The 57,671-nt window shown below is 72.6% G+C and carries 46 protein-coding genes and 2 pseudogenes (2 of these 48 only partly in view); 17 read left to right on the forward strand and 31 right to left on the reverse strand.

What is annotated here, in order from left to right:
* The 3 genes in view from ACZ49B_RS08355 to ACZ49B_RS08365 are tightly spaced (each overlapping or abutting the next) and all read right to left on the reverse strand, a layout consistent with a single transcriptional unit that may run on beyond the window.
* Positions 1-419, reverse strand: the 5' portion of a protein-coding gene (locus ACZ49B_RS08355; protein ID WP_468301915.1) for a LutC/YkgG family protein. 220 nt of this gene lie to the left of the window's left edge; only the first 419 of its 639 coding nucleotides appear in the window; the start codon lies at positions 417-419; the stop codon falls past the left edge of the window.
* Positions 416-1,927 (reverse strand): lactate utilization protein B, encoded by a 1,512-nt coding sequence (locus ACZ49B_RS08360; RefSeq protein ID WP_468301918.1) that lies wholly within the window; start codon positions 1,925-1,927, stop codon positions 416-418. Before ACZ49B_RS08360 ends, ACZ49B_RS08355 begins: the two co-directional genes overlap by 4 nt.
* Positions 1,924-2,679: a (Fe-S)-binding protein gene (locus ACZ49B_RS08365; RefSeq protein ID WP_468301921.1), complete on the reverse strand. Its 756-nt coding sequence runs from the start codon at positions 2,677-2,679 to the stop codon at positions 1,924-1,926. Before ACZ49B_RS08365 ends, ACZ49B_RS08360 begins: the two co-directional genes overlap by 4 nt.
* Before the next feature lie 18 nt (positions 2,680-2,697).
* Here ACZ49B_RS08365 and cobF point away from each other — a divergent pair, with 18 nt between their 5' ends.
* Positions 2,698-3,450 (forward strand): precorrin-6A synthase (deacetylating), encoded by a 753-nt coding sequence (gene cobF, locus ACZ49B_RS08370; protein WP_389592587.1) that lies wholly within the window; start codon positions 2,698-2,700, stop codon positions 3,448-3,450.
* Between the two features lie 6 nt (positions 3,451-3,456).
* Here cobF and ACZ49B_RS08375 read toward each other — a convergent pair whose 3' ends face one another.
* From ACZ49B_RS08375 to ACZ49B_RS08395, 5 genes are all read right to left on the reverse strand, one after another.
* Positions 3,457-4,626, reverse strand: a complete 1,170-nt coding sequence (locus ACZ49B_RS08375) for an aminotransferase class V-fold PLP-dependent enzyme (RefSeq protein WP_468301925.1) — start codon at positions 4,624-4,626, stop codon at positions 3,457-3,459.
* A gap of 281 nt (positions 4,627-4,907) precedes the next feature.
* Complete coding sequence (locus tag ACZ49B_RS08380) at positions 4,908-6,584, reverse strand: glycoside hydrolase family 71 protein (protein WP_468301927.1); 1,677 nt, start codon at positions 6,582-6,584, stop codon at positions 4,908-4,910.
* 124 nt (positions 6,585-6,708) lie between these two features.
* Positions 6,709-8,127 (reverse strand): family 2B encapsulin nanocompartment shell protein, encoded by a 1,419-nt coding sequence (locus ACZ49B_RS08385; protein ID WP_468301930.1) that lies wholly within the window; start codon positions 8,125-8,127, stop codon positions 6,709-6,711.
* Entirely contained in the window at positions 8,124-9,431 is a 1,308-nt protein-coding gene (locus ACZ49B_RS08390; RefSeq protein ID WP_468301933.1) for a family 2 encapsulin nanocompartment cargo protein terpene cyclase, read from the reverse strand. The genes ACZ49B_RS08385 and ACZ49B_RS08390 overlap by 4 nt, the downstream gene beginning before the upstream one ends.
* A 120-nt stretch (positions 9,432-9,551) precedes the next feature.
* A complete protein-coding gene (locus tag ACZ49B_RS08395; protein ID WP_468301935.1) occupies positions 9,552-10,934 on the reverse strand; it encodes a hypothetical protein in 1,383 nt (460 codons plus the stop codon).
* Positions 10,935-11,232: 298 nt separating this feature from the next.
* Between ACZ49B_RS08395 and ACZ49B_RS08400 the strand changes: the two genes are divergently transcribed.
* The 4 genes from ACZ49B_RS08400 to ACZ49B_RS08415 all read left to right on the forward strand — a co-directional run bounded on the left by ACZ49B_RS08400 (position 11,233) and on the right by ACZ49B_RS08415 (position 17,655).
* On the forward strand, positions 11,233-12,645 hold the full coding sequence (locus ACZ49B_RS08400) for a family 2B encapsulin nanocompartment shell protein (protein WP_468301938.1): 1,413 nt from the start codon (positions 11,233-11,235) through the stop codon (positions 12,643-12,645).
* Positions 12,646-12,658: 13 nt separating this feature from the next.
* The gene (locus ACZ49B_RS08405; RefSeq protein WP_468301941.1) at positions 12,659-14,926 is read left to right on the forward strand and encodes a terpene synthase family protein; all 2,268 of its coding nucleotides are present in this window, start codon (positions 12,659-12,661) and stop codon (positions 14,924-14,926) included.
* A gap of 117 nt (positions 14,927-15,043) precedes the next feature.
* The gene (locus ACZ49B_RS08410; RefSeq protein WP_468301944.1) at positions 15,044-15,532 is read left to right on the forward strand and encodes a hypothetical protein; all 489 of its coding nucleotides are present in this window, start codon (positions 15,044-15,046) and stop codon (positions 15,530-15,532) included.
* Between the two features lie 122 nt (positions 15,533-15,654).
* Entirely contained in the window at positions 15,655-17,655 is a 2,001-nt protein-coding gene (locus ACZ49B_RS08415; RefSeq protein WP_468301947.1) for a flavin monoamine oxidase family protein, read from the forward strand.
* A gap of 26 nt (positions 17,656-17,681) precedes the next feature.
* Here ACZ49B_RS08415 and ACZ49B_RS08420 read toward each other — a convergent pair whose 3' ends face one another.
* The 8 genes from ACZ49B_RS08420 to ACZ49B_RS08455 all read right to left on the reverse strand — a co-directional run bounded on the left by ACZ49B_RS08420 (position 17,682) and on the right by ACZ49B_RS08455 (position 25,540).
* On the reverse strand, positions 17,682-17,804 hold the full coding sequence (locus ACZ49B_RS08420) for a hypothetical protein (protein WP_468301950.1): 123 nt from the start codon (positions 17,802-17,804) through the stop codon (positions 17,682-17,684).
* Between the two features lie 153 nt (positions 17,805-17,957).
* Positions 17,958-18,494, reverse strand: a complete 537-nt coding sequence (locus ACZ49B_RS08425; protein WP_468301953.1) for a GNAT family N-acetyltransferase — start codon at positions 18,492-18,494, stop codon at positions 17,958-17,960.
* A 162-nt stretch (positions 18,495-18,656) separates the two neighbouring features.
* Positions 18,657-20,882 (reverse strand): NADP-dependent isocitrate dehydrogenase, encoded by a 2,226-nt coding sequence (locus tag ACZ49B_RS08430; RefSeq protein WP_468301956.1) that lies wholly within the window; start codon positions 20,880-20,882, stop codon positions 18,657-18,659.
* Positions 20,883-21,106: 224 nt separating this feature from the next.
* The gene (locus ACZ49B_RS08435; protein WP_468301959.1) at positions 21,107-21,460 is read right to left on the reverse strand and encodes a DUF805 domain-containing protein; all 354 of its coding nucleotides are present in this window, start codon (positions 21,458-21,460) and stop codon (positions 21,107-21,109) included.
* 407 nt (positions 21,461-21,867) lie between these two features.
* Entirely contained in the window at positions 21,868-22,695 is an 828-nt protein-coding gene (locus ACZ49B_RS08440) for a chitosanase (protein ID WP_468302460.1), read from the reverse strand.
* Positions 22,696-22,843: 148 nt separating this feature from the next.
* Complete coding sequence (gene corA, locus ACZ49B_RS08445) at positions 22,844-23,926, reverse strand: magnesium/cobalt transporter CorA (protein WP_468301962.1); 1,083 nt, start codon at positions 23,924-23,926, stop codon at positions 22,844-22,846.
* Between the two features lie 65 nt (positions 23,927-23,991).
* Positions 23,992-24,384 (reverse strand): TOBE domain-containing protein, encoded by a 393-nt coding sequence (locus tag ACZ49B_RS08450; RefSeq protein WP_030297598.1) that lies wholly within the window; start codon positions 24,382-24,384, stop codon positions 23,992-23,994.
* Positions 24,385-24,622: 238 nt separating this feature from the next.
* On the reverse strand, positions 24,623-25,540 hold the full coding sequence (locus ACZ49B_RS08455) for a LysR family transcriptional regulator ArgP (RefSeq protein ID WP_468301966.1): 918 nt from the start codon (positions 25,538-25,540) through the stop codon (positions 24,623-24,625).
* A gap of 69 nt (positions 25,541-25,609) precedes the next feature.
* On the opposite strand from ACZ49B_RS08455, the gene ACZ49B_RS08460 reads away from it, so the two are divergent.
* The 3 genes from ACZ49B_RS08460 to ACZ49B_RS08470 all read left to right on the forward strand — a co-directional run bounded on the left by ACZ49B_RS08460 (position 25,610) and on the right by ACZ49B_RS08470 (position 29,100).
* Positions 25,610-26,233 carry a LysE/ArgO family amino acid transporter gene (locus tag ACZ49B_RS08460; protein ID WP_468301969.1) on the forward strand — a complete coding sequence of 208 codons (624 nt, stop codon included), beginning with the start codon at positions 25,610-25,612 and terminating at the stop codon, positions 26,231-26,233.
* 73 nt (positions 26,234-26,306) lie between these two features.
* Positions 26,307-27,413, forward strand: a complete 1,107-nt coding sequence (locus ACZ49B_RS08465; protein WP_468301972.1) for an NUDIX domain-containing protein — start codon at positions 26,307-26,309, stop codon at positions 27,411-27,413.
* A gap of 169 nt (positions 27,414-27,582) precedes the next feature.
* A complete protein-coding gene (locus ACZ49B_RS08470; protein ID WP_468301975.1) occupies positions 27,583-29,100 on the forward strand; it encodes a DHA2 family efflux MFS transporter permease subunit in 1,518 nt (505 codons plus the stop codon).
* Here ACZ49B_RS08470 and ACZ49B_RS08475 read toward each other — a convergent pair.
* From ACZ49B_RS08475 to ACZ49B_RS08490, 4 genes are read right to left on the reverse strand one after another with little or no spacing between them, the layout of a single operon-like run.
* Positions 29,089-30,051: a hypothetical protein gene (locus tag ACZ49B_RS08475; RefSeq protein WP_468301978.1), complete on the reverse strand. Its 963-nt coding sequence runs from the start codon at positions 30,049-30,051 to the stop codon at positions 29,089-29,091. The genes ACZ49B_RS08470 and ACZ49B_RS08475 overlap by 12 nt on opposite strands.
* Before the next feature lie 57 nt (positions 30,052-30,108).
* Positions 30,109-30,645, reverse strand: coding sequence for a cupin domain-containing protein (locus ACZ49B_RS08480; protein ID WP_266661786.1), 537 nt, complete (start codon positions 30,643-30,645; stop codon positions 30,109-30,111).
* Positions 30,642-31,859, reverse strand: coding sequence for a cytochrome P450 (locus ACZ49B_RS08485; RefSeq protein ID WP_468301982.1), 1,218 nt, complete (start codon positions 31,857-31,859; stop codon positions 30,642-30,644). Before ACZ49B_RS08485 ends, ACZ49B_RS08480 begins: the two co-directional genes overlap by 4 nt.
* A 16-nt stretch (positions 31,860-31,875) precedes the next feature.
* Positions 31,876-32,937 (reverse strand): type III polyketide synthase, encoded by a 1,062-nt coding sequence (locus ACZ49B_RS08490; RefSeq protein WP_468301985.1) that lies wholly within the window; start codon positions 32,935-32,937, stop codon positions 31,876-31,878.
* A gap of 204 nt (positions 32,938-33,141) precedes the next feature.
* Here ACZ49B_RS08490 and ACZ49B_RS08495 point away from each other — a divergent pair, with 204 nt between their 5' ends.
* Both ACZ49B_RS08495 and ACZ49B_RS08500 read left to right on the forward strand, forming a co-directional pair.
* Entirely contained in the window at positions 33,142-34,386 is a 1,245-nt protein-coding gene (locus ACZ49B_RS08495; RefSeq protein WP_468301988.1) for a cytochrome P450, read from the forward strand.
* A gap of 20 nt (positions 34,387-34,406) precedes the next feature.
* Positions 34,407-34,598 (forward strand): acyl-CoA carboxylase epsilon subunit, encoded by a 192-nt coding sequence (locus ACZ49B_RS08500; protein WP_468301991.1) that lies wholly within the window; start codon positions 34,407-34,409, stop codon positions 34,596-34,598.
* A gap of 57 nt (positions 34,599-34,655) precedes the next feature.
* On the opposite strand, the gene ACZ49B_RS08505 is transcribed toward ACZ49B_RS08500, so the two are convergent.
* Positions 34,656-36,476 (reverse strand): VanW family protein, encoded by a 1,821-nt coding sequence (locus ACZ49B_RS08505; RefSeq protein WP_468301994.1) that lies wholly within the window; start codon positions 36,474-36,476, stop codon positions 34,656-34,658.
* Positions 36,477-36,720: 244 nt separating this feature from the next.
* On the opposite strand from ACZ49B_RS08505, the gene yczE reads away from it, so the two are divergent.
* Positions 36,721-37,500 carry a membrane protein YczE gene (yczE, locus tag ACZ49B_RS08510; RefSeq protein ID WP_468301997.1) on the forward strand — a complete coding sequence of 260 codons (780 nt, stop codon included), beginning with the start codon at positions 36,721-36,723 and terminating at the stop codon, positions 37,498-37,500.
* Between the two features lie 3 nt (positions 37,501-37,503).
* Here the strand turns inward: yczE and ACZ49B_RS08515 are convergent, their stop codons facing one another.
* On the reverse strand, positions 37,504-38,292 hold the full coding sequence (locus ACZ49B_RS08515) for a hypothetical protein (RefSeq protein WP_468302000.1): 789 nt from the start codon (positions 38,290-38,292) through the stop codon (positions 37,504-37,506).
* Positions 38,293-38,312: 20 nt separating this feature from the next.
* Positions 38,313-38,777 carry a hypothetical protein gene (locus tag ACZ49B_RS08520; protein WP_468302002.1) on the reverse strand — a complete coding sequence of 155 codons (465 nt, stop codon included), beginning with the start codon at positions 38,775-38,777 and terminating at the stop codon, positions 38,313-38,315.
* 116 nt (positions 38,778-38,893) lie between these two features.
* Here ACZ49B_RS08520 and ACZ49B_RS08525 point away from each other — a divergent pair, with 116 nt between their 5' ends.
* Positions 38,894-43,555, forward strand: a complete 4,662-nt coding sequence (locus ACZ49B_RS08525; protein WP_468302004.1) for a CHAT domain-containing protein — start codon at positions 38,894-38,896, stop codon at positions 43,553-43,555.
* Positions 43,556-43,593: 38 nt separating this feature from the next.
* On the opposite strand, the gene ACZ49B_RS08530 is transcribed toward ACZ49B_RS08525, so the two are convergent.
* From ACZ49B_RS08530 to ACZ49B_RS08545, 4 genes are all read right to left on the reverse strand, one after another.
* Positions 43,594-46,482, reverse strand: coding sequence for an NHLP bacteriocin export ABC transporter permease/ATPase subunit (locus tag ACZ49B_RS08530; protein WP_468302463.1), 2,889 nt, complete (start codon positions 46,480-46,482; stop codon positions 43,594-43,596).
* Positions 46,483-46,543: 61 nt separating this feature from the next.
* The gene (locus ACZ49B_RS08535; protein ID WP_468302007.1) at positions 46,544-48,817 is read right to left on the reverse strand and encodes an NHLP family bacteriocin export ABC transporter peptidase/permease/ATPase subunit; all 2,274 of its coding nucleotides are present in this window, start codon (positions 48,815-48,817) and stop codon (positions 46,544-46,546) included.
* Positions 48,814-49,620 carry a hypothetical protein gene (locus ACZ49B_RS08540; RefSeq protein ID WP_468302010.1) on the reverse strand — a complete coding sequence of 269 codons (807 nt, stop codon included), beginning with the start codon at positions 49,618-49,620 and terminating at the stop codon, positions 48,814-48,816. The genes ACZ49B_RS08535 and ACZ49B_RS08540 overlap by 4 nt, the downstream gene beginning before the upstream one ends.
* 122 nt (positions 49,621-49,742) lie before the next feature.
* Positions 49,743-49,961 (reverse strand): hypothetical protein, encoded by a 219-nt coding sequence (locus ACZ49B_RS08545; protein WP_468302012.1) that lies wholly within the window; start codon positions 49,959-49,961, stop codon positions 49,743-49,745.
* Between the two features lie 431 nt (positions 49,962-50,392).
* On the opposite strand from ACZ49B_RS08545, the gene ACZ49B_RS08550 reads away from it, so the two are divergent.
* Entirely contained in the window at positions 50,393-50,668 is a 276-nt protein-coding gene (locus ACZ49B_RS08550) for an acylphosphatase (protein ID WP_468302015.1), read from the forward strand.
* Positions 50,669-50,835: 167 nt separating this feature from the next.
* Here the strand turns inward: ACZ49B_RS08550 and ACZ49B_RS08555 are convergent, their stop codons facing one another.
* Positions 50,836-51,576: a GNAT family N-acetyltransferase gene (locus ACZ49B_RS08555; RefSeq protein ID WP_468302018.1), complete on the reverse strand. Its 741-nt coding sequence runs from the start codon at positions 51,574-51,576 to the stop codon at positions 50,836-50,838.
* A gap of 433 nt (positions 51,577-52,009) precedes the next feature.
* Between ACZ49B_RS08555 and ACZ49B_RS08560 the strand changes: the two genes are divergently transcribed.
* Entirely contained in the window at positions 52,010-53,257 is a 1,248-nt protein-coding gene (locus tag ACZ49B_RS08560) for a globin domain-containing protein (RefSeq protein ID WP_468302021.1), read from the forward strand.
* 38 nt (positions 53,258-53,295) lie between these two features.
* Entirely contained in the window at positions 53,296-53,919 is a 624-nt protein-coding gene (locus ACZ49B_RS08565; protein ID WP_468302023.1) for a pyridoxamine 5'-phosphate oxidase family protein, read from the forward strand.
* 88 nt (positions 53,920-54,007) lie between these two features.
* On the opposite strand, the pseudogene ACZ49B_RS08570 reads toward ACZ49B_RS08565, so the two are convergent.
* Together ACZ49B_RS08570 and ACZ49B_RS08575 are read right to left on the reverse strand one after the other, a co-directional pair.
* Positions 54,008-54,223 (reverse strand): annotated as a pseudogene (locus ACZ49B_RS08570) (arsenate reductase/protein-tyrosine-phosphatase family protein); the annotation flags it as partial.
* A 42-nt stretch (positions 54,224-54,265) separates the two neighbouring features.
* Positions 54,266-54,465, reverse strand: a pseudogene (locus tag ACZ49B_RS08575) (hypothetical protein); the annotation flags it as partial.
* A gap of 232 nt (positions 54,466-54,697) precedes the next feature.
* Here ACZ49B_RS08575 and ACZ49B_RS08580 point away from each other — a divergent pair.
* The gene (locus ACZ49B_RS08580) at positions 54,698-54,883 is read left to right on the forward strand and encodes a hypothetical protein (protein WP_468302026.1); all 186 of its coding nucleotides are present in this window, start codon (positions 54,698-54,700) and stop codon (positions 54,881-54,883) included.
* Positions 54,884-54,890: 7 nt separating this feature from the next.
* On the opposite strand, the gene ACZ49B_RS08585 is transcribed toward ACZ49B_RS08580, so the two are convergent.
* Positions 54,891-57,407, reverse strand: coding sequence for an ATP-dependent Clp protease ATP-binding subunit (locus ACZ49B_RS08585; RefSeq protein WP_468302029.1), 2,517 nt, complete (start codon positions 57,405-57,407; stop codon positions 54,891-54,893).
* Between the two features lie 180 nt (positions 57,408-57,587).
* Here ACZ49B_RS08585 and ACZ49B_RS08590 point away from each other — a divergent pair, with 180 nt between their 5' ends.
* A protein-coding gene (locus ACZ49B_RS08590) for a phosphate-starvation-inducible PsiE family protein (RefSeq protein ID WP_468302032.1) crosses the window boundary here: on the forward strand, positions 57,588-57,671 show its start. The gene runs 369 nt beyond the window's last position; 84 of the gene's 453 nt are visible here — the first part of the coding sequence; the start codon lies at positions 57,588-57,590; its stop codon lies beyond the right edge, outside the window.

Genomic DNA, 57,671 nt, shown 5'->3' on the forward strand with positions numbered 1-57,671 from the left:
CGCCGGCCCTGCCCGGGACCGCCGTCGAGGACGATCGTGCCGGTCTCGGCGATCGCCAGGGCGCAGCCGGTCACCACGCTGTCCACCTCGTCCAGTTCGTACGGGGTGGAGGCGGCGCGGTCCTGCACCGTCATCGCTTCCGCCGCCTCGAGCCAGTACGGGGGCAGACCGGGCGGGACGAGGACCGTTCGCGCTCCGCGCTCGGCCAGCAGTCGCGCGAGGAGGGGCGCGAGCCCGTCCTCGTCCGTGCGGTGCACCTTGGCGCGGTACTCGGCGAGGTTCGCGGCGAGCAGGTCGGCCGTTTCGGCCGGGGTGCGGGTGCCGTGGACCTGGAGGTAGTCCCGGGGGACGGCGGGGTCGGGGGCGCCGTCCGCCACCGCCCGGCGGATCCGGCCCAGGATGCGGTCCCTGCTGCTCATGCCCGCCCTCCCCGCTCCCGCGCCCACCAGTCGCGGAACGGCTCCGGCGGGGGCTCCGGCAGGTCTCGGGTGTCCGTCCATGCGCGGCCGGGGCCCGGCAGGCGGCGCGGCCGGAGCCTGCGGGCCCGGGCCAGGAGGCGCTCCCCCGTGCGCAGCGCGCCCGGGCGGTCCAGGAACAGGCGGGCGGCCCGCATCGCGGCCCGTTCGGCGGTGTGGCCGTGCGCGGGGCGGATCCGGACGCGGATGCCCCCGCGGGTCACCGGACCGCCCTGGGCCACCCGTTCGCGCAGGTGGACCAGGACCTCCGGGATGTCGATGGCGACCGGGCAGACCTCGTAGCAGGCCCCGCACAGCGTGGACGCGTACGGCAGCGACGCGTCGATCCCGCTGCCCGTACCCCGCAGTTGGGGACTGAGAATGGCGCCGATCGGCCCGGGGTAGACCGAGCCGTACGCGTGGCCGCCGGCGCGCTCGTACACCGGGCAGACGTTCAGGCAGGCGGAGCAGCGGATGCAGCGCAGCGCCTGGCGGCCCACCTCGTCGGCGAGGGTGTCGGTGCGGCCGTTGTCGAGGAGGACGAGGTGGAAGGCGGAGGGGCCGTCGCCGTCCGCCCCCCTCGAAGGGCCCAGCCCGGTCCACATCGTCGTGTACGGGTTCATCCGCTCGGCCGTGGACGAGCGCGGCAGCGTCTGGAGGAAGATCTCCAGGTCCCGGAAGGTCGGCACGACCTTCTCGATGCCGACGACCGAGATCAGGGTCTCGGGCAGCGTCAGGCACATCCGGCCGTTGCCCTCGGACTCGAAGACGACCATCGTGCCCGTCTCGGCGACCATGAAGTTGGCGCCGGAGACCCCGACCTTCGCCCGCAGGAACTTCTCGCGCAGGTGCAGGCGCGCCGCCTCGGCGAGCTCGCGCGGGTCGTCGCCGAGCCCGGCCGGTGCCGGAAGGCCCCAACGACCCATCTCCGCCTCGAAGATGTCCCGGATCTCGGCCCGGTTGCGGTGGATGGCCGGGACCAGGATGTGCGAGGGGCGGTCGTGGCCGAGCTGGACGATGAGCTCGGCCAGGTCCGTCTCGTACGCGGCGATCCCGGCCGCCTCGAGGGCTTCGTTGAGGCCGATCTCCTGGGTGGCCATGGACTTGACCTTGACCACCTCCCGGTGGCCCGTGGCCAGCACGAGCCCGGTCACGATCCGGTTGGCCTCGTCCGCGTCGGCGGCCCAGTGGACGGTGCCGCCGGCGGCCGTCACGGACTCCTCCAGCCGGAGCAGGTGGCGGTCGAGGTGGCGCAGGGTGTGGTCCTTGACGGCCTTGCCCGCCGCGCGCAGCCGGTCCCAGTCGGCCAGCTCGGCGACCGCCCGGGCCCGTTTGTCGCGGATGGTGTGGGTGGCGTGCCGGAGGTTGGTGCGCAGCACCCGGTCCCCGACGGCCTCCCGCGCCGCATCCGGGAAGGCGGGGAAGGTGGGGGAGGCCGGGAAGGCCGGCATTCCCATGAACGTGCCCGTCATCGCAGCGGTTCCTCCTCCGTCGAGGCCAGGATCTCGGCGAGGTGCAGGGCCCGCATCGCGTCCCCCCTGCGGTGCAGGATCCCGCCGAGGTGGGCCAGGCAGGAGTTGTCGGCCCCGCACAGCACGTCCGCGCCCGTCCCCACCGCACTGTCGATCTTGTCGGTGCCCATCGCCGCGGACACGTCCGGGTTCTTCACGGCGAAGGTGCCGCCGAAGCCGCAGCACTCCTCGGCGCCGGGCAGCTCGACCAGGTCCAGGCCCTTCACGGCGGCGAGCAGCCGCCGCGGGCGGTCCCCCAGCCCGAGCCCCCGCAAGCCGTGGCAAGAGGGGTGATAGGTGACCGTGTGCGGGAAGTACGCGCCCACATCCGTCACTCCGAGGACGTCGACCAGGAACTCGGTCAGCTCGTAGACGCGCGGTACGAGGTCCTCGGCCGGCGCCACCAGCCCGGAGCCACGCCCCTCCTGCTCGGCCAGGCGGGCGATGCGCGGGTAGTGGGCGCGGACCATCGCGGCGCAGGAACCCGAGGGGGTGACCACGTACGGGTACCCCGCGAAGGCCTCGGCGGTGCGCCGCAGCAGGGGTTCGCTCTCGCGCCGGTAGCCGGTGTTGTACTGCGGCTGGCCGCAGCAGGTCTGGGCCGCCGGGAAGTCCACGCCGACGCCGAGCCGCTCCAGCAGGCGTACGACGGCGATACCGGTCCGGGGGTACAGCGCGTCGTTGACGCAGGTGACGAACAGGGCGGCACGCATGACGGGCAGAATAGCGGCGTGAAGAAGTTCTCAGTGATCGGCATAGGCGCGGGCGACCCGGACCACCTGACCCTCCAGGCGGTCAAGGCGATCGGCGCGGCGGACGCATTCCTCATCCTGGAGAAGGGCGAGGAGAAGGCGGATCTGACCGGGCTGCGGCGCGCGATGCTCGACGAGCACGCCCGCCCCGGCCACCGGCTCGTGGAGGGCCGCGACCCGGACCGGGACCGGACCCCGGACCAGTACGCACCCACGGTGGACGGCTGGCGCAGCGCGCGGGCCGAGATCTTCGAGCGGTTCATCGCCGAGGACCTGGCGGACGGCGAGACCGGGGCGTTCCTGGTCTGGGGCGACCCCTCGCTGTACGACTCCACGCTCGCCATCCTGGACGAGGTGCTGGAGCGGGGCCGGGTGGCGTTCGAGCACGAGGTCGTGCCCGGCATCAGCAGCATCTCCTCGCTGCTGGCCCGCCACCGGACCAACCTGAACCGGGTCGGCCGGCCGGTCCAGATCACCACCGGCCGGCGGCTGGCCGAGGGCTGGCCGCAGGACGTGGACGACGTGGTGGTGATGCTGGACGCGCGGCACGCCTTCACGGCCCACCTCGACCAGGACCTCTTCATCTACTGGGGCGCCTACGTCGGCACCCCGGACGAGATCCTGGTCTCGGGCAAGCTGGCGGAGGTCGCCGGCCGGATCGAGGAGCTCCGGACCGAGGCCCGCGCCCGCAAGGGATGGATCATGGACACGTACCTGCTCCGGCGCGGCTGAAGCCCGTCATCCCACGTAGCCGGGGAGCACGGCGGCCAGGCGTTCGTACTCCTCGGGCCGGTTGTAGACCTGCCCGCAGACGCGGATGCCGCCGCCGCCCGGCCACGGCCAGACCAGCACCCGGATGCCCTGCTCCGCCGCGATCCGCTCGCGCAGCGCGCGGGCGGCCTCCGGGGTCTCGGCGGTGCCCGGCGGCAGCCGCAGGGAGCGCATCGCGAGGCCCTCGGTGTACGGGAGCGGGGTGAGCCCGGGGATCTCGGCCAGCAGGGCCGCGCCGTGGGCGGCCAGCGCGCTGTTGTGGGCCCGCACCTTGGCGGCGTCGAGCCGGTCGAGGAGGTCCAGGCCCTCGGGGGCGGCGAGCCAGCCCGTGTAGTCGGCGGTGGCGCGGTTCTCTACGGAGCGGGGGAACCCGTCCCCGTCCTCCCAGGAGGGCACCAGCGCCCGGACCCGGCTCCGGTGTCCGGGGGCGACGGCGAGGACGGCGCTGCCGGAGGGCGCGTACCCCCATTTGTGCAGGTTGCCGAACCAGAAGTCGGCGCCCCCGGCGAGCGGGTCCGCGATCATGCCGGGGACGTGCGCCCCGTCGACGACGGTGGTGACCCCGCGGGCGGCCAGGTCGGCGAGCAGCCGGGGCGAGGCGATGAGCCGGGCGGTGGGCGAGCTGATGTGGTCGAGCAGCGCCACCTTGGTACGGGGCGTCAGCCCGGCCAGCACGCTCTCGCGTACGGCGTCCTCGTCGGGAAGGTTCGGGTCCAGGGCGACGGTGGTGACCCGCGCGCGGCGGGCGGCGGCCGCGACGACGGTGCCGTAGCCGTGGTCGGTGACCAGGATCTCGTCGCCGTCGGCGAACGGGACGGCGTCGAGGGCGAGGTTGGCGCCCTCGGTGGCGTTGGCGATGAGGGCGATGCCGTCGGGGTCTGCGCCGAGGTGCCGGGCGATACGGGCGCGGGCCCCGGCGATCCGGTCCGCGGCGCCGATGAAGAAGGCGTCGGGATCGGCGTGCGCCTCCTCGCGCAGGGCGGCCTGGGCCTCCTGCACGGGGATCGGCACCGCGCCGAACGACCCGTGGTTCAGGTGGGCGATCTCCGGATCCAGCCGGAACAGCCCCGCTCCGCCGGGGAACTCGGCGGGGCCGGCGGGGCTCGACGGCGCGGCGGGGGTGGTCGGGTCGGTCACTGGTCCTCCGAGGGGTGGTGTGCGCTTGCCCGGATGATGCGGGGCCGCCGGGACGGCCCGGAAGGGCCAATGCCGCCAAGGTGGCCGGTGGACGCCCAGGCCACCCCCTAGGGGGTGTCGTCAAAGTCCCGTCTGGCCGGCGGGGCCCGGCACGCGCGCTCGCCGCGTTGTCGTCGGTCGACGACGCGAGCGTCGCCTCCCTCCTCCGCCTTGCGATCACACGCACCAGACCCCACCGGCCCCGCCCTCACGGGCGGACGACGCTACTTTGACGACACCCCCTAGTCCCGCCCGCTCGTGACGGCGTAATACTGCAGGTCCTGGACCTTCACCGTACGGTCCGCCGCATAGGGCAGTTTCACCTCCGTGCCGCGCTTGCCGTCGCGGACCACCACCGCCGAGCTGGTGCCCGGGCGCAGCGGGAGCAGTGCGGAGTGGATGCCGGCCGGGGCCTCGTGTTCGTCCTGGGCCGTGCCCACCGCCGTACGGACGGTCGCCGGGGCGGTCAGGAAGCTGAGCACCTCCACCGTGTCGCGAGGTGCGGCGCTGCCCTTGCGCAGGGACATCACCAGCGACTGGCTGCCGGTGGGGTCGGCCGCGGCGAACTGGGTGCGGGCGGAGACGTACAGCGTGTCGCGGACGATCTTCGGCCAGCTGCCCGTCTTGAACTTGGTCAGGTAGTACGAGGAAAGGTCCAGGTAGGCGTACCCGTTGTGCAGCGAGGGCGCGAACTGGCTGCCTTCCGAGTAGTCGTTCCAGGTGGTGAGCTGCACCCAGTCGGCGCCGTCGTCGATGGCGTGCGTCCAGGTGGAGCGCAGGGTGGCGGTGTTGCCGGCCTCGTCGTAGATGCCCTGGTTGGGGCGGGCGTCCTGGACCGACACGGGCTGCATCCAGATCTTGCCCATGCCGTGGGCCCGCTGTACGTCGCGGGTGGCGGAGTCCTGGCCGACGTAGCTGCGGCTGCCCCACTCGGAGAACCCGTGGCTGATCGGCGCGAACCGTGCGCTGTTGGCGCCGAAGTCGAGGAACGTCGGGACGAAGGCGGTGCGGATGCCGTGCCGGTTCTCGAGGAGGTCGAGCACCTGCGTCCACCAGGCGACGTCCTTCGCCTCCGCCTTGAAGGGGGAGACGACGAGCCGGCCGTCGCCGAGGCGGTGCGCGGCGGGGGCCTTGCCGAGGGCCGCGACGGCGTCGGCGAGCACGCCGGGGTCGCCGGTGGTCAGCGAGGTCATGTCCGGCATCAGCATGATCTTGAACGCGGGGTCGACGGCATGGGCGGCCTCCATCAGGAGGTGGGCGCGGTCCCGGTTCGGCCCGGACAGGGAGAGCATGTCGAGCGTGAACCCGTCGAGGCCGGCCGCGCGGGCGGTGCGCACCTCCTGCTCGAGGTTGGCACGCTCCCAGTTGCCGTCCTTGGGCCGGACGGGCAGCGGCCGGTCGCGCAGCAGGCCGCCGTACCGCTCGTGCTTGCCGTTCTCCCCGCCCGGGTTCAGGTAGTTGCGGGTGTAGTAGTCGGCGTCGGCGCTCGCGTTGTCCAGCGAGAGCGGGTACGGGGTGAAGTAGTGCGCGAAGACCAGCTTCCTGCCGGCGCCGCCGGTGCGCAGGGCGGCCGGCGCGGGCAGGTCGAAGGGCAGGGCCCCGGCGGGCCGTTGACCTTCGGCGCCCCCCGCGTCGCCGGCGCTGCCCGGCCCCTGGCCCTCGCCGCCCGGGCTCCCGCCGGGGGCGGGCGGCGCCTGACCGGTGGCGCCCGGCGCGGGGCTCCCGGAGCTGGTGTCGGGACCGGTGGGCCAGGGCGTGCCGACCGCGGAGGCGGCGGCGCCGTCCTGGCCGGAGGCGCGGGCGAACGGGTCCCAGGCGATGCCGGTGGCGGCGCAGACGCCGACGAGTAGGAACGCGGCGGCCAGCAGGGTCAGCAGCGGCCGGCCCCGGAACCCCCGGCGGCGGCGGTGCGAACTCATCGTGGATGCCCTCCCCTGCGGTGTGTCCCGGATGCGGGACTTGCACAGCAGTAGAGCCGATCCACGGCTTCCGGACAACCGTTCGCAGGAGCACGGGCGGCAACCGGGGCCGGGCCGAACGTAGTCAGGAGCGGGCGGCGGCGACGTTCACGTTCTCCAGGATCCCGAGGGCGTCGGGGACGAGGACGGCCGCCGAGTAGTAGGCGCTGACCAGGTAGGACATGATCGAGCGCTGGTCGATGCCCATGTAGCGGACGTTCAGGCCGGGTTCGTACTCCTCGGGGATCACGGTCGGGCGCAGGCCGATGACGCCCTCCTGCTCCTCGCCGGTCCGCAGCGCGAGGATCGAGCTGGTGTGGCCGCCGACGATCGGGATCTTGCCGCAGGGCAGCAGCGGGATCCCGCGCCAGGCGGGCACCGACTTGCCCTGCACCTCGGCGGAGTCGGGGACGAGCCCGCGCTTGTTGCACTCGCGGAAGAAGGCGGCGATGGCCTTGGGGTGGGCCAGCAGCACCTTGGTCCCGCGGCGCATGGTGACCAGCTCGTCGAGGTCGTCGGGGGTGGGCGGCCCGGACCAGGTGTTGATGCGCTGCTCGTACGCGGCGTTGTGCAGCAGCCCGAACTCCCGGTTGTTGACGAGCTCCCACTCCTGGCGCTCGCGCAACGCCTCGACGGTCAGGCGTAGTTGCTGCTCGAACTGGTCCATCGGGTCGTTGTAGAGGTCGGCGACGCGGGTGTGGATCTGCAGGACGGTCTGGGCGAGGGAGAGTTCGTACTCGCGGGGGCTGAGGTCGTAGTCGACGAAGGTTCCGGGCAGGAGGGCCTCGCCCGCGTGGCCGGAGGCGAGCTCGATGTCGGCCTCGCCGCGCCGGTTGACCGGGCGGCGGCCGTTCTCCACGTACTGTTCGAGGTGGGCGCGCAGGGCGGCGGAGCGCTCCAGGACCTCCTGGAAGGCGCGCCAGCGCAGCACCATCACGGTGCCGGCCGTGGCGGCCCGTACGGAGTAGTCCCAGCGCGGTTCGGGCCGGCCGAGGGCGTCGTCGCCCAGCTGGTCGCCGTCGGCGACGACGCCGAGGACGTCCGGCGCCCCGTACTTGCCCTGGGCGCGCTTCTCGAGGCGGCCGTGGGCGATGACGAACACCTCCTCCACGGGCGCTCCCTCCTCGACCAGGGTGTCGCCGGCGCGCAGGTCCCGTTTGACGAAGCGGACGGCGAGGTCTTCGAGGACCTCCTGGTCCTGGAAGCCCTTGAGGGTGGGGAGTTCACCCAGGGTGGGGGCGAGGATCCGCACGTCGTCGGCGCCGGTCTGTACGAAGGAGACCCGGCCGCGGCCCACGGCGTGGCTCAGGCGCCGGTTGACGCGGTAGGTGCCCGCGGTGACGTTCACCCAGGGCAGTACGCGCAGCAGCCAGCGGGAGCTGATGCCCTGCATCTGGGGGACGGACTTGGTGGTCGTCGCGAGGTTGCGGGCGGCCGCGGTGCTGAGGGCGGCCTGCCGGGCCGCCGCTTCGGCCTCGGGGGTGGGGGCTTCGGGGGTGGTCATGCCGGGGTCCCTCCGTGCGTCGGGCCGGGTGTCGGGCCTTGCCCCGGGCCTTGCTCCGGGCCGTGCGTCGGGTTGTCGTCCCGGGCCGGGTCCCGGCCCGCGGGGTCGTACCGGGCGGTGGTGCGGTGCCATTCCAGGTTTCCGCCGAGCCAGGCCCATACGTCGGCCAGGAAGCGGATCAGCGGCGGGAACCCGGCCGCGGCAAGGAGGGCCGACTCCTCCTCGAAGGCGCGTACGAGCTCGTCGTGGAGGTCGGCGGAGCGGCGGACCGCCTCGGCCCGCGAGCATCCCTCCTCGGCCTCGATCAGCGCGGGCAGGTTGTAGTTGACGGCCGCGCTCGCGTCCTCGCGGTGCATCGAGTAGAGGTCGTTGACGATGACGCTGGCCGAGGCGGCTTTGAGGACGGCGCCCCGCACGCGGGGGTCGGCGTAGGCCTCGACGGGGAGCTCGTAGCCGCCCGCCGGGTCGAGCATCACCATGGTGGGGATGAAGCTGTTGTCCTGGCGGACGGCGAGGAACTCCCAGACGGGCGGGGTGCGCCCGGAGACCCGCCAGCCGGCCTCGGCGGTGTAGCCGCAGAACAGCGCGGCCATCTCGTGCCGGTAGCGGGTGAGCTGGGAGCGGGTGGCGTACCGGGACAGGTGCTCGGTGCTGGAGCGCAGGGCGACGAGGACGGGGTCGGCGCGCATGGCCTGCTCCAGCCGGGGTGCGTAGCGGGCCGGCAGATGGGCCGGGTCGATGGCGGCCAGGGCCTGGGAGAGGTGGGTGGCGATCTGCAGCGGGACGGCGCCGGCGCTCTCGTCGTCGCAGTAGTAGTCGTCGGTGGCCCACTGGGCGAGGGTGCACTTGGCGGGGGCGAGCAGCCGGTCCGGGTCTTCGACGTGGGCGTACGTGAGCATCGTGTACCGGCCGAGCGAGAGCGCCCGTACGTCGTCCAGCCGGCCGGCGTAGATCCCGGTCTCCTCGGCCCAGGCGAGGAGCCGGTCCTCGACCGCCGCCGCGAGGGCCGGGTCGTCGCGCTGCGGGGGCGGGCAGTACAGCTCGGGGACGGCGGGGTTCCCCCGCGACCGCCCGGCCGCCGCGGGGGCGGGTACGGCAGCGGGGGTCGGCGCGGGGACGGCGGCCGGGGCCGGGGGCGGGAGGGCGGGACGGATGCGCAGGGTGCTGGTGCCGGGTCCGCCCGGCCCCCCGCGCAGCCGGGCCAGCAGCGCGGCGCGGGACGGTACGGGCAGGGCGGGCGGAGCGGGCAGGGCGGACAGGTCGGGCGGGTGGGCGGGGTCGGCAGCGGGCGGATGCTTCTGCATGGCATGACAGTGCGATGCGGGCCCGGCGCACGGGTAGCCGCCCCGGCACCGGCCCTGTTGAAAATCCCGCGCAGTTGAAGCTCTGAACGGATGTACGGAGAGGTGCGACGAGGGCCCCCGCTACGTCCCGGCCGCCACCCGCTCCAGCAGCGGCCGTACGACCCCGCTCGCGCGCACCGCCCGCAGCCGCCCCCGCATCCGGCGCAGCGCGTCCGTCACCCGGGCCGACTCCAGCTGCGGTACGACGTCCAGTACCTCGTGCCAGGCGGCGCAGGCCCGCTCCAGGTGCCCCTGGCCCAGGTGGAGTTCGGCCAGCCGGGCCGCCGTGACCGCCCGCGCGCGGCGCTCCGCCGCCGGCCGGTGGCGCAGCGAGGCGCCGAGCGCGGCGATGGCGCCCCGGCCGTCGCCCAGCGCGGCCAGCGCCTCCGCCTGCTGGTGGCACAGCGCGGCCTGGTGGTAGTCGCCGATGGGTGCGCTCTGCCCCTCCGAGCGGTCCAGCAGCCGCTGTGCGCCGGCCAGATGGGAGACCGCGGCCCGCCGGTCACCGCAGGCGGCCTCCGCCACGGCCAGCTGCCCGGTGACGAACGCCGCCTGGAGCGTCGGCAGCCGCCCGGCCTCCCGCGCGGCCGCCTCCGCGAGCTCCAGCGCCTGCCTGCGGTGGCCGAGGTGGTGGGCCTGCACGCTCATCGCCCGCAGCACGGGCGCGTGGCACTGCGGGTCGCCGGCCTCGCGGCCCAGCCGCAGCGCCGCCCGGTAGTAGGCCTGGGCCACGCCGTGCTGGTTGCTGTCGAAGCACAGGAAGCCGGCGGTGTAGGCCAGCCGGGAGGTGGCGCCGAGCAGCCGGTGGCGTACGGAGGGCGGCGCGTCGGCGCGCAGCCACGGGGCGACGGTGGTGGCCAGGTAGGCGGTCAGGGCGGGCCGGGCCAGCCCGCTGCCGAACATCATGTCGGTGTTGCGGAAGACCGGGAGCACCGCTTCGGCCGCCCGTACGTGGTCCTGCCCGATCCGTGTCCCGTCCCGCGCCCCGGCCCGTATCCCCGCCGGCGAGCCGGTCTCCCCCGCACGGGCCGGCTGCTGCTCCTCCGGCGGCCGCCACGCGGAGGAGTAGACCGGGATCTCGCCCAGCGCGCCGACCCCGAAGGCCGGTCCGCAGTCGGGCAGTTCCGTCGCGCCTGCCAGTGCGGCCGCGGCGAGGGCGTCCGCGCCGTGCGCCCCGCCGCCGGGGCGTTCCCGCGCCCTCGCCCCGGCGGGCCGGGCGAGCCCGGTGTCGGCGGCGGCGATCCGGCGCCCGGTGCGCCGGCTCAGCGCCTCGGCGGCGAGGTCGACGACGTGGGCGGGCGGCCTGGTGCCCGCGAGCCAGTGGGAGACGGAGGTCCGGTCGTAGCTGAGGGTGAGGCCGGCCTCGGCTGCGATGCCGTTGACGGCCCGTGCGAAGTCCTGCCCGCTCCAGCGGGCTTCGATGAGGAGGGTGCGGAGTTGTCCGTTGGGTTCACGCTTCGCCATCCAGAACCGCCCAACTCGTACGTGTGTCCAGCGCTTCAACACGGTCGGAGATTCAACAGGGTGGGACAGGGGCCCGTGTACCGGGTGGGGCCGCCCGGCCTCTAACTAAGACGTGTGCACACGGTGGCACCCGGTCACACCGGGTGTGCGTGGCGTGCGGGAGCACAGCGGATCACGCACAAGCGGGGCCACTCCTTCCGATCGACCCCGCACACGGCGTACGCGACCCTCACCCGTGCCGCATCCGGAGCCAGGAACACCGGCCGACCAGGAAGACCGACCGAGAGGACGTTCCGTCATGTCTGTCGACCCGACGACCGAAGAGAGCGCCACCGCACACCCGACCCGCACCGCCCGCCAGAGCCTCAGCACCGATGCGGCGCGGAACCTGGCGACCACCACCAAGTCCGCCCCGCAGATGCAGGGCATCAGCTCCCGCTGGCTGCTGAAGATCCTCCCGTGGGTCCAGACCAGCGGCGGCACCTACCGGGTCAACCGCACGGTCAGCTACACCCTCGGCGACGGGCGCATCAGCTTCGTCAAGACCGGGTCCGAACTCCGGGTCATCCCGCCCATGCTGCGCGAGCTCGGCATGCTCCGGCACTTCCCCGACGACGCGGTCGTCAAGTCGATCGCGGACCGGTTCGTCAAGGAGGAGTTCCGCAGGGGCGACGTGATCGTCCGCCGCGGCGAACCCGTCGACAAGATCTACCTCATCGCCCACGGCCGCATCGAGCGGCTCGGCGCCAGCGCGTACGGGGACGAGGCGAGCCTCGGCGTCCTCAGCGACGGCGACCACTTCGGCCACCACCCGCTGCCGGACGCCCGCTGGGAGTTCACCGCCCGCGCCCAGACCGACGTGGTGACCATGACGTACAACCGCGGCGACTGGGACGAGGCGCTGAGCCGCTCCCCCGCCCTGCGCCGGCACGCCGAGGCCTACCTGGAGGCGGAGCGCGTGGGCCGCAAGGGCAGCGAGGCGGTGGACCTGTCCGCCGGCCACACCGGCGAGGTCATGCTGCCCGGCACGTACGTCGACTACGACCTGAGCCCGCGCGAGTACGAACTGAGCGTCGCCCAGACCGTGCTGCGGGTCCACACCCGCGTCGCCGACCTCTACAACCAGCCGATGAACCAGTCGGAGCAGCAGCTGCGGCTGACGATCGAGGCCCTCAAGGAGCGCCAGGAGAGCGAGCTGGTCAACCACCCGGAGTTCGGGCTGCTGCACAACGCCGACTACGAGCAGCGGATCTACGCCCGCACCGGCCCGCCCACCCCGGACGACATGGACGAGCTGCTCAGTCGCCGGCGCGGCTCCCAGTACTTCCTCGCGCATCCGCGCACGATCGCCGCGTTCGGCCGCGAGTGCAGTCGGCGCGGGCTGTACCCGGCCTCCGTCGAGTTCCAGGGGCACTCGATGCCCTCCTGGCGCGGGGTGCCGCTGCTGCCCTGCAACAAGATCCCGGTCACGAAGGAGCGGACCAGTTCGATCCTGGTCATGCGCACCGGCGAGGACAACGAGGGGGTCATCGGACTGCACCAGCTGGGCCTCCCGGACGAGTACCAGCCGGGCCTGTCCGTCCGGTTCATGAGCATCAACGAGCAGGCGATCGTCTCCTACCTGGTCACCGCGTACTACTCGGCGGCCATCCTGGTGCCCGACGCCGTCGGGGTGCTGGAGAACGTAGAGATCTCGCGCTTCGACGACTGAGGGCGGCGACCGCATGAGCAGCACAGGGAGCGCGCAGCCCTTCGAACTGCCCGAGTTCTACGTCCCGCACCCCGCCCGCCTCAACCCGCACCTGGCCCGCGCCCGCGCACACGCCCTCGACTGGGCCCGCGGCATGGGCATGCTGGAGGGCTCCGGCGTATGGGAGCAGGCCGACCTGGAAGCGCACGACTACGCGCTGCTGTGCGCCTACACCCACCCCGAGTGCGATGCTTCGACGCTTTCACTGGTCACCGACTGGTACGTGTGGGTCTTCTTCTTCGACGACTGGTTCCTGGAGGTCTTCAAGCGCCCCGGCGACCGGACGGGCGGGCGCACCGCGCTGGAACGCCTCGCCCTCTTCATGCCCGACGGCTCACTGGGACAGGACGTGAACGCGCGGGCCCCGGAGCCCCGCAATCCGGTGGAGGCGGGGCTCGCCGACCTGTGGGCCCGCACGGTCCCCGGGCACTCGCCGGACTGGATCGCCCGTTTCTCGCTCAGCACCCGCAATCTCCTCGTGGAGTCCCTGTGGGAGCTCGACAACATCAGCCTCGGCCGGGTCGCCAATCCGGTCGAGTACGTCGAACAGCGCCGCAAGGTCGGCGGCGCGCCCTGGTCGGCGGGGCTCGTCGAACACGCCGTGGGCGCCGAGGTTCCCGCCGCCGTCTCCGCCGAGCGGCCGCTGCGCGTGCTGCGCGACTGCTTCGCGGACTCGGTGCACTTGCGCAACGACCTGTTCTCGTACGAGCGGGAGGTCGGCAAGGAGGGCGAACTCAGCAACGGGGTGCTGGTGCTGGAGACGTTCTTCGGGTGCACCACCCAGGAGGCGGCCGACCAGCTGAACCGGCTGCTCACCTCGCGCCTCCAGCAGTTCGAGCACACCTTCTTCGCCGAACTGCCCCCGATGTTCGCGCGGGCCGGCCTGACTCCGGAGCAGGTCACGGCGGTGCTCACGTACGCCCGCGGGCTCCAGGACTGGCAATCCGGCGGCCACGAGTGGCACCTGCGCTCCAGCCGCTACATGAACCGGCGGGCCGGACTGCCCGCCGGACCCTCGGGGCTCGGCAGCGCGACCTCCGGCCTCCGGGCGCTGCTGGGCATCACCGGCGGCGCGGACCGCCTGCGGCGGCACACCCGCACCCCGCACCCGGTGGGCCCGTCCGTGATCCCGGATTTCCACCTGCCGTACCCGAACCGGCTCAACCCGCACCTGGAGGGCGCCCGCGGGCGGCTGGTGGAGTGGAACCGGGCGATGGGGATGTTCGACGAGGGCCTGTGGTGGGAGGACAAGGCCGTCGACTTCGACTTCGCGCTCTGCTCGGCGGGCATCGACCCCAAGGCCTCGGCCGCGGACCTCGACGTCAGCGCGGCCTGGCTGAGCTGGGGCACGTACGCGGACGACCTCTACCCGCTCCGCTTCGGCGCCACCGGAGACCTGGCCGGGGCCCGGGCCCAGGACGCCCGGCTGCGCTCGCTCATGCCGCTGGATCCGGAGGCGCCCACCGCTGCGCCCGTGAACGCGCTGGAGCGGGGGCTCGCCGACGTCTGGCTGCGCACGATCACGCCGATGGCTCCGGCCGGGCGGCGCATGTTCCGGGCGGCGATGGACGCGGTGCTCGACAGCTGGCTGTGGGAGGTGGAGAACCGGGCGGCCCACCGGGTGCCGGACCCGGTGGACTACCTGGAGATGCGCCGGGTGACCTTCGGCTCCCCCATGACGGCCTCGCTGGCCCGGACGGCCCACATGGACGTCGTACCGCAGGAGGTCTACGGGAGTGCGGCGATGCAGTCGCTGGAGGCGGCGGCCTTCGACTACTCGGCGCTGATGAACGACGTGTACTCGTACCAGAAGGAGGTGGAGTACGAGGGCGAGCTGCTCAACATGCTGGTCGTCACGGAGACGTTCTTCGGCTGCGACTACCGGACGGCGCTCGGGGTCGTGAACGATCTGATGACCTCGCGGATGAAGCAGTTCGAGCACGTGCTGGAGAAGGAGTTCCCCGCCATGTACCGCGACTTCGGGCTGGACGCGACGGCGCGCGCGGCACTGGACCGGTACGCGGACGAGCTCAAGCAGTGGATGGCCGCGATCGCCACCTGGCACGCGGAGACCCGGCGCTACCGGGAGGAGGACCTGGAACGGCACCACGCACGGCGGACCGGACCGGTGGTGGCGGCACGCGCCGGGGCGCTGCCCCGGGCACCACACCGGGCCGGGTGGGCGCACGGTGCCCCACCTGGCCGAATGGACAAACGTACATCGGATGTACAAGTGCGATGATCAGCGGGCGGCCCGGGGCGGCCCGGGCCTTTCTCCGGAATACGACATTCCCCTGGCCTTCCGGCAGAACTGGCGCATAATCATCGCTACGCGGCCCGAAAGAACCCTTGGTCGCGCATGGACACGCATGCAATGGGGGGCATCGTGCCGATGAGGGATTCAGGCAGTGCCGGCACGCTGCCGGCGTCGTCCGACGAGCTGTCCAAGCTGCTGACCGCCGTCCGGCGGGGACGGGTCCTGACGGTCACCGGGCGGTTCCGGGAGCCCCGGAGCCTGCTGGTGCGGGAGATCGCCGAGCGGCTCTCGTCCAACTTCTGCGACGGCGTCGCCGTGGTCGTGATGGACCGTCCGTTCGGCCTGCGCGAGCTGACGGCCGCGCTGGGCTGCTGCGTACCGGGCATGCCCTTCCTGCCGTGCGGGACGGCGAACGCCTTCTCGTGGCTCGCGGAGCGGGACATGCTGCTCGTGCTGGACGGCACCGACCGGCTGGCGCCGCAGACGCTGGCCTGGCTGCGGAACCTGCTCACCGCGGCCCCGGGGCTGCGCATCCTGGCCGCGGGCCCGTCCCCGCTGGCCTTCGAGGGGGAACGCGTGCACCGCCTCTGAACCCGGACGAGCCCGACCGTGCGGCGTCAGCACCCGCTTGACCACCGCACCTTCGGGTGGTTCGGGCCCGGTCTACGCGCGTCCGGTCCACGCGGCCTCCCGGGCACACCGAGGGTGGGCCCATGATCATTGAACCCGGTTCCGCAGGCCCTGGGCCTTCCGCCCCTTCCCCCTCCCCCGCCGCCGGCGCGACCACCCGGCGCACCCTGCTCGCCGGAGCGGGCGCGGGCGCCCTCGCCGTGGCCGGCGCGGTGGCCGCCGCCGCCCCGGCCGCCTCGGCGACGGCACCGGTCCTTGCACCCGCCGATGCGCCCGGCCCCGCACCCGCCTCGGCACCGTCCGCCGACTGGGAGACCTGCCTGTCGGTGGCCCGCGCCGTCCTGGTCCTGGACGACAACGACAGGCCCCTGGTACCCCGTTACTCCGACGTCCTCCTCAAGTCCGGGCTGCCCCGCTCCCGCAGGGCCCCCAAGAAGGTGCTCGTCATCGGCGCCGGCCCGGCCGGCCTCACCGCCGCCCACCTGCTGCGCTCCGCCGGCCACCGGGTCACCGTCATCGAGGCCAACGCCAACCGCGTCGGCGGCCGCATCAAGACCTTCCGTGCGGGCGGCCACGAGCAGGCCGCGGCGCCCTTCGCCGACGCCAAGCAGTACGCCGAGGCCGGCGCCATGCGCATCCCCGACAGCCATCCCCTGGTGACCGGGCTGATGGACGGCCTGGGGCTCAAGCGGCGCCCCTTCCACCTGGTCGACGTGGACGGTTCCGGCCGGCCCGCGTACCGCACCTGGATCCTCGTCAACGGCATCCGCGTCCGGCGCGCCGACTACGCGCGCGACCCGCGCGCCGTCAACCGCTCCTTCGGGGTCCCGGTCGCCTACGAGTCCGTCCCGGCCGCGCAGATCGTACGGGGCGCCCTGGCCCCCGTACGCAAGCTGGTCGACGGCAAGGAGGGCCGCGCGCTCGTCGAGGGCTGGGCTCAGGTGATCCAGCGCTACGGCCACATGTCGATGTACCGCTACCTCAACGACGAGGCCAGGCTGGACGAGCGGACCGTCGACCTGATCGGCACCGTCGAGAACCTCACCTCCCGGCTCCACCTCACCTTCCTGCACTCCTTCATCTCCTCCGCCCTGATCAGCCCGGACACCGCCTTCTTCGAACTCCCCGACGGCACCGGCACGCTGGCCGACGCGATGTACGCCCGGGTCAAGGACCTGGTGCGGCTCGACCGGCGCGCCACCCGGATCGCCCAGGACCCGGCGAAGAAGTCGGTCACCGTCGAGACGGTCTCCGAGGGCCGCGGCGGCCGCCCGGTGGTGCGCGAGACCTTCACGGGCGACATCGCCATCGTCACCGTGCCGTTCTCCGGGCTGCGGCACATCCCGGTCACGCCCGCCCTCTCGTACGGCAAGCGGCGCGCGGTCACCGAGCTGCACTACGACGCGGCGACGAAGGTGCTGCTCGAATTCAGCCGCCGCTGGTGGGAGTTCACCGAGGCGGACTGGAAGCGCGAGCTGGAGGCCGTGCGCAAGGGCCTGTACGCCGACTACCAGCTGGCCCGGACGCCGGGCGACGGCTCGCTGCTGGGCGCCCACCCGTCGGCGCCGAAGGGGCGTGTCACGCAGGCGCAGCGGGCGCACTACGCGGCCAGTCGGCTCGTCGCCCGGGACCAGCCGGAGGCCTCGGGCGTCGTCGGCGGCGGCTCCACCACCGACAACGCGAACCGCTTCATGTTCCAGCCCTCGCACCCCGTGGAGGGCAGTTCGGGCGGCGTCGTGCTGGCCTCGTACAGCTGGGCCGACGACGCCCTGAAGTGGGACGCGTTCGAGGAGGCCGAGCGCTACCCGCGGGCTTTGGCCGGCCTGCAGGAGGTGTACGGGCAGCGGATCGAGGTGTTCTACACGGGCGTCGGCGCGACCCAGTCGTGGATGCGCGACCCGTACGCGTTCGGCGAGGCGTCGGTGCTGCTGCCGGGGCAGCACACCGAGCTGTTCCCGCACGTGACCCGACCCGAGGGCCGGCTGCACTTCGCCGGCTGCCACACGTCCGTCAAGCCGGCGTGGATCGAGGGCGCGCTGGAATCGGCCGTGCGGACGGCGCTGGAGGTCCACCAGGCCGACTGACCGCGCGGCGGCCCGGCGGGACCTCGTCAGCCGTGGTGCTCGCCCAGGATCCGCTTCAGCAGCCGGGGGACGGACGAGCGCGGCGCCCGCACGGCCGCGGCGCCCGCGGGCAGCCGGGCCCGGAGCTGGTCCCAGACGGGCGCCAGCACTCCCCCCAGACCCCCGGCGGCACGCCAACGCACCCGCCACAGGGGCCGCCAGTGGCCCGCCGGACACCCTTAGGGGGTGTCCGCAAAGTCCTGCCTGCCTTCGGGCGCCCGGCACGACTTCGCGGACACCCCTGGGGGACGTCTTGCCGATCCCTAGACGGCCCGCTTCCATTCCTCCGCCGGCAGCCCCAGGATCACCTCGTCGACGAAGGCCCCCGCCACCCAGGCGGAGCGCCGCAGGGTGCCCTCCAGGGTGAAGCCCGCGCGGGTCGCGGCGCCGATCATGGCGGCGTTGTCGGCGAGGGTCTCCACCTGGAGCCGGTGCAGCCCGCGCACGGTGAACCCGTAGTGGCACAGCAGCTGCACGACCTCCGCGCCCATGCCGCGGCCGCGGCAGCCGGGCAGCAGGGAGATCCCGAGGTGGCCGCTGCGGTTGTGGGTGTCGATGCCCCACAGCGCGGCGTCGCCCGCGAGCGATCCGGAGGCGGCGTCGACCACCGAGAAGAACGACGCGCTGTCGGACGGGGCGGAGGGCTCGTACGGGGAGTGGCCGGTGCTCGGGGTGATCGGGCGCCACGGCCCGGCTTCGGCGCGCGACCGCGTCGCCACGTCCTCGTACAGCCCGGCGTGGAGCACGGCTACGTCATCGGCGTGCCGGGCGCGCAGCCCGGCCAGGGTTCCCTGGATCACGGGGACTTCCTAGCCGCCGGCCCGGCCGCCCCGCAACCGGGTTTCCGGCGCCGGGTGCCCACGTACGGGTCCGCAGACGGGTCCACAGACGGGTCCGCCCCGGTCGGCGGCTGCCGACCGGGGCGGAACCCTTCACACGGAACTCTTCACAACGGCCGGACCTCAGGCGAGGGTCGCGATCGCCTGGTTGAAGGTCGCGGACGGCCGCATGATCGCCGAGGCCTTGGCGGCGTCGGGCTGGTAGTACCCGCCGATGTCGGCCGGGGAGCCCTGGACGGCGATGAGCTCGCCGACGATGGTCTCCTCCTGCTCGCCCAGCGTCGTGGCGAGCGCCTCGAACGCGGTGGCCAGCTCGGCGTCGTCGGTCTGCTTGGCCAGCTCCTGCGCCCAGTACAGGGCGAGGTAGAAGTGGCTGCCGCGGTTGTCGATGCCGCCCAGCTTGCGGCTCGGCGACTTGTCCTCGTTGAGGAAGGTGCCGGTCGCACGGTCCAGGGTGTCGGCCAGCACCTGGGCGCGGGCGTTGCCGGTGGTGGTCGCGAGGTGCTCGAAGGAGACGGCCAGCGCGAGGAACTCACCGAGGGAGTCCCAGCGCAGGTAGTTCTCCTTGACCAGCTGCTGGACGTGCTTCGGGGCGGAGCCGCCGGCGCCCGTCTCGAAGAGGCCGCCGCCGTTCATCAGCGGGACGACCGACAGCATCTTGGCGCTGGTGCCCAGCTCCAGGATCGGGAAGAGGTCGGTCAGGTAGTCGCGCAGCACGTTGCCGGTCACCGAGATGGTGTCCTCGCCGCGGCGGATGCGCTCCAGGGAGTACGCGGTGGCCTTGACCGGGGAGAGGATCTCGATGGTGAGACCGTCGGTGTCGTGCTCGGCGAGGTACGTCTTGACCTTGGCGATCAGCTGCGCGTCGTGCGCACGGCCCTCGTCGAGCCAGAAGACGGCCGGGACGCCGGTGGCGCGGGCGCGGGTGACGGCGAGCTTGACCCAGTCCTGGATCGGCGCGTCCTTGGTCTGGCAGGCGCGGAAGATGTCGCCGGCGGCGACCTCCTGCTCCAGGACCGTGTTGCCCGCGGCGTCGACGACGCGGACGGTGCCCGCGGCGGCGATCTCGAAGGTCTTGTCGTGGCTGCCGTACTCCTCGGCCTTCTGGGCCATGAGGCCGACGTTCGGCACCGAGCCCATCGTGGACGGGTCGAAGGCGCCGTGCGCGCGGCAGTCGTCGATGACGGCCTGGTAGACGCCCGCGTAGCTGCTGTCCGGGAGGACCGCGAGGGTGTCGGCCTCGTTGCCGTCCGGGCCCCACATGTGGCCGGAGGTGCGGATCATGGCCGGCATGGAGGCGTCGACGATGACGTCGGACGGGACGTGCAGGTTGGTGATGCCCTTGTCCGAGTCGACCATCGCGAGGGCCGGGCCCTCGGCGATCTCGGCCTCGAAGGAGGCCTTGATCTCGTCGCCGAGGCCGTGCGGGATGGACGCCAGGCCGTTCAGGATGGTGCCGAGGCCGTCGTTCGGGGACAGGCCGGCGGCGACCAGGACCTCGCCGTACTTCGCGAAGGTCTTCGGGAAGAACGCGCGGACCACGTGGCCGAAGACGATCGGGTCGGAGACCTTCATCATCGTGGCCTTGAGGTGCACGGAGAACAGGACGTCCTCGGCCTTGGCGCGGGCGATCTGCGCGTCCAGGAAGGTGCGCAGCGCGTCGACGTGCATGACGGACGCGTCCACGACCTCGCCGGCCAGGACCGGTACGGACTCGCGCAGGACGGTGGTGGCGCCGTCGGCGGCGACGTGCTCGATGCGGAGCGTGCCGGCCTCGGCGATCACGGCGGACTTCTCGGTGGAGCGGAAGTCGTCGGCGCCCATGGTGGCGACGTTCGTCTTCGACTCGGAGGTCCAGGCGCCCATGCGGTGCGGGTGGGCCTTGGCGTAGTTCTTGACCGAGGCGGGGGCGCGGCGGTCGGAGTTGCCCTCACGCAGGACCGGGTTGACGGCGCTGCCCTTGACCTTGTCGTAGCGGGCGCGGATCTCGCGCTCCTCGTCGGTCTTCGGGTCGTCCGGGTAGTCCGGGAGCGCGTAGCCCTGGCCCTGGAGCTCGGCGACCGCGGCCTTCAGCTGCGGGATCGAAGCCGAGATGTTGGGCAGCTTGATGATGTTCGCTTCCGGCGTCTTCGCCAGCTCGCCGAGCTCGGCGAGGGCATCGGCGATCCGCTGGCCCTCCTCGAGGTGCTCGGGGAAGCTGGCGATGATGCGACCGGCCAGGGAGATGTCACGGGTCTCGACATTCACACCGGCCGTCGACGCGTAGGCCTGGATCACAGGCAGGAAGGAATACGTCGCGAGGGCCGGGGCCTCGTCAGTGTGCGTGTAGATGATGGTCGAGTCAGTCACCGGATGCTCCGCTCCACAGTCTGCGTCTCTCGTCTGCAACATTGCTCGACATCAAGATATCTCGTGATCGGCCCGGTCCGGACAGCCCCCTGCCCGAGTCTCGGGGAGACGCGCGTCACCCCCGGGTCTCGCGCGACCCCGGAGAACGGCAAAGCGCCGCCTCCGGCTGTTTCCAGCCGGGGCGGCGCTCGAGGCAACTCAGGTGCTCAGGCTTGCGGGCCTGATCAGGCCTGGACGGCCTTCGGGTTGTGACCGTACTGGTTCGGCTGCGGCTGGCCCTCGGTCGCCATGAGGACGAGGAGCCAGATGCCGCCGATCAGCGGGACGAGGGCGATGAACATCCACCAGCCGGACTTGCCGGTGTCGTGCAGGCGGCGGACGCCGACGGCCAGGCCCGGGAGGAAGACGGCCAGCGCGTAGATCGCGTAGAGGAGCGGGTAGGTGCCGATCGCGTTGTCGAGCACGGCGACGATGATCAGGGCGATCAGGTTGAAGAGGGTGAACATCCAGTACTCCTGCCGGCGGGCGCGGCCGGAGAAGACGGTGTACTTCTTCAGAACGTCGGTGTAGTAGTGCATGGGTCCCCCCAGAGGACGGTTCGTCGGCCCGTCCTGCTGGAGCAAGCCGAGGCAGAACTTATGCCCCGCTTATGTGGCGGTCAAGCCAGTTCTCAAGCTGCCAGAAGTGCCGCTTTCCTCGGGTTCATCGACCAAAAACACCGGTACCGGGCGCCATTTGAGACCCACTGGTCGCGTCAGGTCACATGGGGTGACGAAACAGGGGCGACAGGGCCCCATTTGTGAGGTTGGAGAGCCCCCTGATCCTCTCCACGCAGGCACCCGCGAGGCCCTGCAACCCCCCGGAGCGGGCCCGTCCGCGCCCACATCGTTACGGCTCTGCGACCTGAACCCGCCACCGCACGCACGGACGGTCCCGCGCACGGCCGGGGCCGGGCGCGGGACCGTCCGTGGACTCGTCAACCGGATCAGCCGATGTGGAACGGGTCCCCGTAGACCTTCCAGTCGAGCGGGGTGTTGAGGTTCAGGTTCCCCTTCTTGAGGAAGACCCGCTGCGCGGTGTCGACACGGCTGGTGTCACTGTGCGCCTCCTCCTGCTTCATCGCCCAGACGCGGGCGTCGAGGAAGGCGTTCAGCCAGGTCGTCTCGTTGCCGCCCTGGGCCGGGGGCTTGGCCTTGGACAGGGCCCGCTTGCGGATGTTGCGGAAGCTGGTGGAGTCGGTGCCGTCGCCGTGCATGACGATGGCGTCGTAGTACATGAACTGGCCGAGCGTGCCGACTCCGTCGGACTTGCCCTGCTTGACGGCGGGGTTGAAGTAGACCCGGTCGCGCTCGTGGTCCTGGGCCTTCTTGAACTCGCCGTCCTGGGCCGCCTTAGCCCAGTCCTTGGTGAAGTTCGGGTCGAGGCCGGCGTGCGAGTCGCTGCCGTCGACCTTGCGCAGCGCCGGGAGGTACTTGGCGAGCACGTTGCCCGGCTTGACGTCGGTGTAGTACTCGACGAGGTCGAGCATGTCGCCGGTGCCGGAGCAGAATCCGATGATGCCGGCCGTGTAGCCGCGGCCGTCGTCTATGTCCTCTATGTACTTGTACTGCGCCTTCCAGTCCAGCGAGGAGTTCTCCGCGCTGGAGACGATCTGCATGGCGATGTCCTTCTTCGCCGGATCGTCGAGCCCGACGGCCGCGGACGACACGGAGGCGGAGGACGCGGGGAGGGAAGCGGGGGCGGGTGCCGCGGTGGCGTGGGCGGTCACCGGTACGGCGAGCAGGGCGCTGCCGAGCAGGGCGCCGATGGCCATTCTCTTGCGGTGGGGGGTGAACACAAGACCTCCATGGGGGAGTTGAGGCTGACCCGACTTCGTTAGGAAACTTTACTACCAGAGCTCGGGACAGCTCAATACCCGTGCACGCCATGGGTGCCGGAAGGGCCGGTGGTCGATCCGCGGCTCAGAGCCAGCCGTTGCGGCGGAAGCCCCGGTGGATGACGAAGCAGGCGAGGGCCATGACGCCGACCACGATCGGGTAGCCGTACGTCCAGTGCAGTTCGGGCATGTTGTCGAAGTTCATGCCGTAGACCCCGCAGACCATGGTCGGCACGGCGACGATGGCCGCCCACGCCGTGATCTTGCGCATGTCCTCGTTCTGCGCGACGGTCACCTGCGCGAGGTGCGCCTGCAGGATGGAGTCCAACAGGCCGTCGTACGCGCCGATCTGGTCGGTGGCCCGGGTCAGGTGGTCGGCGACGTCGCGGAAGTACGCGCGGACGTCCGGCGGGATCACCGGTATCGGCTGCGTGGCCAGGTGCTGGAGCGGTCGGCCCAGCGGGGCCACCGCCCGGCGCAGCTCCAGCAGTTCGCGCTTGAGCTGGTAGATCCGGCCCGCGTCGCCGCGGCCGCCGTACTCGCTGAAGACGGCGGTCTCGACGGCGTCGATGTCGTTCTGCACCGCGTCCGTGACGGCCACGTAGTCGTCGACGACGTGGTCGGCGATGGCGTGCAGAACCGACGACGGCCCCTTGGCCAGTTGCTCGGGCGCCGCTTCCAGGCTCTCGCGGACGGGGCCGAGCGTGCCGTGGCCGCCGTGCCGGATGGTGATGACGAAGTCCTCGCCGGTGAACGCCATCAGCTCGCCGGTCTCGACGACCTCGCTCGTCGCGGTGAGCTCCTCGTGCTCCACGTAGCGCACGGTCTTGAAGACGGAGAAGAGTATGTCGTCGTACCGCTCCACCTTGGGACGCTGGTGCGCGTTCACGGCGTCCTCGACGGCGAGGGGGTGCAGGCCGAACAGTTCGGCGAGCCCGGCGAGCTCCTCCTTCGCCGGTTCGTGCAGGCCGATCCACACGAACCCGTCGCCCGTCTTGCGGACCCGCCGCAGCGCCTCCTCGACCTCGGCGCAGCCGTCCTGCCGTGCGCCGTCCACGTAGACCACGCAGTTGACCACCGCGCTGCCGAGCGGGGAGCGGGCCGGATGACTCAGATCGACGGCCCGCCGGTAGCCGCGGCGCACGGCCCGGCGCAAGTTGCTGAACATGGACAACGGGGTACTTCCCTTCGGCGGTTCAGTGGCCAGTCTGCCACCGCCGCCGATCGGCCCCGTCAGACCCTGTCGATGAACACGCTCGTCGACTTCACCCGCGCCACGGCCCGTGCGCCCACCTCGAGGCCGAGCTCCTCCACCGCCTCCCGGGTCAGCAGCGACACGATGCGGTGGGGCCCGGCCTGGATCTCGACCTGGGCGTCGACGGTACCGAGCTTGACGGCGGTGACGATGCCCGGGAAGGCGTTGCGCGCCGAGGTGTACGGGGCGTCCTCGGCGTCGGCGCCCTCCTGGGCGGCCTCGACGCAGAACGCGGCCAGGTCCGGCCCGTCCACCATCCGGCGCGTGCCCTCCCGGCGGGTGGGGAACCGCTCCGCATCCGCCCAGCGCCGGGCGGTGTCGACGCTCACGCCGAGCAGCCGCGCGGCCTGGCCGATCGTGTAGGACTCCATGACCGCAGCTTAAGCGTCTGTCCGACCCCGATCCGCCGGACACCCCCTTAGGGGGTGTCTTGCCGATCAGGCCGGATCAGGGAGCGGCGCCCGGTGCGTGCGATCGCAAGGCCGAGGAGGGAGTCGACGCGGTGGGGGCACCTCCCAGCGGTAGCTGGGGGACGTCGGCGAGTGACGAGAACGCGGCGAGCGCGCGTGCCGGACGCCGCGAGCCCGGCCTGATCGGCAAGACACCCCCCTAGGGGGTGACTCCGTCCTGGCGGAGTGCCTCGGCCGCCGCGGCCGCGATCACCTCCGCCACCGTCGACAGCGCCGGGGAGTCGAGTTTCCACTGCTGCCAGTACAGCGGCACGTCCAGCGGCCGCCCCGGCACCAGCAGCACCAGCCCGCCCGTGCGCAGCAGCGGCTCCGCCTGCGGCTCGGGCACGAGTCCCCAGCCCAGCCCCGACGCCACCGCGTCGCAGAAGCCCTCCGAGGTCGGCACGTGGTGGCGCAGCGGCCCGGCCCCGGCGTCCTGATCGCCGGTCAGCGACCGTACGAACACGTCCTGGAGCACGTCCCGCCGGTCGAACACGATCACCGGGGCCTCCCGCAGGCCGTCCTCGACCGCCCCCGACAGGTACCGCGCCACGAACCCGGGGCTCGCCACCGGCAGGTACCGCGCCAGCCCGAGCCCGCGTACGGTGCACCCCGCCACCGGGTCGGGCGAGGAGGTCACCGCCGCCATCACCTGGCCCTCCCGCAGCAGCGCCGTCGTGTGCGACTCGTCCTCCCGGTGCAGTTCGAAGAAGACCGGCGGATCCTGCGGCACCTGCGTGAGCGCCGGCAGGAACCAGGTCGCCAGCGAATCCGCGTTGACCGCGATCGGCAGCCGCACCGGGCCGCCCGACTCCTGCGCCATCCCGAGCTCGGCGCGGGCGTCCCGCTCCAGGCGGGCCAGCTGCCGGGCGAACCGGACCACCACCTGCCCGGACTCGGTCGCCCGGACCGGTTTCGTCCGCATCAGCAGCACCCGCCCGGTCCGCTGCTCCAATGCCTTGACCCGCTGACTGACGGCGGACGGGGTCACGTGCAGGGCCGCGGCCGCCGCGTCGAAAGTGCCCTCGTCCACCACGGCGAGCAGGGTCCGTACCTGGTCCAGGGGAAGCTCATCCATCACGAGAGCTAAGGGTACGTAAAAATCTTTAGCTGTACTGAAACCGTGCCGCTGCCTACGGTCGGAGACATGACACACGGCATCATCGCGGCGGCCCTCGCCGGCTTCGGCACCGGACTCTCCCTCATCGTCGCCATCGGCGCACAGAACGCCTTCGTCCTGCGGCAGGGGGCCCGTCGGCAGGCCGTCCTCGCCGTGGTCGCGATCTGCGCGGTCTCCGACGCGGTCCTCATCGCCCTCGGCGTCGCCGGCGTCGGCGCCTTCGTCGCCGCCTGGCCGGCCGCCCTGACCGCGGTCGCCGTCGCCGGCGGCGGGTTCCTCATCTGCTACGGATTCCTCGCCGCCCGCCGGGTGCTGCGGCCCACCCCGGGCGCCGCCCTGGACACCGGCGGGGCCACCGCCGGGACCCGGCGCCGGGCCGTGCTGACCTGCCTGGCCATGACCTGGCTCAACCCGCACGTCTACCTCGACACCGTCCTGCTGCTCGGCTCCCTCGCCGCCGACCGCGGCGACCTGCGCTGGGCCTTCGGCATCGGGGCCGGGCTGGCCAGCCTGATCTGGTTCGGCACGCTCGGCTACGGCGCCCGGCTGCTCGGCGGCCTGCTGGCGCGCCCCTCGGCCTGGCGGGTGCTGGACGGGCTCGTCGCGGCGACCATGGTCACGATGGGCGGGATGCTCCTGGCCCGGGCCTGACCGCGGAGCGCGGCGGGCCCGCGCGCGGGGTACGGATCCGCCCGGTACCGCCGCACGACCACAGGAGCCCGCCGTGCCCGACCGCTCACCCGACCGCCCCTCCCCCGGGGCGGTGCGCGCGTACTACGCCGCCCGGCCGTCCCCGCTCGTCGCCGCCACCGGGATCGTGCTGGACACCGGCGGGCGGGTCCTCGTGCTGACGCCCACGTACAAGGCGGGCCTGGAACTGCCGGGCGGCACGGTCGAGGACACCGAGACCCCGGAGGAAGGACTGGCCCGCGAGCTCAAGGAGGAGCTGGACCTGGCCGTGCCGGTCGGCCGGCTGCTCGCCGTGGACTCCCGGCGGCCCGGCGCGCTCGGCCGCTCCCTCATCGCCCACATCCACCTCGTCGGGCCGCTCTCGCCGGAGCAGACCGCCGCGATCTCCTTCGCGGACGGCGAGGTCGCCGCGGCCCGCTGGCTCCCGCCGGACGAGGCGTACGCGGCGCTGCCCGCCCGGATCGCGCCCCGGCTGCGCGCCGGCCTGGACGCCCTGTACTCCGGCTCCCTCGCGCACCTCGTCGACGGGGTGGCCCAACCCGGCTCCCCGGCCGGTCTGGACCCGGCGCGGCGTACGGCCCTCGAGCACGACGGTTCCTTCGACGCCGCGAGCCACCGGGCCGCCCGCCCCAAGGCCCTCACCGCGGCAAGCGTGCTGTTCACCGACTCCGCGGGCCGGATCCTGCTGGTGGAGCCCTCGTACGGCAAGCCCGGCCGGTGGAACCTGCCGGGCGGCGGGATCGACAGCGACCTGGGCGAGACCCCGCGGGCCGCCGCCCGCCGGGAGGTGCACGAGGAACTCGGCCTCGACCTCGAACCGGGCCGACTGCTCGGCGTGAACTGGGCCCACAAACCCGGCTATCCGGCCCGCATCCGCTTCCTCTACGACGGCGGGGTCCTGGACGGCGCCGCCCTGGCCCGGATCCGGCTCGCCCCGTTCGAACTGCTCCGCTGGCGGGCGGTGCCGGCCTCGGAGCTGCGCGCCCTGGTCAAACCGTCCCTGCGCCGCCAGATCGAGGCCTGCCTGCGCGCCCGCACCGAGGGCACGGGCCCGCTGGAACTCCACGCCGGCCGCCCGGCCGGCACGCCGCGCAAGGGGAAGAAGAACGCCGGAGGGACGGCGAACAAGGGGAAGCGGTAGCAGAAACGAACGCTCCGCTGGTCCATCCGGACGGCATCGTGGCGTGGCGCGCGGGCGACGGGGCGTGCTCACGCATCGTCGAACCAGACAGTCCACGTACACGCACCTGCACACGTATACGCGCACGCACCTCGCCCGCGAGAACGAGCGCAACCCATGGAGCGCCACCATGTCCGCAGAGCCGAACCGCCCCGGGACCAGTACCACTCCAGCCGTCGCCGACGCCGCCGCGCAGCCCGATCCGCGCCGGTGGTGGATCCTCGCCGTCATCGGCCTCGCCCAGCTCATGGTCGTCCTCGACGCCACCATCGTGAACATCGCCCTGCCCTCCGCCCAGGCCGGCCTCGGGTTCTCCGACGAGCAGCGGCAGTGGGTGGTGACCTCGTACGCGATCACCTTCGGCAGTCTGCTGCTGCTCGGCGGGCGGCTCGCCGACAAGTTCGGGCGGCGGCGGGCCTTCCTCATCGGGCAGATCGGCTTCGCCGCGGCCTCCGCGCTCGGCGGGGCCGCCGCCACCTTCGGGATCCTCGTCACGGCCCGCGCCCTGCAAGGCGTGTTCGCGGCGCTGCTGGCTCCGGCCGCGCTCTCGCTGCTCACCACGACGTTCTCCGCCCCCGCCGAACGCGGCAAGGCCTTCGGCGTGTTCGGATCGCTCGCCGCGTCCGGGGGCGCCGTGGGGCTGCTGCTGGGCGGGTTCCTCACCGAGCACCTGAGCTGGCGCTCGACCATGTACGTGAACCTGCTCTTCGCCGCCGTCGCCGTCGTGGGCGGCGTGCTGCTGCTCAAGCGGCCGGCGCCGACCAGCCCTCCCCGGCTGGACCTGCCGGGCACACTGCTCGCTTCGGCCGGGCTCTTCTGCCTGGTCTACGGCCTCGCCCAGGCCGGATCCCACGGCTGGCAGTCCGTGCACACCCTGGGCTTCCTGGCCACCGGCGCCGTCCTGCTCACCGCGTTCGTCTGGTGGCAGGGCCGCAGCGCGCACCCGCTGCTGCCGCTGCGGATCGTGCTCGACCGGGTCCGGGGTACGGCGCTCACGTCCGTGTTCATCACGGGGGTCGGCATGTTCGGGGTGTTCCTGTTCCTCACGTACTACCTGCAGCACACCCGCGGTTACAGCCCGGCCAGGACCGGCCTGGCCTTCATGCCGATGTCCGGCTGCACCATGATCGGCGCGATCGGCAGCAACATGGGCCTGCTCGGCCGGATCGGCGGGCGCCCGCGCATCGTCACCGGGATGCTGCTGTCGGCCTGCGGCATGGCCTGGCTGTCGAGCCTGACGGCGACCGGCTCGTACGTCGTCGACGTCCTGCCGGGCCAGGTGGCCACGGGGCTGGGCATGGGCCTGATCACGGCGGCCGCGATGAACCTCGGCACGGCCGGCATCGACCCGCGGGACGCCGGCGTCGGCTCCGCGACGGTCAACGCCATGCGACAGACGGGCGGCTCCGTCGGCACGGCGCTCATGAGCACCCTTGCCGCCGGAGCCGTCGCCCGCTCGCTGGCGGGCCGGCAGCCCACGCCGGAGCTGATGGCGCGGGCTGCCCTGGAGAGTTACCACACGGTCTTCACGGCATCGGCGGCGATCTTCGCCGTCGGCGCGGTGCTGACCCTGCTCCTGCTTCCCGGCGGCCTGTCCATGGAGCGCGCACACGGCGCACCCGGGGGCCGCCGCCCGTCAGCGCGGTGAGTGGGCGCCGGGGGCCTTGGGAGCCGCCGGGGAAGCGGGCTTCTTGGCAGGGGTTTTGGGAGCCATCGGAGAGGCCGGCTTGGCGGGGGCCATGGGAGCCGCCGGCGAGGCCGGCTTGGCGGGGGTGACCGGGGCCACGGGGGTGCCGTCGGCCATCAGGCAGTTCGCCATCGAGCTGCGGACCCGGTCGCCGGTCGAGAAGTGCTTCACCCGGCAGGAGTTGGTCCCGATCCCGCCGTCGACCTGGCCGTAGCCCGGTCCGATCGTCAGGACGGTGTCGTTCAGGCCGCGGACCGTGTCGTTGCCGGGACCGCCCTGGACGATGCCCGCGGACTCGGCACCCACCGACTTGGGCTCGATGATGTCGTTCTCGCTGCCGCCGAGCACCCGGCCGCCGAGGTCGACGTTGCCCGTGCGGATCAGGTCGTTGCCGTCGTTGCCGAAGACCTGGCCGCCGCCGCGCTGGTACTCGCCGGGCTCGCCCAGCACGCTGCCCGTGGTGATCTGGTCGTCGCCGTGGTCGCCGTAGACGGTCGCGCCGTGCGCTGCGGTGCCCATGACGAGGGCGGTGATGATGGTGTCGTTGCCCGCACCGCCGCGCACCGTCGCGTTGCCGTTGCGCGGGGAGAGGTTGTTGACCTGGAGCGTGTCGTCGCCCTCGCCGCCGAGCACCTGGGCGTCGATGAGCATGCCCTTGACGCGGATGTTGTCGTTGCCGCCGCCGCCGTAGATGATCGCGTTCTCGACGTCGTTCTCGCACAGGATCGTGTCGTCGGACGCAGTGCCGCGTACCTCCTGCCCGGGCGGGGCCTCGACACCGTTGACGTAGCACCAGTGGGACGGCAGGGGTTCGGCGGCCCGGGCCGGGCCCGCGGCGAACGAGGCGGCGGCGGCGATCGTGCCGGCCAGGGCGTACGAGGCGGTGCGTAGGGTGCGGCGAGTGCGCAGCATCGATTTTGCTCCCGAGCATGGTGTTGGGTGGGGATGTGGTGCGGTGTTGGTCGGTCGTCAGGACAGCTCGTGGCGCAGTGGCGTGAGCTGTTCGATGTCGTAGCGGATCCGCAGTTCGCGGATCGCTGCGGGATCCGGGGTGGCGCTCGTGTCGAGCAGCTCGAGGAGCTCCTCGAAGTACCGCTCGTGATCGGGCGGCGGTGAGGCCTGGAAGAACATCCGGGCGGGTTCGCCGGTGGGGTTCGCGAAGGCGTGCGGACAACCGGGCGGAACCACGATGACGGTTCCGGGCGTGGCACGGACGACCTGACGTCCGTCGAGCGCTTCCCAGTGTCTCCAGTCGTCGCCGGAACGCACGCGCGGCTCGAAGGCCATGACGTCGAGTTCACCCTCCAGGACGTAGAACAGTTCTTCGCTCCGCGTGTGGAGGTGCGCCCCGACGTCGAAACCGGGCGGTACGACGACCTCGAAGCTCGAGGCCACCGAGGAGTGCTCCCCGGTGACCTTGAACGTGACCTGCTGGGCGTCGGTGTGCAGCTTGCGGCCGTGTCCCGGTGGTACGAGCAGCCCGTCGCGGGCGATGTGCGCGGTCATGACCAGGTCACGGGCAGACCTTCGGGCCCGCGGATGAGGGCACCGGGCCGCCAGCCCAGTTCGCTCGGGGGGACGCTGAGGCGCAGGTCCGCGAAGCGGTCGAGCAGCGCGTCCACGAGCAGTTCGGACTCGAGGCGGGCCAGCATGTTCCCGGGACAGAAGTGGGGTCCGTACCCGAAGGAGACGTGCGGGTTGGGGTTGCGGTCCAGGTGCAGCTCGTGGGGGTCGGGGAAGACCTCCGGGTCGCGGTTGGCCGCGAGGTAGGAGACGTAGATCGCTTCGCCCGCCCGGATGAGCTGGCCGGCCACGGTGACGTCCTCGAGGGCGATCCGGGAGAGGCCGACGGCGTTGCGGTGCGGGATGTAGCGCAGCAGCTCGTTGAGTGCCGAGGGCCGCAGGCCGGGCTCGCTCCTCATCCGTTCCATCAGGTCCGGCCGGGTGAGCAGGATGTAGACCATGTTGCCCACGTTGTTGGTGACGGCCTCGCCCCCGATCTGGATGAGCAGGGCGAGTCCGGTGGCTTCCTCGGCGGTGACCTCGCCGGCCTCGACGGCCTTGACGAGGAGCCCGATGACGGTGTCGCCGCCGGCCACTTCCCCGCTGCGCATACGCCCGCCCAGGTAGGCGCACATGTCGTTCTTCGCCTGCTCGCTGCGTTCCGCGCCCTGGGCCGAGGAGAGGATCAGGCTGGTCCATTCGTGGACCATGGGCCGGTCGGCCTCCGGTACGCCCATCAGCTCGCACACGACGGCGAGCGGGAAGGGCGCGAGCAGGCGCTCGGTCAGGTCCACGGGCGGGCCGTCGCGCAGGATCCCGTCGACGAGGGTGTCGAGCATGTCCTTGGCCCGGGTGCGCAGGGCCTCCACCCCGCTGGTGGTGAAGGCCGCGGCGACGGTGCGCCGCAGTCGGGTGTGGTCGGGCGGGTCCTCGAACCCGACCGCGCCCGGCGCGGGGATGAAGTGGGGGGCCAGCCGGGTGACGTCGTGTTCCGCGACCAGCTTGCGGCTGAACCGGGGATCGTTGGCCACCATGCGCACGTCGTCGAACCGGCAGACGAGCCAGGCCCACCCGCTTCCGTTCGGCAGGCGGATCCGGGTGATCGGACCCGCCTGCATCAGTTCGGCGAGGACGGGGTCGAAGTCGACCCCGTCCAGTGCCGGGGTGGGCCAGTGCGTGATGGGTGGCCTTGCGGTTGCGGGGCCGTCCTTCAGCATTCTTCGGATTCCTCCCTCACCCGGTCCCTCGATCCGAGGTCCAGCTGCCCAGCGAGATCTCTGCGGTGATGCCCGGGCCGAAACCGGCCAGCAGGCCCCGCGCGGCGTCAGCGGTGCCGTTCTCGTCGAAGAGCCGGCGCAGTGCGTCCAGGACGACGGCGCTGGCGATGTTGCCGTACTCGGTCAGTGTGGCCCGACTGAAGCGGAATGCCTCGGGTGCCACACCGAGGTACTTGCTCAGGTCATCCAGGATGCGGGGCCCACCGGCGTGGATGATGTAGAAATCCAGTGCGGCAGCGTCCCACCCATGGGCTTTTGCGAGCTCCTTGAGGGACGGGGCGAGCGGTTCCATGGTCCCGGGCACCCGCCGGTCGAGCTTGAAGTGGAACCCGGTGGACTTGACGTCGTACATGATCCAGTCCTCTGTCTGGGGGATGATGTACGAGCTGTTGCGGTGCAGTTCCATGCCGGTGCCGCCCTTGCCGCGGACGACGGCGGCGCCTACGCCGTCGCCGAACAGGCCGTTGGAGAGCAGGTTGCCGACCTCCAGGTCACTGGGCTGGTAGCAGAGCGAGCAGAACTCGCAGGACACGATCAGCGCGTTCGCCTCGGGGTAGGCGGTGCAGAAATCGTGGGCCCGGTTGACCGCCGCCCCGCCCGCCGCGCAGCCCAGCTGGGCGATGGGGAGCTGTTTGGTGTCCGTCCTGAAGCCCATCGCGTTGATCATCCAAGCGGTCAGCGAGGGCATCATGAAGCCCGTGCACGACACGTAGATGATCATGTCGATGTCCTGCGCACGCAGCTGCGCGTCCTCCAGCGCCTGCCGCACCACCGCCGGGACCCGCTGCTTGGCCTCGACCTCGTACACCGCGTTGCGCGATTCGAAGCCGGGGTGCTTGAGGGTCTCCTCGATGGGGCGCACGATGTGCCGCTTCGCGACGCCGGTGTTGCGGATCAGACGCAGCGCCAGGTCGAGCTGCGGATGGTCCGCGTGCACCGAACGGCACAGATCCAGGGTCTGCTCCATCGTGATCACGTGCTCGGGCACGCACACCGTTGGCCTGCACAGAGTCGCCATGGGTGGCTCTCCTTTCGTGTCTGACACAGCCTCACGGACCTTTGGCCGATGCGCGCGCGGGACTACGGCGTTGGGGACATGAGCCAATCCGGTGACGCTGCGCCGTGGAGGCAGGGGAGCCTGCGACGAGAGGGAAGGGATGGCTGTGCCGATTTCCCGCGGAATCGCGCCTTGGGGGGTGACATCCACGCAGGGAGATGAACCATGACGTCAGACCCGCACACGGCCCTCGAGCCGGAGACGGACCCGGCCTCGGGCGAACCGGTGCACTGCTGGAACCTGGACGACTTCGAGGCGCTCGACTTCGACCCGTTCCTGCACGACCGCCTGCGGGACAAACGGGCCGCCCGGATCCGGCTGCCGTACGGCCAGGGCAGCGCCTGGCTGATGTCCCGCTACGCCGACGTGAAGGCGGCCACCACCGACCCGCGCTTCAGCAGGCAGGAACTGGTCGGCCGTACGATCACCGCCTCCTCCCCGCACGCGATCGCCTCGCAGCAGGCGTCCATGAACTACGCCGACCCGCCGCGCCTCAACGACATGCGCCGCGTGGTCGCACGGGCCTTCACCGGCAAGAGCATGCAGAAGCTGCGGCCGACCGTGCAGCGGACCGCCGACAGCCTGCTGGACGGCATGGAGCGGCACGGCTCACCGGCGGACCTGGTCGAGCACCTGCACGGCCCCTTCCCGCTCGCGGCCGTCGCCGACCTGCTGGGGATGCCGCAGGACATGCGCAAGAACATGACCTCCTGGGCGAACGTGATCATGACCCCCGGGCCGGCACCCGACAAGAGCACCGACGCCCTGAAGACCGTGCGCGAGAGCATCGTCGCCCTGCTCGCCATGCGGCGGGAGAAGCAGAGCGACGACCTGGCCGGGGTCCTCGCCGCGGCCGCCGACGCCGGTGAGATCACCGACCCGGAGGCCGTGTCCATCGCCACCGCGATCCTGGTGAGCGGTGCGCACGCGGTACGCAACAACAGCGCCAACATGATCTTCGCCCTGCTCACCCATCCGGAGCACCTCGAACGGCTGCGCAGGGAGCCGGAGCTGATCCCCCAGGCCGTCGACGAGCTGCTGCGCTTCATCCCGCACCGCAGCGGGGTGGGCCTCCCGCGGATCGCCACGCGGGACGTGGACATCGCCGGCGTCACGGTCAAGGCCGGCGAGACGGTGTACTCCTCGTACCTGGCGGCCAACCGCGACCCCGAGGTCTTCCCGAACCCCGACACGCTGGACTTCGACCGCGGGCCCATCGCCCACATGGCCTTCGGGAACGGGCCCCACCACTGCGTCGGCTCGATGCTGGCCCGGATGGAGTCCGAGATCATCGTCACCACGCTGCTCGACCGCTACCCGCGCCTGGCCCTGGCCGTACCGCGCGAGCAGATCGAATGGCAGGCTGGGGCGCTGATCCGCGGGCCCAAGACCCTGCCGGTGTCCTGGTGATACGCCGGCACCGGATCAGGGTGGTCCGAGGCACCCCCGACCACATAGAACTGGCGGCCCTCACGGCCGCCCTGGTCATCCTGGCGCGCACGGCCCACGTGCCCCGCGCGCCGCACTCCGCCCGGCACCACCGTGCCCACTGGGACCGCAACCTGCCGTCGGTGGTGCACCATCCCGCGCACTCGTGGCGCGCCCGCCCGGGCTCCCCCTAGGCATCTCTTCGCCGTTGACGGGGCCCGGCCCGGCCGGGCCCCGTCGGCGGGAGTCCGTCAGGCGCGGACCGGCTTCGGTGCGGCCGGGGTCGCGGGGGCCGCCGGGGTCGCGGCCGCGGAGCCGGCGGGGGGCGTCGGGGCGGCCGGGCTCGCCGGGGTCTGCGGATCGCAGGTGACCTCGTCGCGCGGGGTGTAGTGCGTACGGTAGGTCTCCCGCTTGACCTCCTGCCCGCCCTGGACGAAGACCCGGTCGACGGCGACGTCGAAGCCTTCCAGCGGGGTCTGCACCTCGCAGGTCGGACCGGAGCCCGTGCGCTTGGCCGGCGGGGTGACGTTCGTCCGCGGGCCCTGGGTCGCGCGTATCTCGTCGTACTTCTTCGTGCCGAGCAGGCTGATGGTCACCGAGGTGTCCGAGGACTCGGCCTGGACGTAGATCGCGTGGCCGGAGTCGTTCTTCCAGCGCAGGTCGAGGGTGCCCCAGGCGACGGTGGCCTCGCGCCCCTCGGGGTACCGCTCGATGTAGAAGGAGTGCGCCCCGTGCTCCAGCGGCTTGACGCCCGCGAAGAACATGGCGTTGTACATGGTCGTCGCGACCGCCGAGACACCGCCGCCGGGGGACTTCACGTACTGGCCGTCGTTGATCATGATGCCGTCGACGAAGCCGTTCTCCTTGGTCCGCTCGCCGACCGTCTTGTTGAAGCTCCAGGTCTCGCCCGGGAGCACGACGGAGCCGTTGATCCGCTCCACTGCCTGGGCGATGTTGGTGGTGCGGTACGGCGCGGCCGGGAACTTGACGGTGAAGGAGGACACCTTCTCCTTGATGCCGAGGCGCTGTGCGTTCTCGGCGGTCAGGCGGGGGTGGACCGTCTTCACGGCGACCACACCGGTACGGGCGGCGCCCGAGCGCGTCAGCAGCGGGACGACGGCGTCGGCGAAGGCCTTCTCGGTGACCTGGATCCCGGAGCGCCCGTCCTGGGCGACGACCGCCCGGCCTGCGGAGTCGACGCGGAAGGTGGCCCCGCGGGAGGGGCTGGTGGCCGCGGCCACCTGCCGGGCGACCGCGGGGTCGGCCAGCAGCCCCTTGGAGTCGAGCTTCGGAACCAGCCGGCCGTGGGCGTCGGGCTCGACCGCGAGGTGCCGGCCGAGCACGGCGGGGGTGAGGACCACGGGCTTTCCGGCCACGGTGAGGGTGATCGGGCCGGACATCGCGGGCTCGGCGAACTCCTTCAGGGCCCGTGCGGTCTCCTGCCGGCCCACGGCGGGCGGCTTCTGGTCCACGGGGATCGCGACCGGACCGCCCTGCGGACGCAGGTAGGCGGCGCGTACGGTGTCGGCCGCCTGGTCGGCGCGCACGGCGATTCCGGTGACGGGGTCGGTCGCCTTGGCCGCGCCGCCCTCGAAGGTGACGTCGCCGTCGCGGGCCTGCCGTCCGGCGGCCGCGATCCGGTCGACCTCGGCCGTGCTCGTCGGGCCGTCCGTACGGATGACGGGCTCGACCTCGCGGTCCTCGGCCGGGGTGACCAGCCGCCCGATCACGGTGATGGGATCCGCTCCGGACTGCGCGGCGCGGTCCGCGGTGGCGGCGGTGTCCAGGGACAGCCCGAAGGCGGCGGGGGCGGCCTTCTCGGTGCGGTCGCCGATCCGCAGCTCCATCGGGGCGGCCGCGGCCGGGCCGAGCGTGCGGTCGAGGGCGGCCTTGGCCTCCGTACGGCTCATGCCGCCGATGTCGACTCCGCGGACGTGGGTGCCGTCGGCGATGGCGTCGCCCGCCACGGCCAGACCGGTGAGGTAGAGGCCGCCGAAGCCGAGGACGGCAGCTCCGCCCACGAGGGGGAGGGCTGTCCGCCGGTTGATCGTGAGGCGGTGTACGCGTCGCATGTCTCTCGTCTCTGCCGGTGCCGGTGGCGCTGGTACGTCGGGGTGGACCGGGAACCAGCATTCACCAATTCGGACTAACCGGGGCAAAAATGTGCCTGTTCTCACGGGGGAGACCGGTCGGCACACCACCGGAACCGAGACCCCCGAACCAAGGCCACTTGGGTTGGATTGGCCCTGTCCGGCCATCCAGGGGATGCCACATCGTGAGGTCTGTCGGTCTTTGGCTCCCCGAAAGGCTCCACCGATGTCCCTCGCCCCCGCCCGCCCCGCCCGGCGCCTCACACGTCGACTCCTGCAGCTCTACGTCGGGCTCGCGCTGTACGGCGCCAGCTCGGCGTTCCTGATCCGCGCGGGTCTGGGGCTGGACCCGTGGGACGTCTTCCACCAGGGACTCGCCGAGCTCACCGGGTGGAGCATCGGCACGGTGTCCGTGGCCGTCGGGGCGCTGGTGCTGCTGCTGTGGGTGCCCCTGCGCCAGCGCCCGGGGCTGGGCACCGTCTCCAACGTGTTCGCCGTGGGCCTGTCGATGGACGCCACGCTCGCGGTGGTGCCGGACGTGCACGGCACGCTCGCGCAGGCAGCCGTGCTGACGGCGGGCATCGTCCTCAACGGGGTCGCGACCGGCCTCTACATCGCCGCCCGCTTCGGGCCGGGGCCCCGCGACGGCCTCATGACCGGGCTGCACCGGCGGACCGGGCGGTCGCTGCGGCTCGTGCGGACCGGGATCGAGCTCACGGTCCTCGCGGCCGGTGTCCTGCTGGGCGGCACGGCCGGCGTCGGCACCGTGGCGTACGCGCTGGCCATCGGCCCGCTCTCGCAGATCTTCCTGCGCGTGTTCGCCCTGCCCGGGGAGGACGGCTCCCCGGCGGCCGGCGGCCGGGTCGCCGCCCGGTCCCCCGATGCAGCTCCGGTCACGGATCCGGCGTGCGTGGCCGACCCGGCCCGGGCGGCAGCTCAGGCACCGGCTGCGGCTGCGGCTCAGGCGCCGGCCGCCGGGCCGGAGCCGGCACCGGCCCGGCCCTGACGGTCAGCCGCCGCCCTTGCGGAGGATGTCGTCGATCCTGCGCCCCTCGCCCTCGGTGACCCCGCCCTCCCCCACCACCACGCCCAGGGCCGCGGCGAGGTCCCGGTGGTGGATGTCGAGCACCGCCTCGATCAGGGTGGTGAACTCCTCCAGTGCAGCGCGCGAACGCCGCCGGCCCGCGAGGAGCACACAGCCGCCCACGATCAGCCCGGGCCACCACCACACCCCCGTGACCAGGTAGAGGCACCCCCACCCCGCGAGGGTGACGGCCTCGGCGAAGCCCGTGCGCGCCGCCAGCACCGGCCGGCGCACCTCGTCCGCGACGAGCAGCCATACGCGCGGCCACGCGGCGGCCGCATCGAACCAGTACTGGGCCCGGATCCTGGCCTCGACCAGCCGTACCCGGTCACTCATCCAGGTGTGGCGGCGCGGCAGGTACGCCTCCACCACCCCGGCGCCTGCCCGCTCCGCGGCCCGCAGGGCCCGGCGCCTGCGGCGCCGGGCCACCCCCCACTCCAGCGGGGCCAGCCAGAACCGTTCGAGCGCGCGGCCGAGCACCCCCGCGACCGTGCCTGCGGTGCCCGCGGCCAGCAGGACCAGGGCGATGTCCACCACCGCCCGGGCCGGCGTGGCCCGCCAGCGCCGGGCGAGGCCGTCCAGCCAGACCGTCAGCCGGCGGGCGTCGAGGGCGTGCCCGTGGCCGAGGTGGAATCCGGCGGCGGCCACCAGCACCAGGAGCAGCCCCGGCAGCAGGACCGACCTGAACCAGCGGCTGCTGACGTGTCTGCCCACCTCGGAGAGGATCCCCGTGATCATCGGGTGTCGGGGGCCGGGCCGAGGGGCCGCATGGCCGCGCCGTACGCATGGCACGCCGGGACGTGACCCTGCGCGTCGCGCCCGGCCGTACGCTCGCACCGCTCGCTGGGGCAGCCGTAGCGTCCGCCGCCCGCGGACGGCGGACGCGGGGAGCCGGGAAAGCCGACCATCGCCGAGCTCTCCCGGTCCGACCAACTGCGCCGGGGCGCAGCCGAGTCGGCCGGATCCGCCGGATCCCCGTCCTCCTGGAGCCACTTGCGTACGGCGCGCTGCGCGGAGCCGCCCTGCCGGACCCGCGCGGCGTCGCGTTCCAGCCGCTCGGCCACGCCGGTCACCCGTGCATGGTCGCGCAGCCCGGCCAGCCGGGCGCACCACAGCGCCAGTGCCTCGCTCTCGGTCGGCCCGACGGCCCCGGTCTGCTCGCTCGTCCCGCTCGTCCCCGTCGGTTCCTGCGCGGCCATCGGCTCCCACCACCCCTTCCGCCCCTGCCGGTTCGGGCGCCACGGTGAGGCTACCGACTGGCACCGACCGGACACACACAGCTACCGTAGCGGGAACGGCAGGGAGGTCGTCTGGCATGCGGTGGCGCTGGCGCGGCAGTGCGCGGGGTGGGATCGAGCAGGTGGTGCTGGAGTACCTGCGATCGGGGCGCGAGGGTGGACTGCAGGACCCGCGACTCGACGCCGAGGCCCGGCAGTTGCTGGCGGCGGCCGCCGGGCAGCCGGCCCGGTCCGAGCCCCGCGGCCGGGCCGTGCTGCTGGTCGGCCTGCTCCTGCTGGCGCGGTTCAAGAGCCTGAAGCGGCAGGCCGCACTGCCCGATCTCGCCGCCACGGTCAAGCTCGTCGGCCTGCTGCACGACACCCTCCCCGATGCGGTACCTGCCGAACTCTGGGAGCTGGCCGTAGAGTTCGGCGCCGATCCGGCGGCGCGTGTGAAGGTGGCCCGAGCCTTCCTCGAGACCGAGCAGCGCAGCGGCGACGACGGGCTGATGGGGCTCGTCGCCCTGCAGCGCGCCCTGTCGGACCTGCCCGAAGACGAGCCGCACTGCGCCGAGTTGCGTCTGCTGCTCGCCACGGAGTGGCTCGAGCGCTTCGAGCGGACGGGTGAACCAGGCGATCTCAAAGGCGCCGTCAGGTGGGCGCGGGCGGCGCTCGCCCTGGCCCCGGCTGCCGCCGGCCGCCGACGCGAGGCGTTCCTCCAGGTGCTGGCGGCGGCGCTGGCCCACGAACTCGCCCGCGACGACAGTCCGGAGAACGCGACCGTCAACGTGGAGGTGTGCCGCAAACTGCTGGCGCTGCAGACCCGGCAGGGCCCGGACCGCGTCGACGCCGTGACCCGGCTGGGCGGCGCCCTGTTCACCCGGTACAACCACTCGGGGGCGGCCGGGGACCTCGACGAGGCGATCGACCTGCTGCGCTCCGCCACCGCCCCGGGCGCGGTCCCGAACGTGATGCCGCGCGGAGCCCAGCTCAAGTGTCTCGCCTCGGTCTTGCACCGCCGCCACGAGCTGACCGGATCCGTCGACGACCTCGACGGGACCATCGCCGTGATGGCCTCGGCCGTCGGACCGGGGGGTCTGACGGATCCCGCCGAGCGGGCGCAGTGGAACGGCACGCTCCGCTCCCTCCGGCGGAAGCGGGCCGAAGCCGGCGCGCAGCCGGCCACAGCGCGGCGCCCCACACCGGCACTGCCGCACCAGCGCGCCGCGGAGGCCCGGCAGCTGATCCTGCGGGCCGCGGCGGAACCGGACCCCCTCTCCCGCGACCGGGGCATCGAACTGCTCGGCCCGGCCCTGCGGGAGCTCCCGGAGGACTTCGCCGACCGCGGCGCGTACAGCGCGCACCTGGGCTCCGCCCTGCTGGCCCGCTACCGGACGGGGACCAAGGACCCGGCCGATCTCGAAGCCGCCGTGGAGTTCGCCGGCGAAGCCGCACGCCTGCGGCACCGGGGCGACCCCGCCCACCAGGTGGCGCACCTGCTCCTGCTGGCACAGGCCACCGAGTCGCGCTACGACCACTCCGCCACGGCGGCGGATCTCGATTCCGCGATCTCCCTGTACCGCATGCTCCTGGGGCTCCGGCCGCCGCCCCGTGGGGACCGGCGCTGGCACTGCCTGCACCACCTCGGCAAGAACCTCCTCCTGCGCTGGCAGCGGTCCGGATCACTCGCGGACCTCGACGAGGCGGTGGACCTGCTTCGCCAAGCCCTGGGCCTCGTACGGCCGCCCGCGGAGGAGTACTCGCTCAATGCCGTGAACCTCGGGCTGGTCCTCGTACGCCGGCAGGAGATCACCGGCACCGACCACGACCTCGACCAGGCCCACGCCTGCCTGTCCGCCGTACTGCCCCACCTCTCGGCGGACGGCGAACTGCGGGAAGAGGCGCGCCTCCTGCTGGAACTGGTGGACGGCCGGAGGCGCGAGCGGGAGGTGCGGCGGGAGGAGGTCATCGCCCCGCTGCTGAAGAACGCCGAGTTCGTCTCGCCGGGAGGCACCCCCGGGGTCCCGCCGGAGCAGGCCGGCCGGGAGGGGGGCGCCGGCCGGACCGCGGTGGTCCGGTACGACCACCGCCTCACCGAGTACATCTCCCGCTACGAACGGACCGGCGACCCGGCGGTGTTCGCCCCGGCGCTGGCCCTCGGGTACCGGGTGCTCGGCGGCATGCCGGACGGGCACCCCGGCCGGCCGGTGATCGAGGGCCGCATCGGCGCACTGCTGCTGCGGCGGTTCGAGCGGGACGGGGACCCGGTCGACCTCGACGGCGCCGTCGAGCACCTGCGCCGCAGTGCGTACGGGCCCACCCCCAACCTGCAGCAGCTGCGGATGCTGCTCGGGATGCCGGACGCGGACGCGGAGGAGCTGCGCCGCGTCGCGGGAGACCGGGTGGACGCCGTGCTGCAGATGGAGCCGGAGCGGGGCGGCGAACTGTCCGCGCTGGCAGCCGCCTACGTACGCCGCTTCGAACGCGACGGGGCGCGGGGCGACCTGGACGAGGCGGTGGCCGCCGCGCAGCGGTCGGTGGAGGCGGGCCGCCCGTACGACCGGCCCGCGCACTGCGCACGTCTGACGACCCTGGGCACGACCCTGGCGCTGCGCCACCGGTTCACCGGGGACGCCGCCGACCTGGACCGGTCGATCGAGCTGGGCCGGCAGGTCCTGGCCGTGGCCGAGGAGATCTCGCCCGCATCGGCCGCGGACGTCCGGCGGACGGCCCTGCCCAATCTCTCCAGCCGGCTGCGGACCCGGTATCTGACGGGCCGTGCGGCCGCCGACCTCGACGAGGCGGTCGCCCTCGGCCGACAGGCCGTCGCCCTGGATCCGTCGGACCGCACGGAACGGCCGGACGTCACGGCGCGGACCAACCTCGCCCTGGCGCTGTGGGACCGGGCACTGCTGCGCGGCGACCTGGGCGATCTCGACGCCGCCGTCGCCGAGGCCGGGGCCGTGGTCGCCGGTCTGCATCCCGCCTCGCCGCGGCGCGCCCACACGCTGATGTCGTGGGCGCACATGGTGGCCGACCGCAGCGACATGGCGCGGGAGCGCGAGGGCTGCCGCGCCGGCGAGGACGACGCCGGGGCCGCACTCGACGGGTTCGCCGAGGCGGTGCAGTGCCTGACCTCGCCGGCGCACGAGCGTCTCGACGCGGCGGTCGGCTGGGGCACCTTCGCCGCGGAGCGCGCTCGGGCCGGGCGGGCCGGCTGGGAGGCGGCCGCGGACGGCTTCGCGGCGGCCGTCGGGCTGCTGCCGCTGACCGCCTGGCACGGTCTGGACCGGGGCGACCGCGAACGGCTGCTCGCGCCGCGCTCGCACGTGGCGAGCGATGCCGCGGCCTGCGCCATCGCCTGCGGGCGGCTGGAGGAGGCGGTGGAACTCCTCGACCAGGGCCGCTCCGTGCTGTGGGGGCAGGCCCTGGACGCCCGTACGGATCTGACGGAGCTGGCTCGGGAGCATCCCGAACTCGCCCGGCGGCTCGACGGCCTGCGGGCGCGGCTGGAGCAGGGAGGAGCCGGTCCGGTCGACGGCGGCGACGGCTGTGGCGCCGGCGTCACGGACGGCGCGCAGCGGCAGCGCCGGCTGGCCCGGGAGTGGGAGGCGCTGGTGACGGAGATCCGGCGCCGGCCGGGTTTCGCGTACTTCATGCTCCCGCTTCCCTTCGCCGAACTGTCGCAGGCGACCGCCGCCGGGCCGATGGTCCTCGTCAACGTCAGCCGCTACCGCTGCGACGCCCTGGTGGTGACCCCGGGTCAGGCCCGGCTGGTCCCGCTGCCCGGTCTGGACGCGGAGGAGGCGCAGCGCCGTACGGAGCGGTACCTGGCGGCCGTGGACCGTATCGGGCGTCCGGGGGCGCCGACCGGTGCCGTGCAGCAGACGGTCCTGGACACCCTGGAGTGGCTGTGGGACGCGGTCGCCTCGCCGGTGCTGGACGCCCCTGAGGCGGCGGACCGGCGCGGGCGGCGCGTGTGGTGGTGCGCCACCGGGCCGCTGGCCCTGCTGCCCGTGCATGCCGCGGGCTACCACGATCCCGACGACGAGCGGCCGTACGACGCCGTGGTGGAGCGGGTGGTGTCCTCGTACATGCCGACCCTGCGGGCCCTGGCCCGGGCGCGCAGGCCCGCGGCCGCCCCGGACGGGCCGCGCCGGCTGCTGGTCCCGGCGGTGAGCGAGCGGCCCGGGTACGCGCCCTCGCTGGAACCGCTGCCGGGCGTACGGCAGGAGGCGGAGGCACTGCGGCGGCGCTTCCCCGGGCGGCACACGGTCCTCGCCGAGGCCCAGGCCACCCGGGCGGTGGTCCTGGACCTGCTGCGCTCGCACAGCTGCGTCCACTTCGCCTGCCACGGCGGCCAGAACCTCGCCGACCCGGCCCAGGGCGCCCTGTACCTGTACGACGGTCCGCTGACGGTGACCGCGCTCGCCCGGCTCGACCTGGAGTCGGCGGAGCTGGCGGTCCTGGCCGCCTGCCAGACCGCGGTGGGCGGCACTGAGCTGCCCGACGAGGCGATCCACCTGGCCGGCGCCCTGCTGCTGGGCAGCTTCCGGCAGGTCGTCTCGACGCTGTGGACCGTCGGGGACGACACCGCACGGCAGGTCACGGAGATGCTGTACGGGGTCCTCGGCGACTCCGAGGGCGCCCTGCACCCGTCCCGCGCCGCCCACGCCCTGCACGAGGCGGTCGTCAGCATCCGCCGGGAGGATCCGTACCGGCCCCTGGCGTGGGCCTCGTACGTCCACTTCGGACCGTAGATCCGCTCACCCCACCCGACGGCCACCCCACCCGGCGGTCACCCCACCTGGCGGCGGACCAGCTCGTGGAACAGGCCCGCCGTATCGGCGAGCAGTTCGGCGGGCGGACCCTGCTGGGCGACCCGACCGTCCGACATCACGATCACCCGGTCCGCGTCCATGACGGTGGACAGCCGGTGGGCGATCACGATGCGGGTGGCGCGCAGGGCGCGGGTGGACTCGATGACCACGCGCTGGGCCTCGTTGTCCAGTGCGCTGGTGGCCTCGTCCAGGAAGAGGATGCGCGGTTTGCCGATGAGGGCCTGGGCGATCATCAGCCGCTGGCGCTGGCCGCCCGAGACGGTGCCGCCGCCGTCGGACAGCACGGTGTGCATCCCCATGGGCATGGCCTTGATGTCCTCGGCGAGGCCCGCCAGAGTGGCGGCCTCCGCCGCCTCCTCGAGGGAGTACGCGCCGGAGCCGCGGATGCAGTCGAGGATCGAGCCGGAGAACGGCTGCGCGTTCTGCAGGACGACGCCGCACTGGCGGCGCACGGCCGCCTGGTCGAGTGCTGCCAGGTCCTGGCCGTCGTACAGCACACTGCCGGAGGCGGGCCGGTCGAAGCCGATGAGCAGGCGCAGCAGGGTCGACTTGCCGCAGCCGCTGGCCCCGACGACCGCGACGAACTCACCGGGCCGCACCTGGAAGGACACGTCGTCCAGGACGAGCGGTCCGTCGTCGGCGTACCGGTAGGAGAGGTTCTTCACCTCGACGGCGCCGCTGAGTTCGCCCGGCCGGATGCTGGAGCCACGCACCTCGGGGGTCGCCTGCAGGAGCGGCTTGACCTGCTCGAACATCGGCTGCACGGCGGCGGCCGAGAGGAGGGCGCCGGTCAGCTGGGTGGCCGAGGACAGCATCATCGTGACGGCGGTGCTGAAGGTGAGGAACTCGCCTGCGGACATGCTGCCGCGGGCCGGTCCGGCCAGCAGCATGAACATCACGAGCGTGCACAGCGGCAGATAGACCGCGTTGAGCACGGTGACGACGTTCTTGATGCGGCCGATGCGCTGCTGCAGCTCGCGGGTACGGGCGAACTCCCGCGCCCAGGCGGCGTACGCGAAGCTCTCGGCCGCGGCCACGCGCAGCTTGGGCAGCCCGCGCAGGGTCTGGAACGCCTGGTTGTCCAGCTTGTTGCCGATCCTGATCAGCTGCCGCTGGTAGCGGAGCTGCCACAGTCCCAGGCCCAGGAAGACGACGGCGATGCCGAGCAGCATGGCGAGCGCGGCCAGCGCCAGCGGCACGCTGTAGACGAGCAGCAGCACGAGGTTGATCGTGCCGACGGTGCCCGCCTGCAGGGACACCGAGACGATGCCGGACAGCACGGTGCGGATGGAGCTGATGCCCATGGCCGCCCCGGCCAGTTCCCCGGTGGAGCGGCCGGCGAAGAACGTCACCGGCAGCCGGAGCAGCCGGTCCCATACGGCCGGCTGCAAGGTGGCCTCGATGCGGCCCTCCATGCGCAGGAGGGAGATGTTCTGCAGCAGCATGAAGGCGGCCGAGACCACACCGGTCGCGATGAGCGCCAGAGCGGTCTGCACGATGAGGCTCTCCTCGGCGTGCGGGACGTACGAGCCGAGGACGCGGCCGGTGGCCACGGGGACGACCGCGCCGAGGCCGACCGCGCCCAGCCCGCCCACGACGAGGCTGCGCAGGTCCGCGCCGCTGCCGCGCACGCTGAACCGCAGCAGGTGCAGCAGGCCCGGCTTCCGGTCGGGCAGCGGGCGGTAGAACATGACGGCGTGCGGCTCCAGGGCGTCCGCGCCGCCCTGGCCGAGGCGTTCGCGCGTGCCGGTCGCGGGGTCGACGGCCTCGTACCGGCCGCGCCGCCACAGCAGCGCGACGGGGGTCCCGTCGTCCGCGCGCCGGCCCACCAGGGGTCCGCTGTTCTCCCGCCACCAGCGCCCGCCGAGCTGGACGGGGCGGGTGCGGATCCGGGAGGCGAGCGCGATGCGTTCGACGGGGTCCGTCCGCTCGGCGGCTGCGGCGGCGCCGCCCGTCGGCTCGGTCAGGGGGATGCCGGCTTCGGCCGCGACCAGGCGGCACACGGCGAAGGTCGCGTCGTGGCCGGCGTCGCGGCGGGAGCCCCTGCGGGAGCGGCCGATGGAGGCGAGCAGGGTGCGGTCCGCCTGGGTACGGGCGGCCTCGCCGGCCTCGATTCCGGCCGCCGTGCGGTCCTCGTGGGCGCGCTCGTCCTGCTCGATCCAGCGGTCCAGGGCGTCCAGCAGCCGGTACTGCTGGTCCACCATGCCCTGCCACACGGCCCCGTCGACGAGGAGCGTGCCGGCGGGTGCGGACATCCCGACCGTGCCGTCGTAGGTCTCGTACACGGCGCCGTACTGCACGCTCCCCGGGGGGATCTGCATCCACAGGATGTCCTCGTCGGCCCCGCTGGGGCCGGCGGTGGCGCGGCCCTCCAACGGAGCCTGGTACAGCACGCGCAGGCCGCGGCCGATGCCGCGGGCGAAGGCGTCCTCGAGGGGGCTGGGCGCCGCGTCGGCGAAGCCGTTCTGCCAGGGGTCGGCGTGCCAGCCCCAGGATGCGTCCGCGGGGGCCCCGGGGGCTCCGTACTCGGGGCGGTACAGCTCGCGCAGCTCGATGCGCCGCAGTACGCAGCCTTGCAGCGGGCGACCGGTCAGCGTGTGGGCGGGGCCCTCGGCCGGGCCCAGGAGCAGCGTGCCCGACTCGAGCCGGCCCAGGAAGTGCCAGTGGCCGGCCTGGGCGGCGTCGACCGCGAACAGGTCCAGCTCGCCCTCTACGACGAGCCACAGTACGAGCGGGCCTTCCAGCGACAGGCTGCGCAGGCCCGCGCAGTCGACCGGTGTGCCGAGGCCGCCGAGGGCCGCGACGACCGGATCGGCTACGGGCGGGACGTACGCCTGGTGGGGCACGTATGTCTGGTGGGTCTGGTGGGTCTGGTGGGTCTGGTGGGTCTGGTGCGGGAATGTCACGTCAGTGCTCCTTCACCAGTCGGGCGTACGCGCCCTGCGCGGCGATCAGGTGCTCGTGCCGTCCGCGCTCCACGACCGTGCCGCGGTCGAGCACGACGATCTCGTCGCTGTCGCGCACGGTGCTCAGCCGGTGGGCGATCACCACGCAGGCGCAGCCGCGGCGCCGCAGGTTGTCGATGACGATCTGCTCGGTCGCCGCGTCCAGGGCGCTGGTCACCTCGTCCAGGATCATGACGCTGGGTCGGCGCACCAGGGCGCGGGCGATCTCCAGGCGCTGGCGCTGGCCGCCGGAGAAGTTGCGGCCGTCCTGCTCGACGCGACTGTGGATGCCACCGGCCCGGCGCGCGACCACGTCGTACACGGCGGCGTCCTGGAGCGCGGCGATGACGGCCTCGTCCGGGATGGAGGGGTCCCACAGTGCGACGTTGTCCCGGACGGTGCCCTCGAAGAGGAAGACGTCCTGGTCCACGAAGGAGACGGACGCGGCCAACGCGCCGCGCGGGATGTCCTCCAGCCGCATCCCGTCGATGCGGATGGCGCCCGCCCAGGGGGTGTAGAGGCCGGAAATCAGCCGGGAGACGGTGGACTTGCCGCTGCCGGAGCCGCCGACGAGCGCGATCTGCTGCCCGGGACCGACCGCGAGCGAGACGTCCTTCAGCAGGGGAGCGTCCAGCGGGCTGTAGCCGAAGGTGATGCCGTCCAGCTCCACGTGCCCCTTGAGCCGGCGGGTACCGGCGGCGGCCTCGCCCCGCGCGTGCCGCAGGTAGAGCGGGTCGACGGGGAAGTTCTCGACGTCCTTGAGGCGCGCGACGTCGGCGGCGAAGTCCTGGATCCGGCCGGCCACGCCGCCCAGGCGGGTGATCGGTGCGGTGAAGCTGGTCACCAGGGCCTGGAAGGCGACGAGCAGGCCGACCGAGAGGTGCCCCTCCACCGCCCGCAGGCCGCCGATCATCAGGATCAGCGCGCTGTTGAGCGCGGCCAGCGTCGGCGCGACGACGGCCAGCCATGCGCTCGGGACGCCGAGCCGCTGCTGCACGTCGAGGGTGACCGCGTGCTGGCCGGCCCAGCGGCGGAAGAAGCCGTTCTCCCCGCCGGTGGCCTTCATCGTCTCGATGAGCTGGAGTCCGCTGTACGAGGTGTTGGTGAGCCGGGCGCTCTCGGCGCGCAGCTTCTGCGTGCCGGTGGCCCGTACCCGCATCACGATCCGCACGGCCGCGATGTTGAGCAGTGCGATGAGCACGCCGACGGCGGTGAGCTGCGGGTCGTACGTCCACAGCAGCACCGCGTAGAGCACGACGACCACGGCGTCCACGCCCGCTGCGGCCAGGTCCCGGGCGAGCGTCTCGGCCACCGCGTCGTTGGACTGGAGGCGCTGGACCAGGTCGGCGGGGTTGCGCTGGCCGAAGAAGCTGACGGGGAGCCGGAGCAGGTGCCGCAGGAAGCGGGCGCTGCCGAGCGTCGAGGAGATGATGCGTCCGCGCAGCAGGTTGGCCTGCTGGAGGAAGGTGAGCACGGCCGTGAGCACCAGGGCCGCCGCCATCGAGGCGAAGAGCACGCCCAGCAGGGACGTCTGCTCGCCGATGAGGAACATGTCGATGTACGTACGGCTGAGCGCGGGCACCGTCGCACCGACGGCCACCAGCAGGAGGCTGGAGACCACGGCGGCGAGCATGGTGCCCGACGTGCCGCGCAGGCGGGCGGGCAGCGCGCTCATGACGCCTTGCTTGCGGCCGGTACGGCGGAAGCCCGGGCCGGGCTCGAAGACGAGCGCGATGCCGGTGAAGCCGGTGTCGAACTCCTCCATGGGGACGAACCGGCGGCCCTTGCCGGGGTCGTTGATGTACACGCCCCGGCGGCCGAGGCGGCGGCCCATGCCCTCGTAGACGACGTAGTGGTTGAACTCCCAGAAGAGGATGGCCGGCGGGTTCACCCCGGCGAGCGCGGCCAGGTCCATCTGCATGCCCTTGGCCGTCAGCCCGTAACCGCGGGCGGCCTTGAGGAGATTGCCGGCGCGGGAGCCGTCCCGGGACACCCCGCAGGCGATGCGCAGCTCTTCCAGGGGCACGAAGCGGCCGAAGTGGCCGAGCACCATGGCCAGCGCGGCGGCGCCGCACTCCACCGCCTCCATCTGCAGCACGGTGGGCGTGCGTACGGTACGGGGCGTGCGGCCCTTGGGGACGGCCGGTCGGCGACGCCGGCGCCCGCCGGCCGGGACCCTGGCGGCCGGGGGCCGGGAGCGGGGCCGGTTCGGGGAGGTGTGCTGCGGCACGGTCACGGAAGCAGCCAATCGACGGGGTGCTGTGCGGCGAGGTGGACGGCTCCGGTGACCGGTGTCGTGGAGTCGACCGGGTACGGGGGCCCGCCCGCGGAGGACCACCGGTAGCCGGAGGTGGTCGCGGAGGAGCGTTCGAGCTGCACGAGCACGGCGACGGGGTTGCCCTGGCGGGCGAACTCGGCGGCGAGGCGGGGATCGCCGAGGAAGCCGGTGAGCTGCGCCGGCGTCTGGGGCGCGCGGCCGATTTCCTTGACGCGCCCGCGCAGCACGCCGAACTGCTGCTGGGGGGCGGACTGGACGGTCAGGTCGACCGGGGCGCCCACGCGGATCTCCGCGCTGCTGCCGCCGGGCAGGTAGAGCACGGCCACCAGCGGGTCGTCCGCGTTCTTCACGCGTTCCACGGTCGCGACGTCCGCGCCCGTCGTGATGACCGAGCCGGTCTTGGCGACCAGGGTCGTCACCCGCCCTCCGGCGACCACGCGTACGGTCCGCTCCCCCTGGTCCGTGGCGAGCTGGAGCAGTGGCGCGCCCGGGGGCAGCAGCTGGCCCTCTTTGGCGAGTACGGCGGTGACCTGTCCGGCGAACGGGCTCTGCAGCAGATAGCTGCCCTCGGCATGCGTGAGGATGCCGGGTGCGCTCAGCTTGGAGGAGACGGATCCGGTGAATGCCCAGAATGCCGCGGCCGCCATGACGACGACGGTGACGGCGAGAACGAGCCGACCCTGCGGGCGTGCGAAACGTACGGGCAGATCGAGTTCTTCGGGCGATTGCAGCTTGGAGAGCGCCTTTTGACGGAACTGCACGAACTATCCCTCGCCTGCATCCTGCATTTCTGCGTCCTGCATTCTGCGTTCTCGAAACGGGCACCCGTGAACCCCGGAACGATGACGTCCCGGGGTTCACGGGTGCTGCTGGCCGGCTCGGCTCAGAGGCCGGCGACACCGGCGCGAACGCCGACGATGCCCTCGACCTGGCCGGGCAGGGCCAGCGCGCCGTGGACGGTGTTCAGCGAGGTCACGGTGTTCACGACGTGGAAGACGTCGCCGGTGACGGCGCCGAGGAGGCCACCGGAAATGCTGACACCGCCGGAAACCGCGTCCAGTTCGTCGTCGGCGATCTCACGGGTCTCGATGTCGTTACGCATGATGTGCGCACCCTTCGGTTGTCTGAATGTTTCTCAAATGGCGTGGGCGGTCTGCGACAAGGCGGCCCGACCACTCCCGAACTCACTTCGGTGGGCAGATGTAAGCACGCGAACGGGTCACCGGGCCAACCGCGTTGACGCCCTCTCTGGCGCCAGGTGACCGTTCACCCGGCGGGCTTTCCGATTGATTCGACGGATCGTCACGGGTTCTCCACAAGATCGAGTAACAAAACAAAACGCCTCATCACCTCCGCAGCCCAAACCCACCCAAACCCGCATCACTCGCAGAGGCCGCGATCCCCGCATCGGGCGGGGATGTAACGGGAGGTACCCCCTCCACTTTCACCGCGTGAAGATTTCCGGGAGCAGCATTCCGTGACGGGCCGAGCACGGTCCGTGCCGATCGGCGCCCTCCCGGCTATGGTCGGCCCATGGAACGAGTGCGCAGCCGAGTGATCGTCCACGGCGTGGTGCAGGGCGTCTTCTTCCGCGACACCTGCCGCCGCACCGCCCTCGACCTGGGCGTGGCCGGCTGGGTGCGCAACCTCCCGGACGGGACCGTCGAGGCGGCGTTCGAGGGACCCGCGACCGCCGTCGCCCGCATGCTCGACTGGGCCCACCGAGGCCCGAGCGGCGCCGACGTGACCCGTGTCCAGCTCCACGAGGAACAGCCCGAGGCCTTGGAGGGCTTCGAGATCCGCGCCTGACCCCTCCCACACCGGGAACGCGAAGAGGCCGTCCTCCCACGCAGGGGAGAACGGCCTCCGCAGTCTCACCGCGGCGGGCCGCGCGTCCCGGACTTCGGGATCGCCCACGCCGCCGACGGCACGTCCGTGCCCCCGGACCGGCGTGACGACCGGGACTTCGGGCCGGATCAGCCCCGAGCGCTACCGCACCTGCACTCCGTGAGCCCCTCGGCAGCAGCCCGCGCCGTCTCGCCTTCGTGGCTCCGGTTCGCGGGGCGGCCCGTCACGCGCGCCTCCAGCGCTTGTTTCGCCTGCGGCCATTCCGGCCGGGTGATGCTGTACACCGCCGTGTCGCGTATCCAGCCGTCCCGCATGACCATGTGGTGGCGCAGCACACCCTCGTGCGTCGCGCCCAGCCGGGAAATCGCCGTCCGGGACTTCGCGTTCCGCACGTCCGTCAGCAGCTCGACCCGGTTCATCCCCATCACCTCGAAGGCATGGGTCAGCATCAGCAGCTTCGCCTCGGTGTTCATGCCGGTCCGCTGCCAGGACTCCGCGAGGAAGGTCCAGCCGATCTCGAGCCGCCGCTGCGCGGTGTTGATCATCATCAGCCGCGTCGAGCCGATGACCCGCCCGGTCGCCGCGTCCACCGTTGCGTACGGGATCTGCGTGCCCTCGGCCCGGGCGGCCCTCGCGTCCTCGATGAAACCGCGGACGTCATCCGGGTGCGGGACGAGCGTCACCGCGAGCTCCCACAGGCTGCCGTCGCGGACCGCCTCGCACAACCCGTCGTGGTGCCGGAGCTCGAGCGGCTCGAGCCGCACCCGATCCCCCACGAGCTCCACCCACTCCGCCGACGCCTTGGCCCGTTCCATGCCCGCCCCGTCCGTCCCCGTGATCACCACCGACGGCCAGACCCTACCCGCCATCACCGATCAACCCCACCGGGATTGAGCTCCCAAGGGGGCGCCGACGGCAGCCGACTTGGCTGCCGACTTGGCTGCCGACTTGGCTGCCGACTTGGCTGCCGGGCGCCCGATTCCCGGAGCAGTCACGGGCCGCTCCGACGCCTGTGGCATACCGGCAGAACTGTCCGGAATGGACCCTTCGGCCATATCCCCAAGCTACTTCTGAGTCACCTGCATGGTCATGTAGCGTCCGGAGCCGTTTGATCCGTTTCACCGCTGCCGCGCCCTGAAGAGGACTCATGTTCGCCGATGCCGACGCCCCGATCGCCGCTCCCCAGAGCCGGGAGTTCCCTGGAGACCCCGCCCCCAGCGTGCTGCGAGGGCGTGGCCCCGGGACCGCAGCCACCCGGTGGTCAGCCGGCGAGCCATCTCGGATGGCGGACGGAGGAGCGCCTTGAGGTTCCGGCTCGGGCGTCCGAGCGACACCTCCGCGTACCCGTCTGCGGAAGATGGGGCACCCGCCGCGAATCCGGTCCGCCCGACAGCGGAGCCGGAGGTCGCCGAGTCACCTCTGTCGGCCCACGAGATCGACCTCATACGCGCCTCCGTCGCGGTGGTCGAGCCCTTCGCCGCAGACATGACGGTCTATTTCTACGCGATCCTCTTCGCCCGCCACCCCGAGGTCCGTCCGATGTTCCCGCCGGGAATGGATGCCCAGCGGGGGCGCCTGCTGCGTGCGCTCCTGCGCATCGTGGAGCTGGTCGATGACGCCGAGAGCCTGGTGCGCTTCTGCGGACACCTCGGACGTGATCACCGCAAGTTCGGCACCCTCAGCGCGCACTTCCCGGCCGTCGGCGAGTGTCTCCTCGCCTCTCTGGCCCGCTACGCCGGCCCCGCGTGGACGGCGGAGACCGCCGCCGCATGGACGAAGGCGTACGGTGCAGTCGCCCAAGTCATGATCAGTGCTGCCGAGCAGGACGCGGCGGTACGGCCCGCCGTGTGGCCCGCCACGGTCGTGCACCGCATCTCGCGCGGACACGGCATTGCCGAGATCACCGTACGTCCCCACACGACGTACGAGTACGCCGCCGGGCAGTACGTGAGCGTGGAGACCCCGTGGTGGCCGAAGCAGTGGCGCTACTACTCCCCCGCCAACGCGCCCCGCGAGGACAACACCCTCACCTTTCACGTGCGAGCGGTGGCCGGCGGCTCGGTCAGCAGCGCGCTGGTGCACCGGGCGGCGGTGGGAAGCGTCATCCGGCTGGGGCCCCCGATGGGGGACATGGTCCTGGACTCCGCCACCTTCAGCAACCTGCTCTTCGTCGCCGGCGGCACCGGCCTCGCCCCGATCCGCGCGCTCGTCGAAGAGGTGGCCCGTCGCGGAGAACGCCACCAGGTCGACCTGTTCCTCGGCGCCCGTACCGGGGACGAGCTGTACGGGGTCGACGACATGCTCCGGATGGCCCAGCGGTACCACTGGCTGACCATCAGGGGCGCGGTCTCCCACGAGTACATCCCCGGCCTGCGGGGGTCCCTGCCGCACGTACTGGCCGAGTTCGGGCCGTGGTACGACCACGACGCCTATCTGAGCGGTCCGGCCCCGATGGTCGTCTCCGCCGGCGAGGCACTCACGCTGGGCGGCACCTCGCCCGACCACATCCACCACGACCCGTTCGAGACGCCCGTACTGTCTCTTCCCTGAGTCAAGCCCTTGGTCCGTCCTGCCTGGAGAACACCCCCGTGACCTTGTCAACTCCGCCCTTCGGATCCGCAGGCGAACACCGGCTGCAGCAGCAACTCGGCACCGCCGACCGCGCCGCCCGGTTCTACGACCAGCAGGTACGCCCCTGCCTCACACCCGAGATGCGTGACTTCGTCAGCCGCCAGGCCATGGTCTTCCTGGCCACGGCCGACTCCCGTGGAGAGTGCGATGCCAGCTTCCGTTCCGGGCCGCCGGGGTTCGTCCACGTCATCGACGACCACACGCTCGCCTACCCCGAGTTCCACGGAAACGGTGTGCTCGCCAGCGCCGGCAACATGGCGGAGAACCCGCATCTGGGCATGCTGTTCGTGGACTTCACCCACCACCACGTGGGCCTTCATGTCAACGGCGTGGCCCGGCTCTACACCGACAGCGGTCTGCGCGGCCTCCATCCCGGTCTGCCCACGGACATCGCGCCCGGCCGTAGCCCTGAGATGTGGGTCCAACTGAGCGTCGAGGAGGCCTACATCCACTGCTCCAAGTACATACCCCACCTGGAACCGGCTCCCGGCTCCAAAAGCCATGACCCCGCGCGCCCCAAGGACGCGTGGTACTTCACACGGCCCCGAGCCGGCGCCGACGAAGCCGCCCAGGGAGCGTGACGGCAAGCCCCCGTCGCGCCCGTCGAGCAGGCCGCGAACCCCTTTCCCGGATCTGGTCGCGGATCGGGCGGACGGCGGCGACGCCCTACCCGGCGGGGTCCTCGAGGGTCCGGTCGAGGTATCGCTTACCGGGGAAGTACGGGCAGGCGTCGCCGCAGCCCATGGTGATCACGACGTCGGACGCCTGAACGGCCTCCACGGTCAGCACCTTGGGCGTCTCGGCGGAGATGTCCACGCCGACCTCCTTCATGGCCTCGACCACCGCGGGGTTGACGGTGTCGGCCGGGGCGGACGAACAGCACCGACAGGCGCACGGGGGACGGATTCACGGCAGCGGCTCCAGAGTTCAGCGGGCGGCGGAGACGGTGGCGAGGGCGAGCAGGCCCAGGCCGACGGCGGCGCCGAGGAGCCGGGCGGCGATGAAGGGGGGACGGAGGCGGGCGCGATTCCTGCGAAGGACTCGGTGAAGGCCCGGCCGATGGTGAGCGCGGGGTTCGCGAAGGAGGTGGAGGAGGTGAACCAGTAGGCCGCGCCGATGAACGCGGCACGTCATCCATGGCGGCACCACCTCCACCGTCTGAACCCGGCACCAGCCCGAGGACCGCCATGCACGAGAACCACCTCCACGACATCGCGCCCGACGCCTGCCCGAGACCATCACCGGCCTCCAAGCCCACCGCGCCCGCGACACCGCCACCGTGCTCACCCCCACTCCCACCGCCACCGCCACCGCCACCGATGACGGCAGCACCTACGAGGGCACCGCCGCGATCGAGCGGTGGCGGAGCCAGTCCGCCACCGAAGTCACCTCACCATCGGACTCACCGGTGCGCAGCAGACCGACGCGACGCATTACACCGCCACGCACCGCCTCGAAGGCAACTTCCCCGGTGGCGCCGTCGACCTGCGCTACGCATTCACCCTCCGCGACGACCTCGTCGAACGGCTCCTCATCACACCCTGAAAGCGCCTCAAGGGGTGTCCTCCACGGCCTCCTCGTCAGCCTCTCCGGGCTCGTTCTCTCGGAGGGTCACTGTCAGTTCGCCGTCCCTGACGTCCGCCACGACCGTGTCGCCCGGGTTGAGCCTGCCGTCGAGCAGCATGTTCGACAGGCGGTTGTCGAGTTCCGTTTGGATGGTGCGGCGCAGGGGCCGGGCCCCGAACTCGGGGTGGTAGCCGCGGTTGGCCAGCCATTCCTTTGCGGTCTCGGTGACGTCGAGGCCGATCTGCTGGGCGTGGAGTCTGCGCCGGCTGCGTTCCAGCAGGAGGTCGACGATGTGCACGAGGTTTGCTCGGGTGAGGGCGTGGAAGACGATGATCTCGTCGATGCGGTTGAGGAACTCGGGCCGGAAGTGGGCCTGGAGTTCGGCCATCAGCTCGTCCCTGATGTCGTCGACCGCGCCGTGGTGGTCCAGGATGCGCTTGGAGGCGATGTTGCTCGTCATGATGACCACGGAGTGGCGGAAGTCGACGGTGCGCCCCTGGGCGTCGGTGAGCCGTCCGTCGTCCAGCACTTGGAGCAGCAGGTTGAAGACGTCGGGGTGGGCCTTTTCGACCTCGTCGAAGAGTACGACGCTGTACGGCTTGCGGCGGACGGCCTCGGTGAGCTGCCCCGCCTCGTCGTATCCGACGTAGCCGGGCGGGGATCCGATGAGCCGGGAGACGGTGTGCTTCTCCTGGAATTCGCTCATGTCGAAGCGGACCATCCGGTCGGCGTCTCCGAAGAGCAGGTCCGCGAGGGCCTTGGCCAGTTCGGTCTTGCCGACGCCGGTGGGACCGAGGAAGAGGAAGCTGCCGGTGGGGCGTTCCGGGTCTCCCATGCCCGCCCTGCCGCGGCGTACGGCCTGGGCCACTGCCGTGACCGCCTCGTCCTGGCCGACCACACGCTCGTGGAGGGCCTCTTCCAGCTTGGTGAGCCGTTGGCGCTCGGTCTGGGTGAGCTGGGAGACGGGAATGCCGGTGCGGGCGGAGAGCACGTCGGCGATGTCCTCGGCGGTGACGCTCCCGGTCTGCTCACGCGCCTGCCCGGCTGCGGCGAGTTCCTGTTCCGCCTGCTGGATCTGCTCCTTGAGCCGGCCCGCGCGCTCGTAGTCCTCGCTGCTGACGGCTTCGTCCTTCTCCCGGCGCAGCTTGGTGAGGCGGTCCTCCACCTCGTCCGTCCCGGACGGACCGCCGAGACTGCGCAGCCCCACCCGGGCCCCTGCCTGGTCCATGAGGTCGATGGCCTTGTCGGGCAGGAAGCGGTCGGTGATGAACCGGTCGGACAGAGAGGCAGCGGCGTCGAGCGCCTCGTCCGTGAAGCGGACCTGGTGGTGGGCCTCGTAGGAGTCGCGCAGGCCGCGCAGGATCTCGACGGTCTCGTCCACGGTGGGTTCGGGCACCATGACCGGCTGGAAGCGGCGTTCGAGGGCGGCGTCCTTCTCGATGTACTTGCGGTACTCGTTGATGGTCGTGGCACCGACCACGCTGAGGTCTCCGCGGGCGAGCGCCGGCTTGAGGATGTTCCCCGCGTCCATGGCCCCCTCGCCGCCACCGCCGGCACCGGCGACCGTGTGCAGTTCGTCGATGAACAGGATGATGCTCCGGTCGGCCTCGGTCACCTCGTCGATGACCTTCTTCAGCCGCTCCTCGAACTCGCCCCGGTACTTGGACCCGGCGACCAGGCCGGCCAGGTCGAGGCCCACGACGCGGCGGTCCCGCAGCGCCTTGGGAACCTCTCCGGCGACGATCCGCTGCGCCAGTCCCTCGACGATGGCGGTCTTGCCGACGCCGGGATCGCCGATGAGTACGGGGTTGTTCTTGGTCCGCCGCGAGAGGACCTCCACGGTCTGCTCGATCTCCTCCGCCCGGCCGACCACGGGATCGAGACGTCCGCTGCGGGCCTCCGCGGTGAGGTCGCGCCCGTATTCGTCGAGGGTCGGGGTGTCGCTGTGTCCGGCGGCAGCCGCGTCCCGGCCGCCGCCGGGGACGTTTCCTCCGGCGCCGCTCAGCGCGCCGGGCGACATGCCCTCGGATCTCAGCGTCCCCGCGAGAGCGCCACGGGTGTCGTCCGTCAGCGCGGCCAGAATGTGCTCGGGGCCGATGTACGAGGCGCCGGCCGCCTGGGAACGCGCGTGGGCGGCGAGCAGGGCGCGCTTCGCCGCCGGGGTGAGCGCGGGATCCCCGTCACCGGTGCTGGTGGGAAGGCTCTGCTCCAGGCTCTCGGCGAGGCGGTCGGGTTCCACCCCGGCATGTTCGAGCAGTTGCCGGGAAGCCGGCAGCTGCGTGACGGCCCACAGCAGGTGCACGGTGTCGAGATCGGCCCCGTCCTGGGCCGCGCGTTCGCCGGCCGCTGCCAGCAGCTCGCGCGAGGAATCGCTGAGGAGTCGGCCTATGGGCACACGCTGGACGGCCGGCGGCGAGGACGCCGGGCTCGTACCGAAGAAGCGGCTGAAAAGATCGGAAAACGGGTCGCCGGACCCAAAGGGTGAGGTCGTCACAGGGATCATCCCGTCCGGCGAGCGACATGATGCCGGCGTGCAGCCCGCCGTAGTCGATTTGCCCGTACACGCCCATTCTTCGCCGGGTCGTGGCGGGGTGCGACCGCAGGAGTCGTCAGGCAGGTCAGGAGCCCCGGGCCTAGCATTCTGTATGTGCCGACCATTTCCCGAAGGTCCGGAAGCCATCGATTGCAGAGCATTCTGCAGACGGCCGAGGACGGCATCCACCTGGTCGTCGCGGCACTTCTCATCCTGCTCGCCGTGCTGCTGACC

This window comes from Streptomyces sp. NPDC031132, assembly GCF_055570595.1.

Coding starts and splice junctions, on each gene's coding strand:
- ACZ49B_RS08360 (WP_468301918.1), bottom strand. CDS start 1,927: ATGACGGGCACGTTCATGGGAATGCCGGCCTTCCCGGCCTCCCCCACC.
- ACZ49B_RS08365 (WP_468301921.1), bottom strand. CDS start 2,679: ATGCGTGCCGCCCTGTTCGTCACCTGCGTCAACGACGCGCTGTACCCC.
- ACZ49B_RS08380 (WP_468301927.1), bottom strand. CDS start 6,584: ATGAGTTCGCACCGCCGCCGCCGGGGGTTCCGGGGCCGGCCGCTGCTG.
- ACZ49B_RS08385 (WP_468301930.1), bottom strand. CDS start 8,127: ATGACCACCCCCGAAGCCCCCACCCCCGAGGCCGAAGCGGCGGCCCGG.
- ACZ49B_RS08390 (WP_468301933.1), bottom strand. CDS start 9,431: ATGCAGAAGCATCCGCCCGCTGCCGACCCCGCCCACCCGCCCGACCTG.
- ACZ49B_RS08395 (WP_468301935.1), bottom strand. CDS start 10,934: ATGGCGAAGCGTGAACCCAACGGACAACTCCGCACCCTCCTCATCGAA.
- ACZ49B_RS08400 (WP_468301938.1), top strand. CDS start 11,233: ATGTCTGTCGACCCGACGACCGAAGAGAGCGCCACCGCACACCCGACC.
- ACZ49B_RS08405 (WP_468301941.1), top strand. CDS start 12,659: ATGAGCAGCACAGGGAGCGCGCAGCCCTTCGAACTGCCCGAGTTCTAC.
- ACZ49B_RS08410 (WP_468301944.1), top strand. CDS start 15,044: ATGGACACGCATGCAATGGGGGGCATCGTGCCGATGAGGGATTCAGGC.
- ACZ49B_RS08415 (WP_468301947.1), top strand. CDS start 15,655: ATGATCATTGAACCCGGTTCCGCAGGCCCTGGGCCTTCCGCCCCTTCC.
- ACZ49B_RS08435 (WP_468301959.1), bottom strand. CDS start 21,460: ATGCACTACTACACCGACGTTCTGAAGAAGTACACCGTCTTCTCCGGC.
- ACZ49B_RS08440 (WP_468302460.1), bottom strand. CDS start 22,695: ATGGCCATCGGCGCCCTGCTCGGCAGCGCCCTGCTCGCCGTACCGGTG.
- corA (WP_468301962.1), bottom strand. CDS start 23,926: ATGTTCAGCAACTTGCGCCGGGCCGTGCGCCGCGGCTACCGGCGGGCC.
- ACZ49B_RS08450 (WP_030297598.1), bottom strand. CDS start 24,384: ATGGAGTCCTACACGATCGGCCAGGCCGCGCGGCTGCTCGGCGTGAGC.
- ACZ49B_RS08455 (WP_468301966.1), bottom strand. CDS start 25,540: ATGGATGAGCTTCCCCTGGACCAGGTACGGACCCTGCTCGCCGTGGTG.
- ACZ49B_RS08460 (WP_468301969.1), top strand. CDS start 25,610: ATGACACACGGCATCATCGCGGCGGCCCTCGCCGGCTTCGGCACCGGA.
- ACZ49B_RS08470 (WP_468301975.1), top strand. CDS start 27,583: ATGTCCGCAGAGCCGAACCGCCCCGGGACCAGTACCACTCCAGCCGTC.
- ACZ49B_RS08475 (WP_468301978.1), bottom strand. CDS start 30,051: ATGCTGCGCACTCGCCGCACCCTACGCACCGCCTCGTACGCCCTGGCC.
- ACZ49B_RS08480 (WP_266661786.1), bottom strand. CDS start 30,645: ATGACCGCGCACATCGCCCGCGACGGGCTGCTCGTACCACCGGGACAC.
- ACZ49B_RS08485 (WP_468301982.1), bottom strand. CDS start 31,859: ATGCTGAAGGACGGCCCCGCAACCGCAAGGCCACCCATCACGCACTGG.
- ACZ49B_RS08490 (WP_468301985.1), bottom strand. CDS start 32,937: ATGGCGACTCTGTGCAGGCCAACGGTGTGCGTGCCCGAGCACGTGATC.
- ACZ49B_RS08495 (WP_468301988.1), top strand. CDS start 33,142: ATGACGTCAGACCCGCACACGGCCCTCGAGCCGGAGACGGACCCGGCC.
- ACZ49B_RS08505 (WP_468301994.1), bottom strand. CDS start 36,476: ATGCGACGCGTACACCGCCTCACGATCAACCGGCGGACAGCCCTCCCC.
- yczE (WP_468301997.1), top strand. CDS start 36,721: ATGTCCCTCGCCCCCGCCCGCCCCGCCCGGCGCCTCACACGTCGACTC.
- ACZ49B_RS08520 (WP_468302002.1), bottom strand. CDS start 38,777: ATGGCCGCGCAGGAACCGACGGGGACGAGCGGGACGAGCGAGCAGACC.
- ACZ49B_RS08525 (WP_468302004.1), top strand. CDS start 38,894: ATGCGGTGGCGCTGGCGCGGCAGTGCGCGGGGTGGGATCGAGCAGGTG.
- ACZ49B_RS08545 (WP_468302012.1), bottom strand. CDS start 49,961: ATGCGTAACGACATCGAGACCCGTGAGATCGCCGACGACGAACTGGAC.
- ACZ49B_RS08550 (WP_468302015.1), top strand. CDS start 50,393: ATGGAACGAGTGCGCAGCCGAGTGATCGTCCACGGCGTGGTGCAGGGC.
- ACZ49B_RS08555 (WP_468302018.1), bottom strand. CDS start 51,576: ATGGCGGGTAGGGTCTGGCCGTCGGTGGTGATCACGGGGACGGACGGG.
- ACZ49B_RS08585 (WP_468302029.1), bottom strand. CDS start 57,407: ATGATCCCTGTGACGACCTCACCCTTTGGGTCCGGCGACCCGTTTTCC.